This is a genomic window from Methanolobus sp. (assembly GCF_030682845.1).
In the GTDB taxonomy this organism is placed as follows: domain Archaea; phylum Halobacteriota; class Methanosarcinia; order Methanosarcinales; family Methanosarcinaceae; genus Methanolobus.
Window position 1 is genome coordinate 1 of sequence record NZ_JAUXNK010000076.1, and the last position, 55881, is coordinate 55881.

The following is a 55881-nucleotide window of genomic DNA, read 5'->3' on the forward strand; positions in this document are numbered from 1 at the left end:
GGCATCAAACCAGGAACCCAGCTTGTGCTCATGAAAAAAGTTAAGACCTCTGATACTATACCTTCAAACAATTCACCTCACCTGAATATCTCCTTCGTGACCGGCTATTCATCCTATGAGAATGAACTTGTTTCCGTTGCAGAAAGGATTAACGCCAATACGAACCTTAACATAACTTTCAGTTATTATATTACCACCAAACTGCCTGACGATATAGACCTCAGCCAAGAGGACATCATCTATATTGTGATGGTTACCCAGAGCGCATCAATACTTCAGGACACGATACAGGATGCAATAGATAACGGCGCTGTTGTCATAGGTTCAAACACTTACCTGCCTGAAAGTGATTATGACGTACCGGAAGAGTTTGCTGACCTGACCGATTTTAAGAAATACCTCTCTAATTATTGGTCCGGAGGAGCTTCTGATGATACTAATTTCGATAATCTGATGTTCTATCTTGCAAAGACATTCTATGGGCGCTCAGATCTTACGGTTGTAGAGTATTCCGGCCTTGATAGAGCAATATACCATCCTGCAATGACAACGACTCCCGTAGAATTCTTTGCGGGAGATGCCGAAGAGTATTTCGAATGGTATGCAAACCGAACCTATGGCCATGCCTTTAGTGAGAACGCACCGACAGTCGGGATCACTTTCTATAAGTCATACTACCCTGACGACATGGACCCCATAGATAAATTAATAGATGGATTTGAGGCAAAGGGCGTCAATGTAATTGCATGCTATGGAAATGCTGACAATTACCTAGATGGGTACTTTAACTACAGCAGCCAGACAAAAGTTGATGCTGTCGTTTCCTTCCACTACCGTGGGAATTACTTTGACATCGAAAGCATGGGAGTTCCTGTGATGAACGCCGTGCTCAACGGCTATATGAACACAAGCCAGTGGATAGAAACCAGCACCCCACTACCTGTCACTAATATGCTGAGGATATACGGACCCGAGACCGAAGGGCTGATAGATCCTATCATGATTGGGGCAAAGGAAACTATCCAGATGGGTAACAGCACAGTTGATAAGTACATAGCCCATGAAGGCCAGGTCCAGTGGCTAGTTGACCGCACCATCGCACAGGCAAATCTTGGACTCAAAAATGAATCAGACAAGAAAGTTGCTGTGATCTACTACAACCACGGTGGCGGCAAGGATAACATCGGAGCGTCATACCTTGAGGTCACTCCTAGTATTGTCAATCTCCTTGAAGCAATGGAAGATGCCGGTTATGACCTTGATGGCAGTCTCATACCCAACAAGACAGAACTTGTGAACCTCATGGTTTATCAGGGAAGGAATGTCGGTACCTGGGCACCGGGGGAACTTGAAGCGCTTGTTAAGACAGGAGAGGTAGTACTGCTCCCGGAAAGCACTTACACATCGTGGTTCAACGAGCTTCCTGAACAAAGAAGAAACGAGGTCATTGACATGTGGGGAGAAGCACCTGGCAAGATCATGGTCCATACCGAGGACAATGGCGACAGGTTCATAGTCATCCCTCAGATCAGCCTTAGCGACAATGTTATACTTGCTCCTCAGCCATCACGTGGCTGGTTTGAAAACTACGAAACACTATACCACGACACCGAACTGCCACCTAACCACCAGTACATCGCGTTCTATCTGTGGATGCAGCACGAATTCGATGCCGATGTAATGGTGAACATGGGAAGGCACGGGACCGTTGAGTGGTTGCCTGGCAAGGATTTCTGTCTTCTAAGTGACGAATGGCCTGCCCTCATGGTTGGCGATATACCGGTCATATATCCTTATGTCATGGATGGCATGGGCGAAGGCATGCAGGCAAAGCGCCGGGGCAATGCTGTAATTATCGACCACCTGATACCACCTGTGATATCTGCCGGTCTTTACGGCAATTACAGTACCCTCAGCAGTGAGATAACATCCTACCAGACCTCTCTTGCAGAGGATGAGAACCTGAAACAGGCTCATCTGCAGGACATAATTGACCTGGCCGTTGAGCTTGGGCTTGATGAACATGTCAACATGAGCCTGGCTGACAGCAACGAGACAGTTGATGAATTCCTTGATGAGCTCACGGATGTACTCTATGAACTAAGGAGCCTGTCAATGCCATACGGACTGCACATACTGGGAGAAGCGCCACAAGACCAGGCAATTGTGGGAATGGTCAATTCCATGCTTGGCAACGAGTTTGCAGAACAGGTTGCAGCATATAACAATTCGGATTCCGCACATTACGACCTGCTGTCAAAGGTACTTCTGGAAGGAGATGACATAACGGATGCACAAGTACAGATACTTGGTACCACTTCCACAGATATCGAAATATATCTGAATACTGCCATCGATCATGCACAACTGCTCTCAGAGGCCGGAGATGAGATCGAGCAGGTCCTGAAAGCCATGAACGGAGAATACATACGGCCAAACCTTGGCGGTGACCCGGTAATGCGTCCGGACACTCTTCCCTCTGGAAGCAATTTCTATGCTTTCGATGAGCAGCTCATCCCTACAAAGCAGGCATGGGAGCAGGGGAAGGCCCTTGTTGACCAATGGCTTGCAGAGTACGTGGCAACTAATGGAGAATATCCCACAAAGGTCGGATACATACTCTGGGCAGGTGAGTCCACACGCCATGAAGGCATAATGGAATCACAGCTCCTCTACATGATGGGAATAGAACCTGTATGGAACCCTGCTAACGGCAAGGTGGAGGACGTTAAGTTCATTGAATCCTCTGAGTTGGGAAGACCGCGTATCGATGTTATCGTGCAGATATCCGGCCTGTACAGGGACACGTTCCCGATGAAAGTGCATCTGATAGACAAGGCTGTAAGGCTTGCCTATGAGCAGGAAGAGGCAGACGTATATGAAAACTACGTGGCCCGGAACACGAATGCATTGCAGGCGGTTCTGAACCAGACCATACAGGATGATAACCTGTCTCTGGACGTTTCACTGTTCAGGGTATTCGGTCCGGCCGACGGGAACTATGGAACAGGCATGGCAAATGCTGCATCTGCCAGTGACACGTGGGAAAATAATACAGAACTTGCAGAGTTCTACATCAGAAGGATGAGCTACGTCTACGGCCAGAACATCTGGGGGCAGACTATCGCCGAATATGTCAAGCAACAGACCGGCAGAGTAGTGGATATCGATAACACGGTTGTCTTTGAGAATAACCTGAACGATACACATGCCATATTCCACAGCAGAAGTTCCAACACTTACGGTTCGCTTGACATTGATGATTTCTACCAGTACATGGGAGGACTGTACAATGCCATCAAATACGCCTCCGGCACCGCACCTGAGACTTATGTGGTGAACCTGCAGGATCTCAGTGACCTTCAGATACAGACGTTGCAGACCTATCTTGCTAACGAACTATATTCAAGGTATTTCAACCCCTTGTGGATAAGCGGCATGCAGCAGCATGGTTTTGAAGGCGCCAGGGAGATGGAGAGTTTCATTGAGCATCTCTGGGGTTGGGAAGCCCTTAACCCGGACCTTATCAGCGATAATGTCTGGAACAAAGTGTATGAGAACTATTTCGCCAATGCTGAGCTTAGCGGCTGGCTGAAGGAGAACAACCCCTACGCCTACCAGGCAATGGTTGCCAGGATGACCGAAACCGTCAGGAAAGGAAACTGGGACGCTTCAGATGAAGCTTTAAAAAGCCTTGTGGCCGAGCAAGTTAGGGCAGTCATTGATAGTGGCGCCACATGCTGCCACCATACATGTGGTAATATACTCAACCAGGCATTTGTAGACGGAATTGCACAGGGACTTGTTAAAACCGGACAGCTTAGCCAAAGTGAACTTGACATGTATAAGAAGATCATGGAGACAGCTACGACTGGAACGACACCTACGACTCCAACGGAGAAAACATCCAGCTCATCTTCCAGCTCAAGCATCACCGGAAAAGAGCTCAGCATAGTAGAAACTGGCTCAGGCAACCAGACTTCTATGAATGAAGCAGGAGCAGGCACTGATCTTGATAAGGATGTATCGATGAAGTCTCCTGTACAGGACAACTATGTAGAAGGCTATGAGATGACGAGAGAAAGTGTCACAACGCCGGAGAACAGCGGTCCTTCAATATCCGGGTCTGACATAATCGCCTCTGTGTTCGTAATGGCAGGTGTCGGAGCAATTTACCTGGGATTTGTGAGGAGGAGGAAACTCTAAGTAAGCACGATTGACTTTGTAGGCACTTTTTCTTTTTTGTGCCTTTTCATATACTGGATCTGATTAAGAATATGCTCAAAACAGAAGTAAGACACTCCCTCAAGCCGCCAAGCAAAACAGGGAGTGTCCTGAGCACGCTATCGGAGGATAACATGCAACTAAAAATAAAACCCATATTGGTATTAAGTATATTGTTGTTGGTTTCACTAACAGGTGTTGCCGCAGCAGATGAACAGAAGATAAAGATATTGTATGTAGCATACAGCCCAAACAATGCTCTGGAAATGGCCAGCCAGACGTGTGTGTATAGTGATCTAATAGAATATGCATACATACCTGGCTACAACACAACAACATGGGGTGCCAGCGATGAACTGCTTGCTGCAGCTCAGAGCGGTTTGCTACTGGACCAAGACATCATATTCTGTGATATGCTCTCATCTAATGTGTACACCGAGACCAATGATAGCTTCCACCAGGCTCATGAAAATGGCATCTCTGTGCTGAGTATACGCTCAAGCGGCACGCCTTCGTATTTCAACTACGTCTCCGATGGTAAGCAGGACGATGCGATATGCAATTATTACAACAACATGGGCATCTCGGGCAAGGGGCTTGAGAATGCGGAGAACCTGCTGATATACCTGGCAAAGGAGTATGGCAACCATTCTGAGATAACAAGCACATGGGGCACTACGGCCAGTAATTCTGATGAATTCCTGTTCATCCTTGGTACGGATTTCAATAAAAATGCACTCATTACCGCTGCCTCTGCAGCTGATATATCCTTACAGCTCAATGCAACGATCCTCTCTACAGATGAAGTTCACGATGACTTCAATTTTTCAAAATACGGAGTAATCTTCATTGAGTCACAGGACGAGATTCTTGTCAATGACACATGGGAAAACAGTATTAATGCCGCAAGAAGTGCCGGTGCAAAAGTAATCGGCTACAACCTCTCAGAAAAAATCACCCTGACCAATATAGACCTGTATTCAGATGAATACACAGACATTGAAAGGTTCTGGATACAGGGCGGGGAGGCTAACATGGCGAACATGCTCAGGGTCATGGGGCAGAAATTCGCAGGCTTGTGGACTAACAAGGCCTATACACCGGAGATAGTACATCCAAAGGTGAATGTGACCTATATCATCAACTCCGATTCAAGCCTATATTATATGAATCTCGTAATCTCTCAGAGGGATGTCATCACCGATCGTTTCAACGTAAAGGTTATGAGCGGGCAGGAGGCAATAAACAGTTCTGTGGACCTTTCAGATGAGGATGTTGTGATACTTTACATGGTGGGGGCCAATGAATTCCCCCTGCTGAAGGATGATCTTATCGCTGCAAAGGACAATGGGGGCCAGATAGGTATGTTCGGCATGCTGCCGGATTCCTACGGCATCACTACTTTCGATATGCTGAACCCGCCTCACAGCGCAATGACGACATACCTGTATAACAGTGGATATGAGAACATGGAAAACTGGATCCGCTGTGTCGGTGCGACCCTTGAGGATGTCTACATACAATATGCACCTGCTGCTCCTCCTTCCATCCCCGACGACGGTATCTACCACCCGGAAGCTTTTCCAAGGATCTTTGACAACAGCGCTGAATACCTTGAATGGTATGCCGACCATGGATACAACCCATCTGCACCTACTATAGGCATAATAGGTGGCAGGCTGGGTAAGACAACCCGAGATTACAATACAGAGGATACACTGATAAGGAACATCGAGTCCAAGGGTTACAATGTCATCTACACTACCTACAAAGTGTGTGAGGCAGATGTTGACTACATCACCATGGATGGAGAGGTGCTTGTTGATTCCCTGATAAGCCTGAAGGGATTCTACCTTAACTACAATGACCATGAAAAGGGTGTAGAGTACCTTAAGGACTACAACGTCCCGGTAATAAAAGGAATAATGGATTACTACTACACGCCTGACCAATACATTGCCGGATTACATGGACTGAGCCCGACATCTATTCCCTACCAGGTCACACAACCGGAGATAGACGGACTGACCGACTACATATGGATTGCCGGAAGGGTGAAAGATCCGGTCACAGGACAGTATTACTACGAGCCTATTGATGAACAGGTGGACTGGATCTGCGACCGTGCCATTGCATGGGCTGAACTTGGAAAGAAAGAGAATGCTGACAAAAAGATCAGTGTAATCTACTACAACCACGAGGGAGGAAAGAACAATATCGGCGCAAGCTATCTGGATATTGGTTCCAGTTTCACTATACTGCTCGACCAGATGCGGGCCGTAGGCTATGATATAGGCAACGGCGACATTCCAACCGGAGGAGAATTCATCGAACTGTTCATAACCAGCAGGAATGTGGGTACATGGGCACCGGGAGAACTGGAGAAGGTAGTGGACTCCGGCATGGTCACCATGATGCCAGTGGACGAATACCTTACATGGTACAACACTTTGCCGGCATCCGTCAGGGACCATGTGGAATCCAGATGGGGAGAGGCACCAGGCAATGTCATGGTTTATGAGAATGCCAGCGGGAAGTATTTTGTTATACCGACCATACAGATGGGCAATGTCAATTTCATACCGCAGCCCACCAGAGCCGGCCTCTCGGATGAATCCATAATATACCACGACAAGGAACTGCCCCCTACCCATCAGTACCTTGCAACGTACTTCTGGATAAACAACGTATATGATGCGGATGCCATGATCCACTTCGGTACGCACGGCACACAGGAATGGCTCCCCGGAAAAGAGGTAGGGCTCTGGAGATACGACTATCCGTCCATCATGGTTGCTGAAACACCTGTGATATATCCATACATCATGGACAACGTAGGAGAAGGCACCCAGGCCAAACGCCGTGGAAATGCTGTCATTATAGACCACCTGACTCCTGCAATTACGGAGGCCGGCCTTTACGGGGAACTTGCAGAGATCCATGAAAAGATCCATAATTATAAAGATGCAAAGTCAAAAAGTGAAACTGCAATGATGGCGCTTTATCGCAACCGCACGATAGAGCTGTACGATTCTATCAGCCTTGAGGATGACCTTGAGGTCACATCCGCTGAACTGCAGGCCATGACCGACGACGAGTTTGAGTACTTCCTTGATGCAGTGCTTCACGACTACCTGCATGAACTCCAGTCTACGCTCATGCCGCTTGGACTTCATATATTCGGAGTTGCACCGCAAGATAACAAACTTGTCAACATGGTAAAATCCATGCTTGGTAATACCCTTACAGAGAATATCTTCAACGTACTCCCGAAAACAGAAGGTGGTGAAGAGAATTGGGATGATGAAGAGGATTGGGAAAATCAGGCCGATGCTTATGCACTGGATATTCTGAATTCAACAATACTGAACGGAACAAATGTTTCTGATGCACAGTATGACATCCTCGGCCAGGAATATGAGAACATTACTGCAAACCTGAACACGGCGCTTGTTTATGCAGATAACCTTGGCAGGACAACACAGGAAATAGGCCAGACCCTCCGTGCCCTCAATGCAGAATATATAGAGCCAGGTCCGGGAAACGACCCCATACGCAACCCTGAAGCACTACCAACAGGCCGGAACTTCTACAGCTTTGACCAGAGAGCATTCCCGGATCCAGAAACAGAAGCCATGGGAGTAATCCTTGCCGAACAGATGCTGAAGGCATACCAATCCGAACACAACGGAACATACCCTAACAAAGTAAGCTACATACTGTGGTCTGTGGAAACTATGCGTCACAGGGGACTGATGGAAGCACAGATATACGCAATGCTTGGTGTCAAGCCGACCAGAAGTTCCGGCAGGATCACCGGCTTTACTGTGGTCCCGCAGGAGGAGATGACACATCCGAGGATAGATGTGCTGCTCATACCATCCGGACTCTATCGTGATACCTTCCCATATCAGCTGGAGTTGATGGATACTGCCATCAGGCAGGTTGCTGAGCTCAATGAATCCAATGAGACGAACTACGTAAGATGGAACTCACTAAAAATAGAACAGGCATTGCTGGAAAGCGGCTATAACGAAAGCACTGCGCACTACGTTTCACAATCCAGGATATTTAGCGAGGCTCCCGGAACTTACGGAACAGGCATGTCTGAAGCTGCCGCAGCAAGTAACACCTGGGAAGACGATTCAGTTCTTGCGGAACTCTTCATATCCAGAATGTCCAACATATACGGCAAGGATGCATGGGGCGTCAGTTATGAGACTGTGTTCAGGATGAATCTGATGGATGTGGATGCAGCAATCCACAGCGATAGCTCTAACCTGTACGGCCTTATTGACAACGACGACTACTACTCTTATCTGGGAGGACTTGCACTTGCTGTGAGGTCACTTACAGGAGAGAATCCGAGCATGTACGTTGCTGATCTTAAGAGTACAGCTAATCCACAGGTTGTCACGCTTTCTGAAGCCTTCAGGAATGAGCTGCGTGCAAGGTATCTCAACCCGAGCTGGATATCCGGAATGATGGAATACGATTATGCCGGTGCCAGGGAGATGATGAAATTCGTAGAGTACATGTGGGGCTGGGACGCGATGACACCGGACCTTGTTAAAGACTCGGACTGGAACCAGATATATGATGTCTATGTGACAGACAAGTACGACCTGGGCCTTGACGAATACTTCAAGGACAATCCTTACCAGTACCAATCCATGACTGGAAGGATGCTTGAGACAACAAGAAAACTGGATTCTGAAGGAAATCCATACTGGTATGCTTCAGATGAAGTTATACAGAGCCTTGTCAAAGAGTATGTCGAATCTGTTGTCGCCAGCGGTGTCACTTGCTGCCACCACACCTGTGGCAATCCGTTGCTGGATAATTATGTACGCAGTGTGATGACAACTACGGGTGTTGTTGACGTGTCAACTGCAAAGGAGTATGAGAGGCTCATGCAGGAAGCGACAAAGAGGGAAAGTACCCCTGTCACAGAAGAAAGCACCACTCGTAAGAGCAGCAGTTCTACAGGCACCGACCTGAAGGTAGTCGAGTCAGGTTCCGGTTCAACGAACCAGACAATGATGAGTGAATCAGGCGCGGGAATGGACACCAACACACCCGTACAGGACTCTGCAATGTCAACACCCGACAACTACATTGAAGGCTACGAAATGACGAAGGAAAGCGTCACACAGCCGGATAGCAGCGGGCCTTCTTTCTCGGGCTCTGACATAATAGCTTCAGTGCTTGTGCTTGCTGCCGTCGGAGCCATCTACATGGGATTCTGGAAGAGGAGGAAAATGTAAAATACACAAAGGAACATGTCAGCAGAGCCTGGCATGTTCTTATTTTCGATATATTTCAGACTTACTTCAGATTTATCATTTGATGCATATCCTTTAGCTTGGCTGTGTTATTTGTCCTTTTTACTTGCGCATAGTGTTGGTTATTCTTATTAGGGCTAATCTGAAACAATTATATGAATTAAATATTAGTACTATTATAACTGATTTAAGATACATATCTAATTTTATATATGTTTAAATTCAGATATGTAAAGAGTTACGGATAAGCCCTGTAATGTCGACTAAAAACCGGAAGTCTGGCAATGCACAAAAATGTACTATTCCTGTGGAGCCTAATAGTGCTCCTCCTCATCATTCCAATGGCCTGGGGCGATGAAAGTGGCACATATGAAAACGATAATGCAAACATGATCCTTCTCAAAGCAGGCCCGATACATACAGATATTGTTTCCACTGCCAATGATCAGGAAATTGATGAGAATCCTGATGCATCCATTGCTTCTTACTCTGTTGACATGACAGAGACTGACGATAACCCTGGAAGTTACTACATTGTGCAGTTTAATGGCCCGGTGCTTGAAGAATGGAAGGGCGAACTTGCCGGGACCGGAGCTGTCCTGTTCGATTATATCCCAAATAATGCTTTTGTCGTGAGGATGGATCCTGCACAGAAAGAACAGGTGGATTCCCTTGATTTTGTGAAATGGACAGGGGAATACAGGGCATCGTACAAACACCAGATCAATACAGGAAAGGTCGCAACCTTGTCAATGTCCCCATCATCCTATGATGCTGCAGACCTTATTGTACTTATTTTTGACGAGAACGAAAGCCGGAATATACTGGAAAGGATTATTTCCATGGATGCGGACATCGTGGAAAGTTCCCCTCGCATCCTCAGGGTCAGGATCGCCAGGGACATGATCAATGATCTTGCAGCCATCGAAGGCATCTGCTGGATCGAAGAATATGCAGTACCGGTCGTTTTCAATGACGTTGCCGCCGGGATAATCAACTTGAACCCTGTCCACGAGAATTACAGACTGAACGGTACTGGGCAAATAGTTGCTGTGTGCGATACGGGGCTGGATACCGGGAATAAGAACACAGTGCATGAAGATGTCCGGGGGCGAATACTAGAGATTATTGACTACTCCAAGGATGGTGCTCTGGATTATGCCGGTCATGGGACACATGTTTCAGGATCCCTTATTGGTAATGGCTACCTGTCATCAGGAGACTATAAAGGGACAGCTCCGGGAGCCAAACTTGTATTTCAGGCAGCTCAAAAAGATACTGATTCTACTGCCTCAATGTCTGCCATTCCAGAAAATCTATCTAGAATGTTCCAAGATGCTTATGATGTAGAGGCTAGGATTCATAGCAACAGTTGGGGAGATATCACTAAGATTGGGGAATATACCGCATATGCACAACAAGTAGACCAGTTCATGTGGGAACATCCGGACATGCTCATCCTCTTTGCTGCAGGCAATAAAGGAGTTGATATCAACAAAGATGGAGTCATCGACAAAAAATCAATAATCAGCCCGGCAACTGCAAAGAATTGTATAACAGTGGGGGCTTCTGAGAATGAAAGATTCGATATAGTCGCAAAATGGGGGACAAACTTTGGTAATCCTATCAATACTGACTACAGAGTTAACAATTCAGAGGGAATTGCAGCAACTAGTAGTCGTGGGCCTACCAAGGATAATCGAACCAAACCAGATTTAGTTGCTCCTGGAACATTCATAGCTTCTGCAAGATCCAGCTTAGCCACCTACTCAAGCTATGAGATAATCGATAACAACTATGTATATATGACCGGTACCAGCATGGCCACCCCTCTGGTCGCGGGAGCAGCAGCGCTGACCAGACAATATTATACCGACATTGAGAAACTGACAAGCCCGAGTGCTGCACTGATTAAAGCCACCCTGATCAACGGCGCCCACGATATGACTCCCGGACAATACGGCACGGGAAACACACAGGAGATCACAGGCCGGCCTGATAATTCACAGGGCTGGGGACGTGTTGACGTTGAGAATTCACTTTTCCCTGAGTATCCCAAGGTAACCGCATACCATGACCGGAGTGAAGGCCTGGTTACTTCACAAGCATGGAGCGCAGACTACGGTTACATCAAAGAAGGGGAAAAGCTCAGAGCAACACTTGTGTGGACCGACTATCCGGGTTCCCCCGCTTCCGGGAAGGCACTTGTTAACGACCTTGACCTCACGGTGACTGGCTCGGGAAACACATACTACGGAAACGGGGCACCTGAATCAATCAATAACATAGAAGCGGTGGATCTAGAAAGTACTTCATCCGGCAGTTATCAATTTACAGTGACCGGGATGAATGTACCACAAGGACCACAGCCTTTTGCGCTGGCCCTCTCCTTTACCTGTGATAATAGCGTATTCCCGGCGCATGACTCCAGTACATCAGAAAGTATGACCCTTGTAACAACCAATGTTGTGCATCCGGGAGGAGTGAACCTAAGCTCCATAAACATGGAGATTAATGGTGTACCTGTATCTTACACGAATTCGGCCATAAATGGCGGATACAAGATACAGCACGATACTTCCGTCCCATACCAAAGCGGGGAATATAATGTGTCTGTGACGGCCCTGACAGCAAAAGGAAAGCCGTTCTCATATGGATGGAAATTCAATGTGGCAGTAGTTCCAAGCTCGGCTAAGTCTATTACAAGTTTCAGATTCAACGGGCTTGATCCGGATGTAGTGGGAGTGATTAACGAAGCATCGAAGACCATTACCCTGACAGTTCCCTATGGTACGGATGTCACTGCACTCGTACCCACGATAGTACACACCGGAGCAAGTATATCACCAAACACAGGAGTCGCCAGAAACTTTACAAACCCGGTAACATACACCGTGACTGCAGCAGACGGAACAACGCAAAGTTACACGGTTACTGTGACAGTAGCTCCAAGCCCGGCCAAGTCTATTACAAGTTTCAGATTCAACGGACTTGACCCGGATGTTATTGGCACCATCAATGAAGCATCAAGAACCATTACTTTAACAGTTCCTTATGGTACGGATGTGACTGCTCTAGTACCGACGATAGTTCACACCGGCGCAAGTATATCACCAGACAGCGGAATTGCTAGGAGCTTCTCAAGCCCGGTAACATACACTGTAACAGCAGCAGACAGGACAACGCAAAGTTATACAGTTACTGTGACAGTAGCTCCAAGCCCAGCTAAATCTATTACAAGTTTCAGATTCAACAGTTTCGATCCGGATGTAGTGGGAGTGATTAACGAAGCATCAAGAACCATTACATTGACAGTTCCCTATGGTACGGATGTCACTGCACTTGTACCCACGATAGTACACACCGGAGCAAGCGTCTCCCCCAACACAGGAGTCGCCAGAAACTTTACAAACCCGGTAACATACACCGTGACTGCAGCAGACGGGACAACGCAAAGTTACACGGTTACTGTGACAGTAGCTCCCGATGGACATTATTCTATTGAAATAGGACCTGTCATTGGTGGTAACGCAAATGTGAATGCTGACAAGGTATCCGCAGCAGAAAATGAAAATGTGAGTATTAATATCTCTAACATTGAGGACGGCAAAATGTTTTCCTCAATCAGTGTGGCAGGAAATAGCGGAACTGTGCAGATAAACACAATCAGTTCGGGGGCCAGCTACTCGTTTTTAATGCCGGCTGAGAATGTAACTGTGGAAGTTACACTGACTGAACAGTCCGCAACAACTCCCACAACCAGCAGTGGTGGCGGAGGCGGTGGGGGAGGTGGTTCCACCGGAGAAAAGACAGAGAATATATTATTGAAAGACGTAAGTTCAGTCTTTGTTGGCAAGGATGCCGTCAGGTTTGACTTCAAAAACCCTGACAGCGACATACAGTATATAGAGTATACCTCCCTGAAGAACTCGGGAACCATAACTGCAACCATAGAAATGTTAAAGGATCGCTCCATCTTTGCCATTTCGTCGCCTGAGGGAACCGTGTACAGGCACGTAAATATCTGGGTGGGGAAAACCGGATATGCCACCGAGGCAAACATTATTGATCCAGCAATTGTATTCAGAGTTGATAATAGTTGGATAAGCAGCAATAACATAGATCCGGCCTCTATTAATCTTAACAGGTACAGTGACGGTGCGTGGAGCAAACTGCCCACCGAACAGACAGGTTCGGACGCAGATTTCCTATACTTCAAGGCAGTAACACCGGGCTTTTCTCCTTTTGCTATCACAGGTGAAAGCTTCGAAAATGAATCAACACTACACAGCACATCTGAGGCACTGTTCTCAACAGACTCTGCAGAGAACAAAGTAGGTGCCCTGGATGGTTCCAGTGACCCAAAAGCAAATGGAGCTCAAGCCGAGAGAACATTACCCGCTCTTTCTGTTACTGTCACATTGATAATAGTGCTCTTTGCCTGCTTCCTCCCTAGGAAGCAGTAACTCTTTTTCTAACTTTTTTCCAGCAGGTTCACTGCAGAACAGTATTACTTAATTTATTATATTGAGCAGCACAAATAAATATACTATTAATATTATATCTATTTTTGATATATAATCTATGGATGTAGGCTTATGCGTACTAAAAACAAGATTCTCATTACGCTTATTCTGATAACTCTAACAACTTCTCTGTGTGCTGCAGGAAGTACATATAATCCAGATTTTAATGATGGTGGCCTACTCCTCTTAAAAGCCGGGTATGTGGATACAGGCATCACAAAGGATCCCGGGATGAAAAATGATGAGCATGAGCCCACGGCTTTCACCACCCAATCCATGGATAATGAGGAAAAGTACTATATTGTGCAGTTCAGCGGCCCCATCCAGGGGACATGGAAGCAGGAGGTGATATCTCAAGGAGCTTCTATCTACAATTATGTTCCAAACAACGCATTTGTCTTCAGGATGAATGAAAGTGTAAAGAACCAAGTATATTCACTTGAATTTGTCAAATGGATTGGCGAGTACAAGCCTTCTTACAAATATATCCCTGAATTGGTAGATCAGGAAAATGTACAAATCTCAGGTTCAGGGTCGGAATCTAAGAATACATATCATTTGCTGCTTTTCTCCTCAGCTGAACGGGAAAATGTGATCGATGCGATAATAGCACTCGACGGGGATGTTCTCTCAGGCTCAGGAAACATATTGAAAGTACAAATCCCTGCATCAAGACTGCCTGATGTGGCTTCAATAGATGATGTCAGCTGGATTGAAGAATACCTGCAGCCAGAGATCCTTAATGATGTAGCTGCGGATATCATCACTGTGCACACCGTACGCAACAATTACGGACTGAAGGGTAATGGACAGATAGTAGCTGTGTGTGACACGGGGCTTGATACTGGTGTGAATGATAGCACAATGCACAAAGACTTTGGGGGCAGAATTAAAACAATCATCGATTACTCTAATGATGGTGCCGGTGACGACGATGGGCATGGTACACATGTAACTGGATCTGTTCTTGGAAGTGGATGGCGATCAAATGGATTGTACGTAGGAATGGCTCCTGAAGCAAGACTTGTATTTCAAGCGGTAGGAGATAAAAATGGAAATCTAGTTGGAATAACAAAAAATAATCTTAATGATATCCTCCAGGATGCATACACTCAGGGTGCAAGAATTCATACAAATAGCTGGGGAAATATATCATCAAGAGGATCATACGATGCATTTTCACTCACAGTAGATGCTTTCATGTGGGAACACCCTGACATGCTAATTGTTTGCGCTGCTGGTAACAACGGTCAGTTAGGAAATACGACTATAGTTTCACCGGGAACGGCAAAAAATGCACTCACTGTCGGGGCCTCGGAAAATTATAGACCATCCTACACTATTTCTGACAATATAAACGAAATTGCCTACTTTAGCAGTCGTGGTCCTACTGAGGATAATCGAATCAAACCGGATTTAGTTGCACCCGGGACACGTATCCTCTCTACTAAATCCAGTTTAACCACTGGCAATTTCAATGAATATTATACATATATGAGTGGTACAAGCATGGCAACACCTATTGTCGCCGGAACTGCTGCACTTGTAAGGCAATACTATATAGATATTGAAGGACTGCCAAACCCAAGCGCTGCACTGATTAAAGCCACATTGATAAACGGCGCCTATGATATGAGTTATGCACCTTCCGGAACGGCATTTTCAGGCTGGCCGGATGAATTTCAGGGTTGGGGACGTGTCGATCTTGAAAATTCGATATTTCCTCAAAACTCCCTGGCTGTAAAATACAATGATAGTGTCAGACTAAACAACATAAGTGATTCCTGGAATGTAACTTATAATGTAAAATATACAACACAACCCCTTAGAATAACACTTTTGTGGACTGATTACCCAGGAAATATATCTGTAGTCAAGCAACTTGTTAATGATCTTGATCTCATAGTCGTAGGACCGAGTGGAAAGAGGGATTTCGGGAATGGAGAAGAAGCTGATAGAGTAAACAATGTGGAGTCTGTTTGGATACCAAACCCCGAGGTAGGAACTTATAAAATATATGTTAATGTCAGCAATATTCCACAGGGTCCACAGGATTTCTCTCTGGTTGTGTCTTTTAAAGAGGATAATGAGATTACAATTAAAGGGGTAAATGAGGATGAACTTGTTCTGAATCACAGTACTGACATCAATATAAGTAGCCGCAAATATAGTGATATTTGGTATAACACAGATAACGGAGCAAACTCCACGGCAGTCAGAGCATATCATCTCAACACCACTCTTGACCTCACAGATGGAAGCCATAATATAACGGTGTTTGCACGAGAGATGGGAGGAGAGACAATCTCCACCACCGTCAACTTCACCGTTTTTGCAAGCCAGCCTGTCATCGCCTCACCTGCCTCAGGAACAATATACTACCTGCTGCCCGATAACAGCTTTAATATAAGCGGCACTGCTGGAATAGCGACCAATGTTTCGGTTTATGTTAACGGAGTAATCACCAACAGTTATAATCCCGTCTCAAACGGAGTATTCAACATTAACAATATTCTGCTTTTGAATGGCACAAACACCGTGAACGTTACTTCCATCCTTAACTATTCAGAGAAGAAATACTTCAGCCCCAATACCACCATATACCTGAGCGTTGGAGAGATTTTCCTCACCTATGGAACTGATGAAGCAACACTTCCGGTTCCCGGGATTGGAAGTGTCCCCTACCCAACCCTCAACTTCAACATAACCGGCACATCCGCCAATCCAGGAGGCCTGGCCGCTGCTGTTGTCAGAGGACAGGACCCTTGCAGCGGGTCCAGTTTTGCAGGCCCTGCTATTGATATAAGAGTAATGAATGGCTCTGAGCCTGTTAATTCATACCAGTTTGAAAGAAACGTATCCCTGAGGATTGGATACGATTCGGCCTTTGAGGGTGATGCAGGCAAACTTACTATTGCATGGTATGACCCTGATAAAGGAATCTGGGTGCCGTTCAGAAGTGTGGTTAATAGTTCCACACATACCCTCACAACGAACATCACGCACCTGAGCATATATGCTCCCCTTGAGGACAACACTGCGCCCGTTATCAGCGGTCTCTCAAGCTCAAGTACTACTACATCAGTCACCCTTACATGGCAGAACTCACCTGATACAGACTATGTAGAGATCAGAAGGAATGGTGTTCCTCTTACTACCATTTCTGGCTCGACTTTAACTGACAGCGGACTGCCTGAAGGCACCACCCACATCTACAGCCTCAGAGCAACCGATTTCGTTGATAACAGCGGGGAATGGTACAATATCAGTGTAACAACAGGCCAGACCGCTTTAGCGGTCTCTGGAGGAGGAGGCGGTGGCGGAGGCTCCAGCGGAGAGAGTGCAGAGAACATCCTCTTCAAGGATGTACTTTCTGTCAACACCATGAAGGACATGGTCACCGAGTTTGAGTTTGACAACGGGATGAATGACATACAGTATATAAGATACCTGTCACTCAAGAACTCTGGCAAGATCAGCACTACCATTGAAGTACTGAAGAGCACATCCGGTTTTGCAACGAGCGCAGCCCCGGACATCACCTACCGGAATATCAACATCTGGGTCGGCAAGACTGGATACGCGACAGAGGGCAATATAAAGGACCCTGTAATCGGCTTGCGCGTCAGCAGGGAATGGGTACTTAACAATGCCATTGACCCCTACACCATAAGGCTCAACAGGTACTACGGAGGGTCCTGGGAAGAGCTTGTCACGGAACAGACAGGCTCTGATGACAGTTATCTCTATTTCGAGGCAAAAACCCCCGGATTCTCGCCCTTTTCAATCACGGGTAAGCAGTTCGCACTTGCCACGCAGGGAGGAGAGCCTGATGCCCTTCTGCAGGAAATGGAAGCTAACACAGTGTCTCTGGTGTTGGGTGAGAAATATGACAGCGCAGGCATTGGAATGTATGTGCTTCCGGGTGCAGTTCTGGGGCTCTCCGGTATCACACTCACAGCCTATTATTTATTCAGAAGAAGACAGCAAAATTAATATTATGAAGCTGACCATTAAGCGCTGGAGAATAGAATTTGAAAGGAACAGTCCTTGGTATAGAGGGTACCGCATGGAATCTCAGCGCTGCCATCGTTAATGAAAATGACGTCGTTGCAGAAGTCACCGATACTTACAGCCCCGCAACAGGTGGTATTCATCCGCGAGAGGCGGCCCAGCACCACGCAAAGTATGCTTCCACGGTTATCAGGAAGGTGCTGGAGGAAGCAAAAGAAAAAGGGGTCACATCTTCTGATATTGATGCTATTGCATTTTCACAGGGACCGGGGCTTGGAGCCTGCCTTCGGACTGTAGCAACAGCTGCAAGAATGCTAGCCATCAAATTCAACGTGCCTCTTGTGGGCGTAAATCACTGTCTGGCACACATTGAGGTAGGGCGCTGGAAAACACCCGCCAGAGACCCTGTCACCCTCTATGTCAGCGGTGCGAACTCCCAGGTGCTTGCCTACCGGATGGGAAGATATCGTGTATTTGGTGAGACACTCGACATCGGCCTTGGGAACGCTTTTGATAAGTTTGCAAGGAATGCGGGTTTAAGCCATCCAGGTGGTCCCAAGATAGAGCAGCTTGCAAAAATGTCCACGAATTACATACCCCTGCCCTATGTGGTAAAAGGTATGGACCTCTCCTTTTCAGGACTTTCCACTGCAGCAACAGAGGCCCTTAAATGCAATTCCCTTGAGGATGTATGTTACTCACTGCAGGAAACCGCCTTTGCCATGATAGTGGAAGTGACAGAAAGGGCTATTGCGCATACAGGCAAGAGAGAGGTTCTCCTTGCAGGCGGTGTGGGTGCCAATATGAGGCTTCGGGAAATGCTGGACATCATGTGCACTGACAGGGGCGTATCCTTCCATGTGCCCGAAAAACGGTTCATGGGAGATAACGGGGCAATGATAGCATACCTGGGACTTTTGATGTATAACGCAGGAGATATCCTGACCATAGAGAATTCGCATGTCAATCCCAATTTCAGACCGGATGATGTGGATGTCACCTGGCTGGAGTGATCGTGATGATAGTAAGCGAAGAGAATGTTGACGGGGATATAATGGAGCTTACAAATGGCGCAGAAGCAACTGTGAGGATAGAAGACGGATGTGTCGTCAAGGAGAGAATCCAAAAGAGGTACCGCCTCCGAGAGCTGGATGAGCGTATCAGGAAAGAGAGGACAAAGGCCGAAAGCCGCCTCATATCGGAAGCAAGGCGTCTTGGGATACCCACACCAATCATCTATGATCTGGAGAACTCGGTCATAAGGATGCAATATATCCCCGGAACACCGCTGAAGCATGTCATCAATGAAGAACTGAGCGAGCGCCTCGGGAGACTTGTTGGGCTCCTGCACACCGGGGGGATCATACATGGTGACCTGACCACATCGAACCTCATACTTTACAAAGACCGCCTCTACATGATAGACTTCGGGCTGTCTTTCATGAATTCCGGCGTCGAGGCAAGGGGCGTGGATGTACATGTGCTTTTCCAGACTTTTGAGAGCAGCCATCGGGACCATGAATCACTGATACAGGCTTTCTGTCATGGATACAGGCAAGCTTTTACAGGCGCTGACGAAGTGCTTGTAAGGGTTACAGAGATAGAGAAGAGAGGAAGATATGCGTAAGATCGTTTTTGTTACAGGTAACAAGGGTAAGTTAAGGGAAGCCAGAGATATACTCGGTGCTAAAGAAATAGAAGTAGTCCAGAACAGTGATGGCTATCCTGAACTCCAGGAAGATGAGCTTGAGCCTATAGCAGCCTATGGGGCGAGATGGGTGGCCGATAAACTTGGAATGCCTGTGATGGTGGATGATTCCGGGCTTTTCATAAAGGCCCTCAACGGATTTCCCGGACCTTATTCCGCCTTCGTGGAAGAGCACCTGGGCAACAAGAGAGTCCTTAAGCTGATGGAAGATGAAGGGGACAGGGCCGCAGTCTTCAAATCAGTTATAGGCTACTGTGAACCTGGTAAAGAGCCCATGGTGTTTGCCGGAACGGTCGAAGGGAAGATCGCATTTGAAGAGCGCGGGACAGGCGGATTCGGATATGATCCCATTTTTGAATACAAGGGGATGACCTTTGGTGAACTTGGTGACGAAGAAAAGAACAAAGTGTCACATCGCAGAAGAGCACTGGACAAGTTCTGTGAATGGCTCGACTAACAGAGGGATTGTGTGAAAGAACAGGGACTTCTTCGGGATACAAGAGCTATAGACACTGTTCCCCTTAAGATGGTATTTTATCTGGCCCTTACAGGAACTATCCTTGTGCTTGTTGCTGTGTCCTGGAGTAACATATCACCTTTTTTTAGAGGATATCAAGCCCAAGAACAGCTCAATGACCTGTCGGTTGAGCTACTATCAATCCAGAGGGGATATGCCAGGAACCTGGAAGAAGTAGGAAGCACTGCAGGTTCAATGTGCACGGTCCGGCTGTCACTGCCGGACAACGTCAGATACCTTGCTTTGGGTGTTGACCCTGACCCCGATGTTGATGGGAACCTGAGTAACACTGCATGGATGACTGAGAACAATACAATGCTCATCCAGTATAATAACGGGGTCAGAAACCGCTTTATCATCGAGGGTGAGCACATCAGGTTCAGGCAGGGCAGTCTCACTGCTAAAGGAAGCTGGGGACTGGACCCATATTCAACCAAGGACAATATGGGAATTGTTATAGAGAATCCAGTTAATGGTGATTATATATTTGAACTGGTATTTGCAGGTGAAAAATATACGCTATCACATTTCTGAAATTCACTACATTGACCGTACCTGAGACCTTTTTAAGCAACTTAACAAAAAGACAGTGGTGAAAGTATATAATTAACGAATGGATACTTTCAGTACCTCAATGAGATATACTTAACGTCAAAGTATGCCCCCGGTGTTGTGAAATCAAAGAACACAAGAGAACCTGCCTCCGGCCTGATCTGGAAGGATACTTCCGTCCTTGGTTTGATACCTTCGTAACCGGGATCATCTTCACCGAACACTTTACGAATGTCAACAACGATCTCCATTATATCTCCTGTCCTTAACACGGGCTGTGTGGCCTTGAAAGTGCTCTGGTCACGGATGCGTACAGGTTCGATTGAGAAATACTCAGCTGTAGGTTTATGTATATCAGCGCTTGTTTGGGAAATATCATATCTCAGATTGGAGACATGAGCACCATCGGACAGATAAATGATGATCTGGGACAGGTCCACGTCTTCACTGCCCGGCCCAAGGGAAACAGAAATATGTAATTTAGAGATTTGCCCGTATTCAAGTGTATCACTCACAATAACGTTACCTGAACTGCTACTGCTCCCGGTGATGGTGAATGGGTATGTACCTGGTTGTGCAAAGCGATGCTCAAAATAGGATCCGGCTGCAACAGATTCATTTACATCTGCCACAGATATATCGAAAGCTCCGGAAGTGGATATCCACTCTACCATACCACCTTTGTAAGAGTTGATAGTAGTGGCGGAAACGGTCCCATCAGTTACTGTAACCGTGGAATAGGCCGCACGCTCTCCGTCAACACGGTCAACACGCATGTTGGAGGAAACTTCCCTCGTGGTTTCCTGTCCGGTCTGAGAGGCTTTTTGCTGGAGCACACCGGACGTCTTAATAAGGAGTGCTGATGCAACTGCAGCTACCAGTACCATTGAGATGAAGATGATCAAGGTACCTATACCTACCTGCGCACGGGTGTCACTGTGCATTGTATGTTTTTGATTTGCTTTCGTGTGCTTCCCTCATCAAACGTTGTAGCAATCGTGTAACAAGAGTATATAATTTATAGTATATTAATGCTGTTATTTAACGTGCGTCATATTTGAAGCCAGTAAGCAGAATTGACCATAAATCATCCTCAACTGTCGCATACAGATATAATATATGGTATAATATATAAATAGTTGCATTTATTCAATATCAATACGATTTAAAGTCTGCACTATCAGAAAAATGACCATCCACCAATATTACCCGGGCAGGTGCAGCATCACAGCCTTCCAGCTTCATTGGAAGACAAATAATGTGATATATACCTTCCTTCACCAGAGAAAGATCAATGTTCTCAAGGACAACAATACCATTTTCCAGAAGCAGCCTGTGATTATCCAGAGATGCACTGCAATCGACCGAAAGAGTATCGACACCTATAAGCTTGAACCCATGCTCCAGGATCCACGGTCCCACTTCAGGCTTCAGTCCGCATATACAATCACTCAACCCGGATGTCTGGTTGCATGGGTCAGCAGAGCAGTTACGAGTCTTTACCAATACAGTGTCAACATATGGGTCATTATAAGCGCCTGACCTCTTGAAAGCGGCCTGCATCTCAGTGTGCGAGATATCAACAGTTACACCTGAGAGATCTAAGACTACAGCCCTGCCGAGAAAGGAACTGAGAGGCAGACGGTCAACCGTCATCCCGTTCTCAAGAATATGGGAAGGGGCATCTACATGAGTTCCTGTGTGGGTTCCAAATGTCACCCTTGAAACCGCATACCCGTCAGACTCGATCGAATACACGGGCTCTACCACTGTTTCAGGGTCACCTGGATAAACGGAAGTATCCCTGGAGATCCCGACTGTGATGTCAATGATCCTGCCGTGCATCTCTCAGGACCCATTTCCTAATACTTCAGGAAGCGCAGGGAATTGTCCAGTACCCCGTTTGCCTTTTTCTCTGTGAGTCCTGAACCCATGGCCACTTTCCTGGCAAAATCCCGGGTAATGAGATTATCAGGGCTATGAGCATCGGTATTGACCACAAGTGTGGCACCGGCTTCGATGCCTATGCGTGCAACATGACCGTTGGTCCTGTTATGGCCATTGCGCGCAGTTATCTCAAGACACACATCATTGTCACGTGCAGTTTCAGCTTCTTCTACAGTTATGAAACCCGGGTGTGCAAGGATATCCACATCGCTCAGTTCAACTGATGCTGCATTGGTTCCCGGCATGACCGGCTCATTGATGGTCTCTCCATGAACAACAACAATCTCTGCACCAAGCTGTCTTGACATCCGTGCCAGCGCCGCGATCTTAGCCGGGGGAACATGGGTTATCTCAACACCAACCAGCACCCTGATGTCATAATCATCCTCCAGATACTTGGCCTTTTTAACATTACTCAGTACATGCTCCACATTGGAGAAATCAACATGATCAGTAATACCTATTGCCCTGTATCCATGGACAACCGCCCTTCTGACAAGCTCGCTTGGTATCAGTTCTCCGTCACTGAAAATTGTATGGGTATGCATATCTATCATGACAAAACCTCAAGAACAATTAAAATAACATTTATCAACATTTATCAAATATTAGATATTACAGATTTTTGCAATATCTGACAATTATACATCTGCCTATGCTTTACAATTAAATAAATCCATTCATAGGATTTATTGACTGCATTGGCTTTTGCCTTCCACTTCCGTATCCAACCTCATAGGCTCTTGTAAGCCTTGACTATATTAGCGAGGACCCCTTTGTGTTCGACAGGGAAAAGATCCACAGTAAAGACCTTTAAAGATTCACGATAGGCACTTACAGCCTTTTCGACATTCTCAGACCGGTCAGATGTTGCGGATAACTCAAAGTAAGCGTTACCAAGGTTGTTCTGCACGGTGGCATACTCCATTGGATTGCTCTGCAGAGTGAAAACTTCAAGGGCATTACTGTAGGAAACTATAGCCATGTTAATGTTATCCGGGCTGCCATCAAAGCGCGACATCTCCAGATACACGTTGCCAAGATTGTTCTGCACGCCGGCATACTCTATCGGATAAATGTCTTTCCTGAAGACCCTCAGGGACTCATCATAGTACCGGACAGATTCTGATAATGAAACACTATCCTCGTTGAAAAGACCTTTTTTCCTGTATGCGTTACCAAGCTTGTTGTTTATTGAGGCAAAATACAAAGGATCCTTCGCTAGTGAATAGTAACTTAGAGACTCCTCATACAGCCTTATGGAAGTATCCAGGTCCTCTGCCCTGCCACTGGCATCGTATAACTTAAGATATGCGTCCCCAAGGCTGTACTGAATGAGGAAATTTTCCGCCGGGCTATCATCCATGGTGAAAAGACTGAGTGCTTTTGAGTAAAAGGATATGCTGTTATGGAGATTAGAGGACGCGTTCCCATATGATGACATCTCTTCATAGGTCTTGCCCAGATAGTAATGGTTCATTCCATATTCAAGCGGAAAATCAGAGGAAGAGATCATTCCAAAAACGCTGCTATAAGTACTGACAGAGCTCCCAAAATCACGCTGTTCACGACATGTCTGAGCCTGCTCCCATCGGGATTCGACCTGCGCCAGTGTCCTGGTCTTGGAATAGTCAGTTACAATAAAGAAAGATGCAATAAGAAGAATGAGGACCAAAATGACCAGGGCGGAGTGCCTGGGAACACCTTCCGGAATCAATTCTTCCAACGCCATCGATCGTTTTCACCCGAACATTCAATGAAATTTGTCTTAAATGCAACTAATCTGTAAAAGGATATATAAATAGTAATGTAAAAATGATACCTTGCTTCACTTATCCTTCTGTGAGATGACCTGTGCAAAAGCGAAATTAGGCTTTACATCGTTTATCTTTACGCGTACATGGTCACCTATTTTCACATCCTTTACAAAGACCACAAAATTATCAATAAGCACAGCACCGTCCCCACTTGCACCAAATTCCTTTATCTCGACATCGAACTCGTCACCTTTACGGACAGGAGATGTCAGGAACTTTTTGCCTATAACATATATCTCGGCGCTCTGGGAACGGGAAGCATCAGGAGTATAAGAACGCATGAATGTGAAATTCTTGTCCATCTTATTAAGGAAATCCTTGAACATGTCACCCTGGAATACCTTGACAACAAAGTGGCCTCCCGGTTTGAGAATCTTTTTGGCACATTCAAGCGCTGAGGTTGTCAGGTCGATGGACCGTGCGTGGTCCAGGCTCCAGTTGCCTGACAGGTTGGGTGCAGCATCGCATATAACCACATCTACTCCTCTCAGGCCTACCATTTCTACGATTTTCTCAATGGTCCTGTCGGATGTGATGTCGCCTTTTATGGTTTCGACACCTTCTATAGGAGAGATCTTTTGCAGATCAACGCCAATGATCCTCCCTCCGGAGATCTCTTTTGCAACTTCCAGCCAGCCTCCCGGTGCAGCCCCGAGGTCAACTACTGTGTCTCCGGATTTGATGAGTTGATGTTTTTCATTGATCTGGAATAACTTATAGGATGCCCTTGAACGAAAACCTTCATCCTTGGCCCTCCAGTAATAGTTGTCGCGTCTGTCTCTTGCCATATGAATCTGTAGCCTCATTAAATCCAAATGTCAAATACCTTGTGCAGCTCTTAACTGTTCAAGCTTCCTGCTCAGTTCCTGCAGCTCATCTTCAATGCCGTCCATTCCTCCGGGAAGCCAGGAATCGTAATCACAGTACAGGTTAAGGATATCGCCATACCTTTCTGAAAGAGCGGATAGTCCGGCTTCACTTATCCTGGTCTCTGAGAAAGAACGTATATCCCCTCCAAGCTCCATAGCCTGTTTATGCAGGTCTGCAGAAAAGCTTTTTGAAACCCTTTCCAGGTCGACCTCCCTTTTGGACATCATGAGAATATCAATAGCTTCACTTAGTTCAAAGGGTATATCCGGAAAAGCGTTTGGCCCGGGAATATAATAATTCTTCCCGCCTGGGTGGCTTGCAGCTGAGTCAGCGCCTTTAACTTCATCGGAACTGATTATTTCGATCAGGTGCTCATCCAGTGCTTTCCGGCACATCTCAGTTATCGTTTCCGCAGAGAAGTCCTCTTTCCTCAGGAAAGAGATCTCTTCTGCTATAGCGCATATCTCATCCTCCCTTAAAGCACCAAGTGCATCAATGATGCCTGCAAGTTCCTCGTTTGTGATCATAAGATTTCCTATTCATATCAACATTTATTTGCTTACTTATAATTTGTAGCGCCTGAGAACAAGCATTTGCTTCAATATGTCATCAGGATTGTGCTTTTCTATACGCACATCCGCAGATGATAAAAGTCGTGGAATATCTTCTGCTATGCCTGTTGTGATCATTTTTGCCACCTGCTGGTCGCCGCAGATCAGCAGGTAATCAGGAGACTCCTCAAGGGACCCCAGTATATTTACAAGAGCACTTCGCACTTTTTCCGCATGGTGCACGACCTCTTCATCCCTCAGGCGTTCAAAGCGTCTCTGGCTGAACCCGCCCTTTGAGTGTTTTGATTTTACGTTGCTACGGATGATCTCATATGAATCAAATGTCCGGGAATCCCGGGAGTAACCTGCCAGAGACTCACCTGCATGTGCAACTATGACAAGGGTTGCCTCCTCCCTGTCCAGAAGCATGCTCAAAGGTGTGACATTGAATGAGTCTCCTGCCTGCCAAACTGCATTTTCCACAGGGAATGGGGGAATGACCAGTTCATTCACCATGTGCCCCGGGTCATAGAAAAGCACGCACCCGTTTGAGGATTCGATCTTTTGTATAAGCTGTAAGGATTCCGGGTCTATCTGGCCTTCGGGTATGCCCCTGTAAAGCTCATTCGACAGGGAATGATCCGATGGTACATAAATTGTCAGCAGATCAGCAGAAGGCGACCTCATGGAAGACAAAGAATGCATGTAGTCCTGTGCCTTGCGCGGGGAGAGCGTTTCAACAAGGCGATAGGCTGCCTGCGAAGGACATGTCTCTTTCTGGATCTCAAGTTCGTGTTCCAGGGTACGGACCCTCACCTCTGCAATATTCAGATTTTCTTCAGCAACCTGTTTGGCTGCCACAGCCTTTTTTTCATTCTCAGCACTCTTATCCATCCTTCTCTGCAGGGTACTGATATCCAGCCTGAGCTCAACGATATGCGAGTGAAGTCTGTCAATCTCTTCTTCCAGTTTTTCTTTTCCCGTGTACCTGCCAAAAAGAGAATTGATATTATCTGCAAGTTTACCTTTTTCTGTCTTGCCCTTTTCTGTCATTCGAAATATCAATATAAAATTTTTATATAAAAAGCCTATCCATCCTTTTGATATTATCCTTATCATGTTTGTATTCAAACATTATTTTGTACGTAGCCATTCAAAAGAATTGAAAATAAAAAGAGGGATAAAAATGAGAGGAAAAAGGTTCAGGCATTCATCACAAGCCTGAAACCAGTCATAGGATCCCCGTCACGAGCATCTTTTTTGACTCGATAGGCAGAATCCAATGCATTTGAAAAACTAGACCAGCTGCCGCCTCTGGCTACTTTCAGAGTGCTGCCGCTCTTTACTACTGCGCTACCGTCTTCATATGCGCTGCTGTAGCCTTCAGCCCAGCTGTCCTGGACATATTCACCTACGTTCCCATGAATATCGTACATCCCCCATGGGTTTGGAAGCTTCTGGCCTACATTATGAGTTGCACCATCAGAGTTATCCTTGAACCAGGCATGATTTGCAAGGGTCATACCCTTCTCGGCATCGATGGCTCCGAAGGAATATTCCGTAGTTGTCCCTGCCCTGGCTGCATATTCCCATTCGGCTTCTGTAGGCAGCCTGTACTTGGTAGTACCTTCCTTCTCGTTGAGCTTGGCTATGAATTGCTGTACCTCGTTCCATGAAATAGATTCTACAGGTTTATTATCGCCTTTAGATGCAGAAGGATTGCTGTCCATGACCTCCATCCACTGCTTTTGTGTCACTTCATGCTTACTGATATAGAAGGAATTCTGCAGCCTTACCTGATGGACAGGCTGTGAAGCAGCATACTTAGCAGAGCCCATGCTGAAGGTGCCTGCTTCGATATGCACGAATTCCATTCCGAGGGTATTTGTATATCCATCACCTGGAGCGGCACCTCCTGCACCATTTACGTTTGCAGTACCATCATCATTACCACTGTCGTCCGAACTGCACCCTGCTACTGAAACGACAATCAGCAGTATTAATATGATCAGAAATTTTTGATTTTTGAGCATGCACATAAAGATTCCTCACTGTAAAGATGATTTTGTAGAAGTAGAAGTATTAAAACATATCGATTTAAGGCAGTAAAGAAGCAGTAAGCACTAGATAATATGAGAACGTAGACAGAGAGTATTGGGAATATGAGATATGGACAATCACTGAATAAAATGGAAGTTACCACCGGGAAAAGGATGAAATAGTTATGCTGCGTCGTGAAAGATTACGGTAAAAGATTAATATTTATCAGATGAATGGTGATGTATTCACGCCAACCATTTACTTTTTTCTGTTCCTGTGCTTGTTTTCATGATGTTTAAGGCTACATTCTCAGTTATAATCCGGGTTCATCCATACCATCAGGACATCGGCCTCAAAACTCCCGTCAGGTTTTTTAATCCTCTTCTCCATCCTGCCTTCCTCCACAAATCCAAGAGACTTGTAAAGGCTTATGGCAGCATGATTGCTTTCCTTTGCTATCAACTCGACCCGGAGAACCTCCGGATGATCCGACCTTACCTTATCGAGCATAGCAATAAAAAGTGCCCTCCCAAAACCCTTTCTCTGAAAGGAAGGGTACACAGCAACGGTAAGATGCTCGAGAACATGCGAGAGAGCACTGAGAGTGGGCCTATAGGTGTGTATCTCTCCGATGAGCCCGGCGCCTTCGCCATCATCAACCACAAAGATGATCCCGTCCGCAAGGCTGTTCCCGAGGAACTTATCAACGTATTCTTCTGTTATCTCGTGGGCTTCACGTACAAGACCGTGGGGGCGTGAAGTAACCTCACGGTAGAGAGCAAGAATCTTGTATTTATCGCTGAGGGTTGCTGGGCGGGGAAGCGGTAGAGGAGTCAATGTAAATGCACCTTCTTTTCAATCTATAAGCACATTACCATTTAAGTACAAAATACTACAAGTATAAAGAGTATAAATAAATCAAACTCTTTTTACCCACCCCTCTTAAATACTAAAAATTCACTTATTTAATCAAAAAAGGATATAATATGCCTCAGATCCCAAACGGACACCCGACCCACTGGATACGATCCACGAGATCCGAATCGCTTCATGGCAAGACTATCGTACTTGCAGTTACGGGCAGCATCGCTGCCGTGCGCACGGTCGAGCTGGCGAGGGAACTCATACGCAGGGGCGCGGATGTGCATGCGGTCATGAGCGAGGCTGCGGGATGGATAATCAATCCTATGGCCCTGCACTACGCTACCGGGAATGAGGTCATCACCGCGATAACCGGGAAAGTGGAGCATGTGGAGTTCTTTGGCAATATGGGTAGTGCAGACCTTTTACTTGTAGCACCTGCAACGGCAAATACCATCGGGAAGATAGCCGCAGGGATAGATGACACACCGGTGACAACCTTCGCAACAACAGCCATCGGAGCAGGCAAACCCGTCATGGTGGTGCCTGCAATGCACGAAGATATGTACAGGCATCCTGCAGTGATTGAAAACATGAAGAAATTAAGGTCATGGGGCATAGGCATCACCGAGCCCAAGGTCGAAGAAGGTATTGCCAAGATCAGCGACAATGCCCGGATAGTGCTTGGGGTCGAGCGCATGATCGGCAGCAACAGCCTGCGCGGGAAAAAGATACTGATAACAAGCGGTGCCACGGCGGAGACTGTGGACCCTATAAGGATACTTACTAACCGGGCATCGGGGAAAACGGGAACCGAGCTGGCACTGGAAGCCTACCGAAGAGGTGCTGAGGTCACCATAGTGCACAGGAACAGGCTTGAGATTGACGGTATTCGAGAAATATCCGTAGAAAGTGCTAAACAGATGACAGACGCAGTACTGGAGGAGCTTGCAAGCGGTTATGACTTGCTGATAAGCGCGGCTGCGATTGGAGATTACACACTGGAGGCAGCGGGAACAAAAATAAAGTCGGGAGGAGAGCCGGTGCTTTCGCTCAGGCCTACACGCAAGCTAATCAAAGAAGCAAGAGATGCTCATCCGGAAATAAGGATAATCGGATTCAAGGCAGAGACCGGGATAAGCAAAGAAGAACTTTTCCAGCGTGCGCTGCGTACTCTCAACAACTCCAGTCTGGACATGATAATCGCTAATGAGATCAGCGCCGGTGGCATGGGAACCGATGATAACAGCATATATATGATCAGGCCGGACAGGAAGGAACACATGTACATCAGCGGCCCAAAAAGCGTGATAGCAAACACCATCATGGATGAGATAACCCAGATGCTTTCCATAGGGGATAAACACTAGATGGCAAGCAAGGATACGGTCAGTGCAAGAGCTTTTGCACCTGCGCATATCACTGGTTTTTTCGAGGTGCATGATCATACGGATCCTGTAAGGAAAGGGTCCACTGGTTGTGGAATAGTGCTCAATGAAGGAGTTGAGACCACTGTGACCATTGGAGAAGCTATCGAAGAGACAGTCATATCATTGAACTGTAAGCACGTTGCAGGCAGCACCAGCCGGACTGTTGTGGAAATGCTTACTGACAGACCGGTCAAAGTTGAAAGCATTGCGCATATACCAATAGAATGTGGACTGGGGGCATCCGGTGCCGGTGCTCTCGGTACAGCCTATGCACTCAACCGCATTCTGTCACTTGATCTCACAGCCAATAAGCTCAATGAGGTCGCCCATGTAGCGGAAGTAAGGAACCGAAGCGGACTGGGTGATGTAGTTGCCCAGTCGCTGGGCGGTGCTGTGATAAGAACATCACCCGGAGCCCCGGGTATCGGCTCCTGTGACAGGATACCAACAGGCAAGTCAGATGTCTTTTGCATAGTCCTGGGGAGACTGCCGACCAGCTCGGTACTGGGAAACGAGGAAGCTGTGAAAAGTATAAACACTGCAGGAAAGACTGCCATGAAAAGACTTATGGTAAGGCCCAGCATAGAGAACTTCATGACCTGCGCCAGGGATTTTTCCATAGGGACAAAACTGGCAAATGAGAAGATAACAGAGATCATAGACGCCGTGGAGGCTGCGGGAGGAATGGCATCCCAGGCCATGCTCGGCAATACGGTCTTTGCCATAGGAACAAATGGTAAGGATGCGGAAATTGAGGAGATCCTTTCCTGTTTCGGGCAGGTGCTGCACTACAGGATAAGCCCCGGCAGTATTCGAATGATCTGAGGAGATAAGAATATGACAGAGATTCCCAGGGACCATCCAAGGTACGAATCCCTCATAACCAGGGAAAAGATAGTGGAAGGCGTACGTATGGGTTTTACCAGCCAGCATGGCCTGGTTGCACAGGGCAGGGGAGAGGCGTTTGATTATCTCATAGGTGAGAAGACCATTGAATCCGCAGCCGTGGCTGAGAGAGCTGCTGTTGCACATATTCTCCTGGCAGAGAGGCCAGTCATATCAGTGAACGGAAACACAGCCGCCCTTGTGCCTGAGAGTCTTGTGGCCCTTGCAGATTTTACGGGAGCTGCTCTCGAAGTGAACCTGTTCCACAGAAGCGATGCCAGGGTGCATAAGATCATAGAGCTTCTCAAATCCCATGGTGCGGTAAAGGTGCTGGGTGGCAAAGGCGACAAAAGACTTGACCTGTCCCATGACCGGGCAATAGTGGACGGGGAAGGGATCTTCAGCGCAGATGTGGTGCTGGTACCGCTGGAAGACGGGGATCGCTGCCAGAAACTGGCAGAAATGGGAAAGACGGTCATTGCCATAGACCTTAACCCGCTCTCAAGAACTTCGCTCAGTGCAACGGTTACCATAGTGGACAACGTCACACGGGCACTGCAGAACATGATACACTTTGCAAAGGAAATGAAACTGGACAGCAGGCAATCCCTTGAGGAAGTCATCAAAGCATACGATAACAGCGAGGTTATTGCAGACGCCCTCTATGCTATTCAGGAAAGATTGAAACAGCAGTCCGAAGAAAGAGGAGTACGATGGATCTGGTAGTGCAGACAAGAGAGTTTGTCTCAGGATTGGTTGCAGGAGAGCCAAGTACCCATGACATGTCACATATAGAGCGCGTGGAAAAGCTCTGCCTGCATATCATGGAAACAGAAGGAGGCGACAGGCAAGTGCTGCAGCTTGCCGCATTGCTCCATGATGCAGGCATTGTCAGGGAGCATAAGGAAGGCGGGGACCATGCTGTTTACAGCGCAGAGATAGCTCGGGAGTTCCTGACAGACCGGGGCCTGGAAGAGAACGTAGTGGATCACGTGGCTTCCTGCATCCTTACACACCGGTTCAGCAGAGGTATGCAGGCCGGAACTATCGAGGCCATGATCCTCCAGGACGCCGACAGGCTGGATGCTCTTGGAGCTGTGGGAATATTCCGCTCGCTTGTTTCCATGGGAGCTCTCAGAGCGCTGAAAAGCACCATCGGGACTGTAAAGGAAACATCAATGAACGCTTATACAGATGATCCTTTTGACGGGTTCTACGATTACATGGAAAGGAAGCCTTTCAGGATAATGGAAAGGCTGAATACCCAAACTGCAAGAGAGATAGCAGAGCAGAGACTCAGGATAATGCACCTGTATCTTGACGAATTGAAGTTAGAACTGGTATAGATACAGAGGAAAAATAAGAGGTAAACATGGCAGACATCATAATCAAAAATGCTTATGTGCTCACAATGGATCCCGATATAGGGGACATTGAGGGCGGAGTTATCGTTATCAAGGATGGCATGATTAAAGAGGTTGGAAGGTCCACTGAGAGCACCGCGGACAAAGTAATAGATGCCGGTGGTTGCGTGGTCATGCCGGGACTGGTAAACACTCACTGTCATGCAGGAATGACACTTTTCAGAGGATATGCAGATGATATGCCATTAAAGGAGTGGCTGGAGAACCGCATCTGGCCTGCGGAAGCAAAGCTCACAGACGATGATATCTATAACGGTAGCCTTCTTGCCTGCCTTGAGATGATAAGGTCCGGGACAACAGCCTTTGCTGATATGTATATCCACATGGACAGGGTTGCTCAGGCCGTTGAGAATTCAGGTATCAGGGCAGCGCTCTCATACGGCATGATTGACTTCGGCAACAAAGAGAAGGCTGATGCCGAGCTTAATGAGGGTGCTAGGTTTGTCAGAGAATGGAACGGGAAGGCGGAAGGCAGGATTACCACGATGTACGGGCCCCATGCTCCGAATACATGCTCCAGGGACTTCCTGATCAGGGTAAAGGAGCAGGCTGTGAAGGATAATGTAAGGATACACATCCACGTGCTTGAGACCGAAGCGGAGCTCAACCATATGAAAGAGAAATTCGGAATGTGCTCCATACATTTCCTTAAAGGCATCGATTTCTGGGGGACGGATATACTTGCAGCGCACTGTGTATGGCTCTCCGATGGTGACATAAAGATACTTGCAGAGCATGGGGTCAATATTTCACACAACCCCGTTAGCAATATGAAACTTGCATCCGGTATAGCACCGGTATCCAAACTGCTTGCAATCGGAGCTAATGTATGTCTGGGAACCGACGGGTGCGCATCCAACAACAACCTGGACATGTTCGAGGAGATGAAAACAGCAGCACTGCTCCAGAAGGTCAGCACAATGGACCCTATGGCACTGCCAGCACGTAAAGTGCTGGAAATGGCAACCGTCAACGGGGCAAAAGCTCTTGGCATTAAGAGTGGGGTCCTGAAAAAAGGTTACAACGCTGATGTCATCATCGTGGACCTGAAAAAACCCCACCTCACACCCATCTATGATGTTGCCTCACAGCTGGTGTATGCTGCAAGCGGCAAGGACGTCAGGACGACCATCGTAGCCGGGAAGGTGCTCATGGAAGATTTCATAGTTAACTGCCTTGATGAGCAGGGTATCCTTGAGAAGGCGATGCAAACCTCCCGGGACCTGGTAGCAAGAATTAACGCTTAATCAATATTACTAACGTTTAAATGAGGAGATAACAGATGAGTGAAAAAGAAATGGTGGATTCCGGCAGGCAGAAGATCGAGTGGGCTCGCAGCCATATGCCGGTACTTGCGGCAATAAGGGAACAGTTCGAGAGGGAGAAGCCTCTGAAAGGGCATAGGGTCGGCATGGCGCTTCATGTGGAAGCAAAGACCGCGGTACTTGTGGAGACTCTGGTGGCAGGAGGGGCAGAGGTTGCCATTACAGGATGCAACCCACTGAGCACGCAGGACGATGTCGCACTTGCACTTGATGCCTGCAAAGACATTGACTGTTACGCAAGATACGACTGCTGCAACCAGGAATATTATGATGCTATCGATAAGGTGCTTGACTTCAAGCCAGACATCACCATAGATGATGGCGCCGACCTTATATTCAAGCTTCATACAGAGCGCGTTGAAATGCTTCCGGCCATCCTAGGAGGATGCGAGGAGACTACCACAGGTATCCACAGGCTCAAGGCTATGGAGCGCGACGGAGCCCTTAAGATGCCGGTCATAGCAGTCAATGATGCACAGACCAAGTTCCTGTTCGATAACCGTTATGGCACCGGCCAGTCTTCATGGGATGGGATTATGAGGACTACGAACCTGCTTATCGCAGGAAAGAACGTGGTCATTGCAGGTTATGGATGGTGCGGGAAAGGGGCTGCCATGCGCGCCAAGGGTCTCGGAGCCAATGTAATCGTTACTGAGATAGATGTTATCAGGGCACTGGAGGCCCGCATGGATGGTAACAGTGTCATGACAATGAAGGAAGCGGCAAAGATAGGCGATATCTTCCTGACGACCACAGGTAACAGGGACATCCTGAACAGGGAGCATTTCGAAGTTATAAAGGACGGAGCCATTCTTGCAAATGCAGGGCACTTCAATGTGGAGATCAACCTAGGGGATCTGGAATCCATGGCAAGGTCCGTGCATACTTCAAGGAAGAATATAAAGGAATATGATCTGGGCAGCAGGAAAGTCTACGTTCTGGCTGAGGGCAGGCTTGTCAACCTTGCAGCGGGTGACGGACATCCTGCAGAGGTCATGGACATGAGCTTTGCGAACCAGGCACTATGCGTCCGATATATAGCTGAGAACAGGCTTGCAAGCGGTGTACATGCCGTGCCCAGGGAACTGGACATGGGCGTAGCGGAGATGAAACTCAGGTCAATGGGCATCAGCATTGACAAACTTTCATGCGAACAGGCTGAATACATGGAAGGCTGGGAATGCGGGACCTGAAAAGTCCTGCTTTATTTTATGCAGGAAGATCGGGTTTTGAGAAGAGATTACCTTCAACTTTGTAAAGTGCCTGATTAATGATATATATAGATTGCCAGATATAATATATTAAAGTTATAAAAATAAAATGGCGAATAAACAAATATAAATAGTAAAAACGCGTTAACACGCTCTGATGAGCGAGAGACTGAAGGCCTCCACAACTTATATATACCATGTAAACCTGTAGTCACCGCTACACCGAAGAATGGGCGTGCAGTACCTCCAGCAAAGTCACATCAGTCAAAATGGGCTCGTAGCTCAGTCAGGCAGAGCGTCTGGCTTTTAACCAGACGGCCTAGGGTTCAAATCCCTACGAGCCCGCCAATATTTTGCGAGGAGTGTCCACGTTCACATTTTGGAGGGAGGAACTACAGTGCCAGAGAGAAAATATAGTCTGCTCGACCATGAATTAATTCCCAAACATGAGATCATGTCGGAAGAAGAGTTAAAACTTGTTTTAAAACATTATAATATCGGGAAAGAACAGCTTCCAAAAATAAAGGTTGAGGACCCTGTGATGAAAGAGATTGGGGCACAGGCGGGAGAAGTTGTTAAGATCACCCGTAAGAGCCAGACTGCTGGCGAAGCGTTCTACTACCGGCTTGTCATCGCGTGAAATTGTAGGGCTGTTCGTTTCACAGAGGAACAAGGACATTATTATTACGATTTTTTTGCGATATTACCATATTACATAAAGAGGGTGCTATCATAGCGTTAAGTAAAGGGCAAATAGCGAATTCGTTTTTCACGAAGAATAAGATCGTGCAGCATCACATCGATTCTTATAACAAATTCCTGGAAAGCGGACTTCAAAAGATCATCGATGAGCAGAGAATCATAGAGACGGATCTTGAAGATACATTCATAAAACTGGGAAAGATAAGAGTAGAGAACCCTGTAGTAAAAGAGGCAGACGGGGCTATCGAAAGGTTATATCCCAATGAAGCAAGGCTCAGGAATCTGTCATATTCCGCACCGCTTTATCTGCAGATGAGCGTAGTTGTTGGAGAAGAGGAGAAAGAGCCACAAGAAGCAAAGATAGGTCAGCTTCCGGTAATGATCAAATCCGATATATGTAACCTGACAGAGTTAACGGACGATGAGATGGTGAAGTACGGAGAGGACCCGCTGGACCCCGGAGGATACTTCATAGTCAACGGTACGGAACGTGTCGTCATGACACTGGAAGACCTTGCTCCGAATAAGATACTTACAGAGTTCGGAGAAAGATACGGAGATATGATCGAGGTTGCAAAAGTCTTCTCGCAGAGAAGAGGATACAGGGCACTTGTCGTCGTGGAAAGAGGACGAAAATCAATCCTTGAAGTCTCATTCCCTTCCATATCAGGCCGTGTCAACTTCATAACTCTTATGAGGGCACTTGGTGTCGAAACTGACGAGGATCTCGTCAAAGTAGTCTCCACAGACCCTGAAATAATGAAGTTCATGTTCGAGAACCTGGAAGAAGCGGAGGTCTCAACAGTAGAAGAAGCAATGGAGAAAATAGGATCCCGTGTAGCTTCCGGTCAGGCAAGAGATTACCAGATCAAGCGTGCCAACTACGTCATTGACAGATACCTGTTGCCACATCTTGGCAATGAACCCACCAACAGGGTCGCCAAGGCAAACTTCCTGGGCAGGATGGCAGAATCATGTTTTGAACTTGCACTTAAGAAGAGGAACGAGGACGATAAGGACCACTACTCCAACAAGAGACTTAAGCTCACAGGAGATCTGATGGAAGACCTCTTCAGAGTAGCTTTCAACAGGCTGTCCCGTGACATAAAGTACCAGCTCGAGAGAGCAAACATGAGGAACCGCGAACTGAATGTCATAACCCTTGTTCGTGCTGATGTGCTCACTGACCGCCTGCAGCATCCGCTTGCAACCGGTAACTGGGTTGGCGGAAGGACGGGCGTATCACAGCTCCTTGACAGGACGGATTACATCTCGACACTGTCCCACCTGAGACGTGTAATTTCTCCTCTCTCCAGGGCACAGCCACACTTTGAGGCTCGTGACCTGCACCCGACACAGTGGGGAAGGCTTTGCCCCTCCGAAACTCCGGAAGGACCAAACTGTGGACTGGTGAAGAACTTCGCCCAGATGGTCGAGCTTTCCACAGGGTCCGACGAGAACAAATCTATTAAGCATATACTATATAATCTGGGAGTCACTCCGACCATGATCCGTTCATCCTTCCATAAAATACCAGGTTACGACGGAGAACTGGAAGAATTCATTGATGAAGAGGGCGCCCCGCATATAGACGACGAGAATGCGGAACCGCTTGGATATGCGAACTATTCCGATACATTGGACGACAACATGGGAGGATTACTTGATGAATGAAGCTAAAGTGTTCCTGAACGGTGAACTGATAGGCACACATAACGACCCGGCGGATCTTGTGGAGAATATAAGGAAACAGCGCAGAGCAGGCGTAGTTTCGAGCCAGATCAATGTTACCCTGTACGAGGACATCCACGAAGTGATCATTAACTCAGACATGGGCCGTGCCAGAAGGCCACTCATCGTCACTGAGAACGGACAGGCGCTGGTAACTCCTGACGAAGATGATCAGATAGCTGTAGGAGACCTCTCCTTTGACGAACTTCTTACACAAGGGAAAATAGAGTACCTTGATGCCGAGGAGGAAGAGAACGCATTCATCGCCCTTTATCGTAAGGATATAACAGAAAAACACACGCACCTGGAGATCAACCCGGGACTGATGCTGGGCATCTGTACCGGAATGGTACCTTACCCGGAGCACAACGCATCTCCGCGTAACACCATGGGTGCTGCAATGGTCAAGCAGTGTATAGGCGTATCCACATCCAACACAAAGCTCAGGCCGGACACCCGTGCACACCTGCTCCACTATCCCCAAAAGGCAATGGTCAGGACACAGACATGCGAAGCCATCCACTTCGATGAGAGACCTGCAGGACAGAACTTCGTTGTAGCTGTCATGTCATACGAAGGCCACAACATTGAAGATGCCCTGGTCTTCAACAAGGGCTCGATCGAGAGAGGCCTTGGAAGGAGCCATTTCCTGAGAACCTTTGAGGGAGAAGAAAGAAGATATCCAGGCGGCCAGGAGGACAAGTTCGAGATACCCGATTCAGAGTTCAGGGGAGCTCGCAGCTCCGAGGCATACGCGAATCTTGATGTAGACGGCCTCGTCAACCCGGAGACAGTTGTCGGACCAAATGATGTCCTGATAGGCAAGACAAGCCCGCCGCGATTCCTTGAAGAACAATCCGATTTCGGCATTACCGTGGAGCAGCGCAGAGAAAGTGCCATCACCATGCGCTCCAACGAGAAAGGGGTAGTGGACACCGTACTGCTTACAGCTTCCATCAATGGAACCCGCCTTGCAAAAGTAAAGATAAGGGACCAGAGAGTGCCTGAAATAGGTGACAAGTTTGCTTCCAGGCACGGACAGAAAGGTGTTATCGGACTCATCGTACCCTATGAGGACATGCCCTTTACACATACCGGAATGGTGCCGGATCTCGTCATCAATCCACACGCCATCCCTTCACGTATGACTGTAGGACACGTGCTCGAGATGATAGGAGGCAAGATAGGCTCCATGGAAGGCAGGCGTATCAATGCAACGGCATTCTCCGGTGAATACGAGGATGACCTGCGTGCTGCACTTAAGAACCATGGATTTGCCCACACAGGAAAGGAAGTATTCTACGACGGAGTCACCGGACAGATGATCCGTGCGGACGTGTTCGTAGGAGTTATCCTTTACCAGAAACTGCACCACATGGTTGCATCAAAGATACATGCAAGGTCACGCGGACCTGTGCAGGTGCTGACCCGCCAGCCAACCGAAGGGCGCGCCCGTGAAGGAGGCCTGCGTTTCGGAGAGATGGAGCGTGATGTGCTTATCGGCCATGGCGCTGCAATGACATTGAAAGAAAGGTTACTGGATGAATCTGACAAAGTCGTCGAGCTTGTCTGCGGACACTGCGGAATGATCGCCACTTTCGACAGGAAGAGGAATATCAGATACTGTGCGAACTGCGGTGCTGAAACAGATATCCATCCAGTGGAAATGAGTTATGCATTCAAACTATTGCTTGATGAGATCAAGTCCCTTGGTGTGGCCCCCAGGTTACAGCTTGAGGACGCAGTCTGAGGTGATCACAAAATGAAAGAGCTACCATCTATCCCAAAAAGGATCGGCGCTATAAAGTTCGGTCTGCTGTCACCCAGAGAAGTCAGAAAGATGAGTGTGACCTCCATCGTCACTGCAGATACATACGATGACGACGGTTACCCCATAGACATGGGCCTCATGGACCTGAGGCTTGGAGTCATTGACCCTGGTCTTAAGTGCAAGACCTGCGGAAGCCGTGCAGGCGAATGCCCCGGCCATTTCGGACATATCGAACTCGTTGCTCCTGTAATCCATGTTGGTTTCAACAAGACCATCAGAAAGGCACTACGTTCCATCTGCCACAACTGCAGCAGGCTTTTGCTCACTGCTGACCAGAAGAGGAATTTTCTGGCACAGTTACAGAGTTCAAAGGATATGGGGCATCTGCCCGACGACATCGTCAACGAAGTGTTCAAAGAGGCACGCAAGACAAAGATATGCCCCTACTGCTCCTCTGAGCAGAAAGAGGTAAAGTTCGAAAAGCCTACCGATTACGTAGAGGATGGTCACAAGCTTACTCCCACTGAGATCAGGGACCGTTTCGAGAACATACCTGATGAGGATGTAAAAGTACTTGGCATGGATCCGACCAGTGCAAGGCCAGAATGGACTATTCTTACAGTCCTCCCTGTGCCGCCGGTAACCGTAAGGCCATCCATTACCCTGGAATCCGGCCAGAGGAGTGAGGACGATCTTACACACAAGCTTGTGGATATCATCCGTATCAATCAGAGGTTCCAGGAGAACAGAGACGCAGGCGCTCCCCAGCTCATCATCGAGGACCTGTGGGAATTGCTGCAGTACCACGTGACAACATTCTTTGATAATGAGGTGTCCGGTGTCCCTCCTGCAAGGCACAGGTCAGGAAGGCCTTTAAAGACCCTCACCCAGCGTTTGAAAGGAAAGGAAGGGCGTTTCAGAGGGAGTTTGTCAGGTAAGCGTGTCAATTTCTCGGCGCGTACCGTCGTGTCCCCTGAACCCAACCTAAGTATAAACGAAGTAGGAGTGCCTTTTGAGATCGCTCACCAGATGACAATACCTGAAAGGGTGACCACAAGGAACATTGACCTGCTGCGTATGTATGTCCTCAGGGGCAGCGAAGTGCACCCTGGTGCAAACTACGTGATACGCGAAGATGGAAGACGTATAAGGGTATCTGAGATAAATAAAGAAGAGCTTGCTGAGAAGATACAGACAGGATGGGTCGTTGAGAGGCAGCTTATGGATGGCGATATAGTCCTCTTCAACAGACAGCCTTCCCTGCACAAGATGAGTATCATGGCTCACAAGGTAAAGGTCCTTCCTTACAAGACCTTCAGGCTGAACCCGGCAGTATGCCCGCCATACAACGCTGACTTCGATGGTGACGAGATGAACATGCACGTCCTGCAGACGGAGGAATCCAGGGCTGAGGCAAGCATCCTCATGCAGGTACAGGAGAACATCCTCTCCCCGCGTTTCGGAGGACCTATCATTGGTGGTATACATGACCACATATCAGGGCTTTTCCTGCTCACGAGAAACGAGAACAGTATTACCAAGACTGCTGCACTTGAGCTACTGAGGAAGTCAGACATAAGGGTCCTGCCGGAGCCTTCAAGCTACACCGCAGATGGCGAACCCCTCTGGAACGGAAAGCAGATATTCAGCCAGATAATGCCCAAAGGACTTTATCTGGAATTTCCTGCACAGGTATGTTTCAAGTGTGATACATGCAAGAAGAGGAACTGCGAATACGAAGCTTACGTGGTCATAGAAAATGGTGAGATGATACAGGGAACCATTGACGAGCAGGCCATAGGCGCCTTCAAGGGCAAGATCCTTGACAAGGTTGTCAAGGAATACGGCACTGAAGCCGGGGCCAAATTCGTGGATGACTTCACAAGACTTGCAATACGCGGTATCATGAAGACAGGCCTTAGTTTTGGAATTAGTGACGAGGACATACCGACCACAGCCAAGATGCAGATCGCCAACCTTCTGAATGAGGCCGAGGAGAATGTCCAGCGGCTTATTCAGGCTTATGAGGCAAAGGAGCTCGAAGCACTGCCAGGACGTACGATGGATGAGACCATTGAAATGAAGATCATGCAGGAACTGGGTAAAGCCAGGGACCAGACCGGTAATATTGCAGGAAGGCAGCTGGGTCTTGAGAACTCTGCAGTTATAATGGCAAAGTCAGGAGCCAGAGGTTCAATGCTTAACCTTACCCAGATGGCTGCCTGTGTCGGACAGCAGGCAGTTCGTGGTGAGAGGATCAGAAGAGGATACAACGGAAGAACCCTCCCTCACTTTGACAAAGGTGACCTCGGTGCCGATGCGCGTGGTTTCGTCAAGGCCAGTTACAAGAGCGGACTCAATCCGACCGAGTATTTCTTCCACGCAATCGGTGGACGAGAAGGTCTTGTGGATACTGCGGTGCGTACATCACAGTCAGGTTACCTGCAGAGGAGACTTGTGAATGCATTGCAGGACCTTGAGGTACAGTATGACGGATCCGTCCGTGAGACACGCGGCGTCATCGTACAGTTCAAGTACGGAGAAGACGGCATAGACTCCACAAAGAGTGACTACAGCAAGCCGGAAGCTGTGCATCGTATAGTAAGGACGGTTACAGGAAGAGAGGTGAACTAAAGATGAGCATTAGTGAAGCTACTATAGATTCAATGATCGGACAGCTGGACCTTCCGAAGAACATAATGAAGACCCTTAAGGATGATGCCATCAAGGCAGCAGTTACAAAGAAGGAGCTTGAGGAGATTATCGAGCGCCTTCTGGAAAGCTACCAGTATGCCCTCGTGGAGCCATGTGAAGCAGTGGGTGTCGTTTCAGCACAATCTATCGGTGAGCCGGGAACGCAGATGACGATGCGTACCTTCCACTACGCAGGTGTCGCTGAAATTAACGTTACACTTGGTCTGCCCAGGCTTATCGAGATAGTTGACGCAAGGAAATTGCCAAGCACACCTATGATGACAATTGCACTGGAATCAGGATATGCGACCGATAGGGACCTGGCCCGTGCCCTTGCGTGGGAAATTGAGGCAACGCATATAGAGAACCTTGCAGATATAACGACAGATCTCGCTAATATGCAGCTTATCATCGACCTCAATGAGAAGAACCTGGTACAGAGGTCACTCACACCGGATCTGATCGCTGAGAAGATACGTGATGAGATGGATGTTGTCGTAACTGTTTCCGGCAATATCTCAAACCAGATAATACTGACACCGAATGCTCCTTCTTATAGGGAGCTACTCCAGCTTGCCAAGAACATCCATACTATCACCCTCAAAGGCATTGAAGGTATCAAGAGAGTCGTTATCAGAAAAGATGGCGAAGAGTACACCCTATATACGGAAGGATCACAGCTTAAGGAAGTCCTGCAGATAGAGGGAGTAGATGTCACGAGGACATATACCAACAATGTAGAGGAGATCTATGATGTATTTGGTATCGAGGCTGCAAGGAATGCGATCATCACTGAGGCCAACAATACCCTTGGAGAGCAGGGCCTTACTGTCGATATCAGACATATCATGCTCGTATCAGACATAATGTGCTGTGACGGCGAGGTAAAGCAGATTGGCAGACACGGAATTTCAGGAGAGAAGGCCAGTGTATTTGCCCGTGCAGCTTTCGAAGTTACTGTGAACCACCTCCTGGATGCAGGAATGCGCGGGGACCTCGATGAGCTCAATGGTGTTACGGAGAACATTATAGTAGGACAGCCGATCAAGCTTGGTACAGGCGATGTCCACCTTATTTCCAGGTAAACAGTATCATGTTGTTCCATATGAGCAACCAGAAACTACATATAAGGATTCAATTATTAGGATACAATCTAAACACATTATAAACGAGTTGATGTAAATGGATATTAACATTGATAAAGCACTTATCAAAGTCATCAGAACCGGCAAGGTCATAATAGGATCAAACCGTACCGTCGATGCCGCCATGAACAATGAGGCAAAAATGGTTGTACTGGCTGCAAACTGCCCCAAAGATGTCAGAGCAAAGATAGAAAGCACAAATGTGCCCATACTGAACTATAAAGGAACAGGTATGGAACTGGGACCTGCATGTGGTAAGCCGTACATCATCGCTGCAATGGCTATCATTGAAAGCGGTGAATCGGACATACTCGCTGCATCTTAAAGGGAGTTGCCGTATTTGAGTGAGATCAAGCTGTCTACAGAAGGGCTGAGATATATAGCTTTATTTGAAGAACTGACAAAGGCAACTGTCAAGGATTGTATAATCGATGACGGGCGCATAATATATGTGATCAAGGCAGGCGACATGGGAGCTGCCATCGGAAAGAATGGCGATCACATAAACCGCGTCAAAAAAACTGTGGACAAACAGATCGATCTCGTGGAATATTCTGACGAGCCGGTCGCATTCATCAAGAATGCCTTCAGCCCCATAACAGTCAGGTCAGTTAATATTGTGGACAGGAACAACAAGCGATTAGCTTATGTAGAAGTACCCAATAAGGACAAAGGACTTGCCATTGGACGAAATGGAAAAAACATACAGAAGGTTAAGCTTGTTGCAAAGCGGCATCATGACATAGATGACGTAATACTTCAGTGATCACAATTATAACTTTAAATCAACTCATAGATATAATCAGAGGAATTAACATGCCAAATGGAAAGTATGCAGCTCACACACTTCAGAGCATTCGTAAGAACGCAAGGTGGAAAGACTCCTATTACAACAGGCGCACACTCGGACTGGACGTAAAGGCCGATCCGCTCGGTGGCGCACCGCAGGGACGAGGAATTGTCCTTGAGAAAGTGGGTGTCGAAGCAAAACAGCCGAACTCGGCTATCAGGAAATGCGTAAGGATCCAGCTCATCAAGAACGGACGTCAGGTGTCAGCATTCTGCCCTGGTGACGGAGCTATTAACTTCATCGATGAACACGACGAAGTAACTGTAGAGAGGATTGGTGGCCGTATGGGCGGTGCAATGGGTGATATTCCCGGAGTGCGCTTCAAGGTAATTGCCGTAAACAATGTATCTCTCAGGGAAATGGTCATCGGCCGCAAGGAAAAACCAAGGAGATAATATTATGTTAAAGTTATTCGGCAAATGGGACCTCACTGAGGTAGAAGTTGGGGACCAGGGAATCAGGAAATACGTCAATATCGACCCCGTAATAGTTCCCCACAGCAATGGAAAGCATGCCAAGCAGCAGTTCAATAAATCCGAGATATGCATCGTTGAGCGCCTCGTCAACAACATGATGAGGGAAGAGACCAACACAGGAAAGAAACAGAATGCAATGGCTGTTGTAAGCGAGGCCCTTGACATAATCCACACAAAGACAAAGAAGAATCCGGTACAGGTCCTTGTAGAAGCTATCTCCAATGCAGGACCCCGGGAAGAGGTCGTAAGACTCAAGTACGGCGGCATATCCGTCCCAAAAGCAGTCGACACTTCATCCCAGAGACGTGTGGACACTGCGCTCAGGTATATCTCCATGGGTGCAAAACAGGCTTCATTCAAGTCAAAGAAGAGTGCCGCAAGCGCCCTGGCTGCAGAGATACTCGCTGCTGCAAACCGGGATGCAAAATGCTTCTCCATCAACAGGAAAGATGCTAAGGAAAGAGTCGCAAAGGCAGCACGTTAACGCTGACCTTTACGTTTAGCCAATTATAGGAAAGGTAATCAATATGGGCAGAAGAAAGAAGATGGTGGAGCGTGTGACTGCGCTCATGAACGAGCCAGAGAAGATACGTAACATTGGTATCGTTGCACACATAGACCACGGAAAAACCACTTTGTCTGACAATCTCCTTGCAGGAGCAGGCATGATCTCAAAAGAGCTTGCAGGCAAGCAGCTCTTCATGGACTCCGATGAAGAAGAGCAGCAGAGAGGTATTACAATTGATGCATCCAACGTTTCAATGGTGCACCAGTACGATGGTGTTGACTACCTTATCAACCTCATCGACACACCAGGTCACGTAGACTTTGGTGGCGACGTCACTCGTGCAATGCGCGCCGTGGACGGAGCAGTCGTGGTCATTGATGCCGTGGAAGGCACAATGCCGCAGACTGAAACTGTGCTCAGGCAGGCCCTCAGGGAACATGTCAAGCCAGTATTGTTCATTAATAAGGTAGACCGCCTTATCAATGAACTTAAGGTAGACTCCCAGGAAATGCAGATCAGGCTCGGAAAGCTTATCGACCACGTGAACAAGCTCATCAAGGGTATGAACGAGGAACGATACAAGGCAGGCTGGAAAGTAGATGCTGCACAAGGTACCGTTGCTTTCGGTTCAGCTCTTTACAACTGGGCCATCAGTGTGCCCATGATGAAGAAGACCGGCATCAGCTTCAATGATGTTTATAACTACTGCCGTGAGGGAGATATGAAGACACTTGCTGACAAGTGCCCACTTCACGAAGCAGTTAACGACATGGTCATCAGGTTCCTTCCAAACCCACTGCAGGCCCAGGAAGGCAGGACCAATGTCATCTGGCACGGCGACAGGCAGTCACCAATTGCAAGGTCAATGGCAACTGCGGACGCAAAGGGAGACCTTGCATTCATGGTCACTGACATATCCATGGACCCACATGCAGGAGAAGTCGCAACAGGAAGACTGTTCAGCGGTTCCCTCACCCGTGGTATGGAAGTATATGTAACTGGTGCCGCCAAGACGAACAGGGTCCAGCAGGTAGGTATCTTTATGGGTCCGGAGAGACTCGAAGTGGAGATTATACCTGCAGGTAACATTGCAGCAGTCACCGGCCTGAGAGACGCGTTCGTCGGTTCCACTGTAACCACACTGGACGGAATGACACCGTTTGAGAGCATAAAGCACGCAAGCGAACCTGTGGTGACGGTAGCCGTTGAAGCTAAGCACATGAAAGACCTTCCAAAGCTCGTTGATGTGCTCAGACAGGTAGCAAAGGAAGACCCCACACTTTCGATCACGCTCGACGAAGAGACCGGCGAGCACCTGATGGCAGGCATGGGCGAACTGCACCTTGAGGTCATTGCTCACAGGATAGAGCGTGACAAGAAAGTAGAGATCACAACCACACCTCCGATAGTGGTATACCGTGAAACCATCCGTGGAAAGGCAGGCCCTGTTGAAGGTAAGTCACCAAACAGGCACAACCGGTTCTACGTGCACATCGAACCTCTCGAGGAAGATGTCAGGGGCCTTATCAGAAGCGGTGAGATCTCCATGCGTATGCCTGAGGTCGAGCGCAGGGAAAAGCTCATGGCAGCAGGCATGGAAAAGGACGAGGCAAAGAGCATCGTAGACATCTTTGAAAGCAACATCTACCTTGACATGACCAAAGGTATCCAGCACCTGAGCGAGACTATGGAACTCATTCTTGAAGGCTTCCATGAGGTAATGAAGGCAGGACCCCTCTCAAGGGAACCATGCATGGGAATAAAAGTGAAGCTTGTAGATGCAAAGCTGCACGAGGACGCTGTCCACAGAGGGCCGGCACAGATCATCCCTGCATCCAGGCAGTCCATCCAGGCTGCAATGCTCATGGCAGACGATACACTCCTGGAACCATACCAGAAAGTGTTCATCCATGTGCCACAGGACCAGATGGGTGGAGCGGCCAAAGAGATCCAGGGTCGCCGTGGTATCATTTACAACATGACCTCTGAAGGCGATATGACGGTCATCGAGTCCAAAGCACCGGTGTCCGAGTTGTTTGGATTTGCCGGAGACATCAGGTCCGCAACAGAAGGCCGCGCAATGTGGAGCACTGAGTTTGCAGGATTTGAGACCCTCCCGACAAACCTTACTGTCGAAATCATTGGTTCCATAAGACAGAGGAAAGGTCTGAAGAAGGAGCTTCCACAAGCAGCCGACTATCTAAGCCCGTGATGACAGAGGTTGCAGCATTGGCTGCAAACTCTTTTCGTCAGAAAGGTTTAAACGTGTAAACGTCTATTAGGTCAAAATCAAATTAGAGTATTTATAATCAAATATAGGAGATATGAAAATGGCAGCTGTCAAACCACACCTGAATTTAGCAGTCATCGGTCACATTGACCACGGCAAGTCTACCCTTGTCGGAAGACTGATGTTCGAAACAGGAGCAGTCCCTGCTCACCTGATCGAGAAATACAAAGCAGAAGCAAGAGAGAAAGGAAAGGAATCTTTCGCCTTCGCATGGGTCATGGACTCACTTAAGGAAGAGCGTGAGAGAGGTATTACTATCGATATCGCTCACAGAAGATTCGACACTGACAAATACTACTTCACAGTCGTGGACTGTCCAGGTCACCGTGACTTCGTTAAGAACATGATCACCGGTGCATCCCAGGCAGACGCAGCTATCCTTGTAGTCGCTGCACCTGATGGTGTAATGGCCCAGACCAAGGAGCACGTGTTCCTGTCCAGGACCCTTGGTATCAACCAGCTGATCATTGCTGTCAACAAGATGGATGCATCAAAATACAGCCAGGAGAGATACGAGCAGGTCAAGAAAGAAGTAGGACAGCTTCTCGGAATGGTAGGATTCAAGGCCAGTGAGATCCCATTCATCCCAACATCAGCATTTGAGGGCGACAACATGTCCAAGAAGAGCGCAAACACTCCCTGGTACACCGGCCCAACCATCCTCGAGTCACTTAACGCACTCAAAGAACCAGAGAAGCCAGACAAGCTCCCACTCAGGATCCCTGTGCAGGATGCATACACCATCTCCGGTATCGGAACTGTGCCTGTGGGCAGAGTTGAGACAGGTATAATGAAGAAGGGTGACACTGTCATCTTCAACCCAAGCGGTGTAAGCGGTGAAGTCAAGTCAATTGAAATGCACCATGAAGAAGCACCTCAGGCTGGACCTGGTGACAACATTGGCTGGAACGTAAGAGGCGTAGGCAAGAACGATGTCCGCAGAGGAGATGTCTGTGGCCCGACAGCAAACCCACCATCCGTTGCAGATGAATTCACTGCACAGATAGTTGTGCTCCAGCACCCATCCGCTATCACAGTAGGCTACACACCAGTATTCCACTGCCACACTGCACAAACTGCATGCACACTGCTTGCTATCAATAAGAAACTTGATCCCAAGTCAGGCCAGGTAAAGGAAGAGAATCCAACCTTTATCAAGGCAGGAGATGCAGCAATCGTTACCATTAAGCCAACAAGGCCAATGGTTATCGAACCAGTAAAGGAAATCCCACAGCTCGGAAGGTTCGCCATCCGTGACATGGGTATGACCATTGCTGCTGGCATGTGCATAAGTGTCACACTGAAGAAATAAGACATTTACCTATTTCTTTTTTAGGAGACGAACATGTCACAGAAAGCTAGAATAAGATTATCAGGAATCAGCCCGGTTAACCTTGATGGTGTTTGCGATCAGGTAAAAGCTATCGCAGAGAGAACAGGAGTAAGTATCTCAGGGCCGGTTCCACTACCTACTAAAAAGATGGTAGTTCCGGTCAGGAAGAGTCCAAGCGGCGACGGTACCGCAACATGGGACCACTGGGAAATGCGTGTTCACAAGAGGCTCATCGATATTGCAGCAGATGAACGTGCACTCAGGCAGCTAATGCGCATCCAGGTCCCAAAGGACATCAACATCGAGATAGTACTACAGAACTAAAAAACGTATAGTTATTGTAAAACAATAACTATCATCACCTACTCGTTACAGAATATATTCTGTAACAACCCAATTCTTCTTTTGATTTATTTTCAAAGACGTGAGTTTATGCTATTTCAAATGCCAAAGTCATTCATAGGCACTCAAAGTCCAAGAAAAGATATATATAATAAAAATTCTCAATTGTGAATCCGTGTATGTGACTTCAGTCCAAAAGCACAAAAAAATAATCGCTCTATAAGGTATTACTCATGACTGATATTCAAATAAGGACAAAGGACACTGAATCTATAATCAAGGATATACTCAGGCTCAAAGAAGAGAAGGACGCGGTGATCCTTGCGCACAACTACCAGATCGCAGATGTGCAGGACATTGCTGATTTCATCGGAGACTCGCTGGAGCTCTCAAGAAAAGCAGCTACCCTTGATAATGAAGTCATTGTTTTTTGCGGCGTGGACTTTATGGCAGAGACAGCAGCCGTCCTGTCGCCTGAAAAGACAGTGTTGTTACCAGCCCCTGATGCCAACTGTCCTATGTCAGACATGATCACCGCAGGTGAATTGCGTGTCCTCAAGGAAAGATTCCCTGAAGCCGCCGTTGTCTGCTATGTGAACACCAGTGCCGAGGTAAAGGCTGAAAGCGACATCTGCTGCACTTCCGCAAATGCCGTGAAGGTCGTGGAGTCACTTAAAGAGAAACAAGTCCTTTTCGTCCCGGACAGGAACCTTGGACGCTATGTAGCCAGATTCACGGACAAGGAGATACTCCCATGGGAAGGTTTCTGTTTCGTACATGACAGGATAACTTCCGATGATGTAATGCGCGCCAGGGAGGCGCATCCTGAGGCAGAATTGCTTGTCCATCCTGAGTGCAGGCCGGAAGTCATTGATCTTACAGACCACGTATTCTCCACATCCGGAATGATAAAGCATGTGTGCTCAAGTGACAAAAAGGAGTTCATTATAGGAACCGAGGTAGGTATACTGCACCGCATGGAAAAGGACTGTCCGGACAAGTCCTGCTATCCGTTATCTTCCGGCGCCATCTGTGCGACTATGAAAAGAACGGATATCCAGAAAGTGCACAGGGCCCTTGAAACTCTCACACCCAGGGTAACAGTGCCTGAAGAAGTTGCAGAAAGGGCACGCATGGCTATCCAGAGGATGCTCGATATTAAATAACTTAAATAACCCGGTTTTTACACATCTGCAGAGCCATGCCCGCATACTTCACAGTCACAGCGCCTGCTGAACCTTAAAGTGTCCATCTCGGCCAGGAGGCCATTCCATATAAGAAGGCGGTCCGTGAGCAGTTTGCCTGCTCCCACCAGGTATTTGATAACCTCGTTGGCCTGTATCATGCCGATAATACCAGGGGTCACCCCCACCACCGGAAATACCTCTGTCGGCGGAGCACAGGGAAAGATACAGCTAAGGCACGCGGACTTTCCAGGAATCACAGTTGTTGCCTGGCCGTCAAAACCTCGTATAGCACCATGGATGAGCGGAATATTTTTCTCATGGGCTGTGCGGTTGAGCAGGTAGCGTGTCGGATAGTTGTCCATGGCATCCACGATCAGGTCTGCATCACCGACAAGTTCAGAAATGTTTGTTTGATCTATGACCTGGCATAAGGCTTCTATCTCGATATGCGGGTTGATGGCAAGCAGTTTCTCTTCAACAGACCTGACCTTCTCTTTTCCGATGTCCTGCTCCCAATGAAGCACCTGCCTGTTCAGGTTGGAACGCTCTACAAGGTCCTTGTCCACTATTCTGAGATAGCCCACTCCTGCCGCTGCAAGATACAGCGCCACAGGACATCCCAGGCCGCCTGCACCTGCTATGAAAACCCGGGCTTTTTTCAGACGCTCCTGACCGTCCTTACCAAAGAGCATGACCTGCCTTGCATAGCGTTCAAGTTCAACTTCAGTTAGCATGACCTATCCTTTCCTCTCAAAGCACAAAAACTTGATCCCAAACTGAAGGAGCAGACCTTCTTGATGGTATTAAACAATTTGAAGCTCATATTTCTCGGCAATTTCCTGGAACGAGTCCGCAAGATACCTCATCTTTTCCCATGACAGGCCATAGGTATTCAGCTTCCACATGCGTGTCGCGCCTGCAAACTCTCCTGCGATGCCTCTTTTTGAAAGCTCGTCGGACAGGAAGAAACCTCTCCTCTTATGGCTTTGAGCCACCACATCGAAGCTGCCGGTGGTATCTACCTTCGAAAGAGTATGCTTCCGGGGATATTCAGACATGACCCGGCTACCCTGGATGGACAGCAGCCTTTCCATGAAGAAGTTAGACTTTTTAACCTCCTCATCCCAATGCAGTGTTCGCTCTTTGACCACAGGGAAGGAAGCCATCATCCCCATGAGCGTAGATCCCATAAGAGTGCAGCCCAGCATTTCCACTTCCTTTATGCCGAACTTGCGTTTGGTGACATCCCCTGTCATCTGTGTTGTCCTGAACACCACATCAGCCCATTCATCAGTGGTCGCAAGCACACCTGAAGGAGCGGGAGAAGCCATACTCTTATGACCAGAACCCACTACAAAGTCAGCCCCCATCTTCTTACCATCCACCGGCATGACGCCCACTGTATATGCACCGTTGTAAAGCAGAGGGATATCGTACTGGTGGGCGACCTTTGATATGCCGCGTACATCGTGCTCGTTGGCGAACTGGTAGTCAAAATGGTCTATCATGACAAGCTTTGGCAATTTTCCGGTCTCGATGATTACGGTTTCTATCTTCTCAGCAACAGCATCCGGAGTTATCTTGTTCCCGGCACTTACCGGAACCTCCTTCACGATACCACCTGCCTCTTCCACGGCAAGGAATTCCGTGTAGTGGGCAAGTCCGGACACTATCACAGAGTCACCCGGCCCTACAAGACTGGATGCCACAGCCTGGAAACCTCTCCTGGCGCCGGGAACCACGCGAGCGGTGTCCATGTTAAGGAAAGCTGCAAGCTCGGTGTGGAAATCAGCAATCGGGGGTTTTGAGATCTTATCCAGGCGGAAGGGCTTGCGGCAGTTGTCACAGGCTGAATAGCCGTCCCCGTAGGCTATGAGGGCCTTGCGGGCCTCAGGTGTGAGCCTGCCGGCAGCCTGGATGGGCTGTATATTGATGTACTCTTCCTCACGGCTACGAATTTCCATGTTACCGGCTATCCTGGTCACCTCAGGAGAGCCTGTGCCAGCTTCCAGATCATTGATAATTGCCTTCACTCTGCTCATCTGCTCGTGGAATCTGTCCCCTTCATGCAAACCTATGCCATCAGGCACGGAGTCACGAAGCGTTTGGCGGACATCTTCCAGGGCAAAGAGCGCCTCGAATGTTTTCTGAACCCTTATATCCAAGTTGAATACCCCTATGACTTTATTCTTTAATTTTAAATCACAATTGTGAATTAAGTATTTAACAATTGTGAATATATAAAGTTAATGAGGTATTGAAGCAACACAAAGCTCAAAGCCGAAAAATACTTTAAGCCATGAACTCAATCCACAATTGTGAAAACTATCCGGGAGACGCACATTCCAGCAAATGGAAGATTGGAGACTGAATTATGAAATTACCCTGTGAAAAGGTTGTATGGGATGTTCTGCCTGCCATCAGGGCAGCAATTGCCGAAGAGCTTGCAAACTGCGGCCTTACGCAACAGGAGATAGCCAGGGAACTGGACATGGCGCCTTCTGCGGTCTCACAATACCTTTCCAAGAAAAGAGGCTATCGAATAGTTTTCGAAGATGATGTAAAGGAGTCCATAAGCCAGCTGGCCCTGGACATTAAAGAAAAGCGTGTTACAGATATTGTGCCCAGGGTATGCCGTATATGTACGCAGTTACGAGCTGAGGGAAACAGGTGCGGTGGTCACGATACCGGTTAAGCCTTACCTTCAGAGACATCTGGTCGGCATTACATCAATAGAGGGCGGTCGCTTTGAGAAACACTGAGCTCAGAAAGGATTTTCCTCTCCTTAACGATGTCATCTATTTCGATAATGCAGCTACCAGCCTCATACCTGAACCTGTAATCGATATAATGAATGAGTTTGAGAGGATGTACAGGGCAAATGTGGGGAGGGGAGTGCACAGGCTGACCAGCGTCGCTTCACAGAAATACTTTAATGCGCACCAGAAGGTCGCCCGTTTCATAGGAGCTGATGCAGGCACTACAGTGCTTACAAAAAACACCACTGAAGCTATCAATATGGTAGCATGTGGCCTTAAATGGAGCAAAGGAGACAGCATCGTGACAACTGCCATAGAGCACCATTCCAATTTCCTCCCATGGATGCGCCTTCGTCAAAGAGGAGTCGGGATGAACGTGATTATGCCACAATCCGACGGCACGTTCGACCTTTCGGACTTTGAGCTTGCAATTAATGACAATACGCGCCTTGTAGCCGTTTCCCATGCATCCAATGTACTTGGCACTATCCTGCCGGTGAAGGAAATTGCCGCCATATGTGAAGAACATGCCACCAGATTACTCGTCGACGGCGCTCAGTCAGCACCGCACCTGCCGGTTAACGTCATGGATATCGGCTGCGATTATTTCTGCTTTTCAGGACACAAGATGCTCGGTCCCACAGGTACAGGAATACTCTGGATGAAGGATAACAACATCAGCCCTCTCCTTGTAGGAGGAGGGATGATAGAAAGCGTCTCAATTGAGGAATATACGCTTACAGAAGGCTACCAGCGCCATGAAGCCGGAACACCGCACATAGCGGGAATGATAGGCCTCGGAGGCGCTGCGGAATACCTGGAGAAGGCAGGCATGAATGACATAAAGAAACATGAGGAGGAACTTACCCGCAAGCTCCTCACGGGACTTGCCTCACTGGAACATGTCCATATCTACGGACCTGAAAATGATAAGGACAGAATAGGCGTCGTCTCTTTCAATATAGAAGGCATGCATCCCCATGAAGTCTCCCACATACTCGACGAGGCCTCTTCGATCATGACCCGATCAGGAGAACACTGCTGTCAGCCGCTGATGAAGTATCTGGGGCTTCCCGGCGGGACCGTCCGGGTGAGTCTATACCTGTACAATACCGAAGAAGAGATCGACCTGTTACTGGATACCCTTGAGGAACTTACACGGAGGTTGTAACATCTTTAAAGAAATTCCCTGCATTAAAGGAGAAGGAGAGTCATTCTCGCAGGAGATGCACCCGGTCATTGAAGAGATGCCTCTTGCAGTAAACGTTAATGGACGACATGCCCTTACAGCTATGACAAGCCCGGTGATGCTAAGGGAATTTGTGACGGGCTTCCTTTACACCGAACGTATCATCAAAGGCATTGAAGAGATAGAATCCATCAGAATAGAAGGCAACACCGCCGATGTTCTTACAAGAAATCCGTTCAAGATACTCATGTCACACAAAACCGTCCTTAGCGGATGCGGCGGCAGTATGTCTTTCCTGGATATAGGGAAGCTTCCTCAGATAAACTCCAAACTCTCCATTAGTGCGCAGGACATCGGAGATGCTGTCAGAGAGGCACTTGATTCAAAACTGCATGTCAAGACAGGAGGTATCCATGTTGTGGCACTCTATGGACCTGGCGGAAAGATACAGGTCATTGAGGACATCGGCAGGCACAATGCACTTGACAGGGCCATCGGATACGCGCTTGAACAAGGCATTGACCTTTCAGGCACCTATGTGATCTGTTCCGGACGCATATCCTCTGAGATGGTCAGGAAATGCCTGGTGGCAAATATACCCATCATAGTATCAAGGGGAGCCACGACTACGCTCGCCGTCGATATTGCAAAAGCGCGCGGACTGACCGTAGTAGGGTTTGTCAGGGGAAAGAAGATGAACGTCTACTCTGGCGGGGAGAGGATATCCGATATCCCGGCCAATGATGCTGCATACGTGGCAGAGGTGACAGATGAAGGAACAGAAGAGAACACGGAAGATCAAAAGATGTAATGAGGTCATCCTCCAAAGACCACATGAATTATCCTGATCTCTGCACCATTTTCAAGAATCCTGTCCTCCGGTATAACCTCGCCGTTCATCACAACAAGCACCTCACTCTGGCTGATACCCAACTGCCGGAGCAGTCCTTCCACCGAAATTGGACCTGTGCTTATATCCTCTGTTTTTCCTGAAGGGAGTTTTATCTTCATTTGTTATCACTTTTGAATACAATGGTCAGGCCGATGTATGGATGCAGACCGTTAAAGCCAGGACCCGGATTCGAACCGGGATGGAATCGCTCTGCAGGCGATTGCGTAGCCGCTCCGCCATCCTGGCATATTCACAATTGTGAATTGTAAGAATGTCATTCATTATAAAGATTGCGACCTTGTGAAGATGTCGACAGCAGATTTATTATCAATGAGGTGCATCCATGACACGCCCGGCAGATTTTCAACACGGACCTGTAGTGTAGCGGATATCACTTAAGCCTCCGGAGCTTAGAACCCGGGTTCGAGTCCCGGCAGGTCCGTAAAAGAAAAGGCATAGAATTGTGCAGAAAACGCCTTTTTCATCCAGATTCATAAAAATATGACGGGAAAATAGAATATAGGAGGTAGTACAAGGCATCCTCCGCCACCACGCTTCAGGATGCCTTATATTTCCGTTCTGCAATGTTCCCCAACACCACAGTCGGTGATTTCTGTTGATAACCCAAGCGCATACTCCCAGCGCCCACAATAAAAGATTAGTCTTTATGTTACTTAACATAAACCTGATTAAATTTAATGAGTAACAGTGTTTTTCAAATGCCTTTTAAATTATAGTTATTAACCAAACATTTATTACTTAATAAGTATAACTATATTTCATGGCTAAACCAGAACAAATTCTGATAGAGCATCATCTTTCATC

Annotated in this window: 42 protein-coding genes and 3 tRNA genes; 32 read left to right on the forward strand and 13 right to left on the reverse strand. The window is 47.6% G+C overall.

The window, feature by feature from the left end; all coding sequences use genetic code 11:
* From cobN to Q8J68_RS10515, 8 genes are all read left to right on the forward strand, one after another.
* A partial coding sequence (gene cobN / locus Q8J68_RS10480; RefSeq protein ID WP_305311470.1) for a cobaltochelatase subunit CobN occupies positions 1–4206 on the forward strand: 4206 nt, incomplete at its 5' end.
* Positions 4207–4358: 152 nt separating this feature from the next.
* The gene (locus Q8J68_RS10485) at positions 4359–9491 is read left to right on the forward strand and encodes a cobaltochelatase subunit CobN (protein WP_305311471.1); all 5133 of its coding nucleotides are present in this window, start codon (positions 4359–4361) and stop codon (positions 9489–9491) included.
* Positions 9492–9793: 302 nt separating this feature from the next.
* A complete protein-coding gene (locus tag Q8J68_RS10490; RefSeq protein WP_305311472.1) occupies positions 9794–13975 on the forward strand; it encodes a PGF-pre-PGF domain-containing protein in 4182 nt (1393 codons plus the stop codon).
* Between the two features lie 132 nt (positions 13976–14107).
* A complete protein-coding gene (locus tag Q8J68_RS10495) occupies positions 14108–18031 on the forward strand; it encodes a S8 family serine peptidase (protein WP_305311473.1) in 3924 nt (1307 codons plus the stop codon).
* A 38-nt stretch (positions 18032–18069) separates the two neighbouring features.
* Complete coding sequence (locus Q8J68_RS10500; RefSeq protein ID WP_305311474.1) at positions 18070–19062, forward strand: bifunctional N(6)-L-threonylcarbamoyladenine synthase/serine/threonine protein kinase; 993 nt, start codon at positions 18070–18072, stop codon at positions 19060–19062.
* A 5-nt stretch (positions 19063–19067) separates the two neighbouring features.
* On the forward strand, positions 19068–19676 hold the full coding sequence (locus Q8J68_RS10505; protein ID WP_305311475.1) for a Kae1-associated kinase Bud32: 609 nt from the start codon (positions 19068–19070) through the stop codon (positions 19674–19676).
* Complete coding sequence (locus tag Q8J68_RS10510; protein ID WP_305311476.1) at positions 19669–20214, forward strand: XTP/dITP diphosphatase; 546 nt, start codon at positions 19669–19671, stop codon at positions 20212–20214. Before Q8J68_RS10505 ends, Q8J68_RS10510 begins: the two co-directional genes overlap by 8 nt.
* A 12-nt stretch (positions 20215–20226) precedes the next feature.
* Positions 20227–20808 (forward strand): hypothetical protein, encoded by a 582-nt coding sequence (locus tag Q8J68_RS10515; RefSeq protein ID WP_305311477.1) that lies wholly within the window; start codon positions 20227–20229, stop codon positions 20806–20808.
* Positions 20809–20897: 89 nt separating this feature from the next.
* On the opposite strand, the gene Q8J68_RS10520 is transcribed toward Q8J68_RS10515, so the two are convergent.
* From Q8J68_RS10520 to Q8J68_RS10560, 9 genes are all read right to left on the reverse strand, one after another.
* A complete protein-coding gene (locus Q8J68_RS10520) occupies positions 20898–21770 on the reverse strand; it encodes an archaellin/type IV pilin N-terminal domain-containing protein (protein ID WP_305311478.1) in 873 nt (290 codons plus the stop codon).
* Positions 21771–21981: 211 nt separating this feature from the next.
* Entirely contained in the window at positions 21982–22671 is a 690-nt protein-coding gene (locus tag Q8J68_RS10525) for a cyclase family protein (RefSeq protein WP_305311479.1), read from the reverse strand.
* Between the two features lie 17 nt (positions 22672–22688).
* On the reverse strand, positions 22689–23330 hold the full coding sequence (locus tag Q8J68_RS10530) for a histidinol phosphate phosphatase domain-containing protein (RefSeq protein WP_305311480.1): 642 nt from the start codon (positions 23328–23330) through the stop codon (positions 22689–22691).
* A gap of 176 nt (positions 23331–23506) precedes the next feature.
* Positions 23507–24505, reverse strand: a complete 999-nt coding sequence (locus Q8J68_RS10535; protein ID WP_305311481.1) for a tetratricopeptide repeat protein — start codon at positions 24503–24505, stop codon at positions 23507–23509.
* A 96-nt stretch (positions 24506–24601) separates the two neighbouring features.
* Positions 24602–25378 (reverse strand): RlmE family RNA methyltransferase, encoded by a 777-nt coding sequence (locus Q8J68_RS10540; protein WP_305311482.1) that lies wholly within the window; start codon positions 25376–25378, stop codon positions 24602–24604.
* Between the two features lie 30 nt (positions 25379–25408).
* The gene (locus Q8J68_RS10545) at positions 25409–25987 is read right to left on the reverse strand and encodes a hypothetical protein (protein ID WP_305311483.1); all 579 of its coding nucleotides are present in this window, start codon (positions 25985–25987) and stop codon (positions 25409–25411) included.
* A gap of 36 nt (positions 25988–26023) precedes the next feature.
* A complete protein-coding gene (locus Q8J68_RS10550; RefSeq protein WP_305311484.1) occupies positions 26024–27064 on the reverse strand; it encodes a Vms1/Ankzf1 family peptidyl-tRNA hydrolase in 1041 nt (346 codons plus the stop codon).
* 149 nt (positions 27065–27213) lie between these two features.
* Positions 27214–28044 carry a formylglycine-generating enzyme family protein gene (locus Q8J68_RS10555; protein WP_305311485.1) on the reverse strand — a complete coding sequence of 277 codons (831 nt, stop codon included), beginning with the start codon at positions 28042–28044 and terminating at the stop codon, positions 27214–27216.
* Between the two features lie 316 nt (positions 28045–28360).
* On the reverse strand, positions 28361–28888 hold the full coding sequence (locus Q8J68_RS10560) for a GNAT family N-acetyltransferase (protein ID WP_305311486.1): 528 nt from the start codon (positions 28886–28888) through the stop codon (positions 28361–28363).
* 149 nt (positions 28889–29037) lie between these two features.
* On the opposite strand from Q8J68_RS10560, the gene coaBC reads away from it, so the two are divergent.
* From coaBC to nadA, 20 genes are all read left to right on the forward strand, one after another.
* Positions 29038–30282, forward strand: coding sequence for a bifunctional phosphopantothenoylcysteine decarboxylase/phosphopantothenate--cysteine ligase CoaBC (gene coaBC / locus Q8J68_RS10565; RefSeq protein ID WP_305311487.1), 1245 nt, complete (start codon positions 29038–29040; stop codon positions 30280–30282).
* Positions 30283–31167 carry a pantoate kinase gene (locus Q8J68_RS10570; RefSeq protein WP_305311488.1) on the forward strand — a complete coding sequence of 295 codons (885 nt, stop codon included), beginning with the start codon at positions 30283–30285 and terminating at the stop codon, positions 31165–31167. It abuts the gene before it with no gap.
* Between the two features lie 12 nt (positions 31168–31179).
* Entirely contained in the window at positions 31180–31953 is a 774-nt protein-coding gene (locus Q8J68_RS10575) for a 4-phosphopantoate--beta-alanine ligase (RefSeq protein ID WP_305311489.1), read from the forward strand.
* A complete protein-coding gene (locus Q8J68_RS10580) occupies positions 31941–32573 on the forward strand; it encodes an HD domain-containing protein (protein WP_305311490.1) in 633 nt (210 codons plus the stop codon). Before Q8J68_RS10575 ends, Q8J68_RS10580 begins: the two co-directional genes overlap by 13 nt.
* A gap of 26 nt (positions 32574–32599) precedes the next feature.
* Positions 32600–33898 (forward strand): amidohydrolase family protein, encoded by a 1299-nt coding sequence (locus Q8J68_RS10585; RefSeq protein ID WP_305311491.1) that lies wholly within the window; start codon positions 32600–32602, stop codon positions 33896–33898.
* A gap of 35 nt (positions 33899–33933) precedes the next feature.
* A complete protein-coding gene (locus Q8J68_RS10590) occupies positions 33934–35169 on the forward strand; it encodes an adenosylhomocysteinase (protein WP_305311492.1) in 1236 nt (411 codons plus the stop codon).
* Positions 35170–35458: 289 nt separating this feature from the next.
* Positions 35459–35535, forward strand: a tRNA-Lys gene (locus Q8J68_RS10595).
* A 49-nt stretch (positions 35536–35584) separates the two neighbouring features.
* Complete coding sequence (locus tag Q8J68_RS10600) at positions 35585–35827, forward strand: DNA-directed RNA polymerase subunit H (RefSeq protein WP_305311493.1); 243 nt, start codon at positions 35585–35587, stop codon at positions 35825–35827.
* 146 nt (positions 35828–35973) lie between these two features.
* Positions 35974–37563 carry a DNA-directed RNA polymerase subunit B'' gene (locus tag Q8J68_RS10605; protein ID WP_370867630.1) on the forward strand — a complete coding sequence of 530 codons (1590 nt, stop codon included), beginning with the start codon at positions 35974–35976 and terminating at the stop codon, positions 37561–37563.
* The gene (gene rpoB, locus Q8J68_RS10610) at positions 37556–39370 is read left to right on the forward strand and encodes a DNA-directed RNA polymerase subunit B (protein ID WP_305311494.1); all 1815 of its coding nucleotides are present in this window, start codon (positions 37556–37558) and stop codon (positions 39368–39370) included. Before Q8J68_RS10605 ends, rpoB begins: the two co-directional genes overlap by 8 nt.
* Positions 39371–39382: 12 nt before the next feature.
* Complete coding sequence (locus tag Q8J68_RS10615) at positions 39383–42025, forward strand: DNA-directed RNA polymerase subunit A' (RefSeq protein WP_305311495.1); 2643 nt, start codon at positions 39383–39385, stop codon at positions 42023–42025.
* A 65-nt stretch (positions 42026–42090) separates the two neighbouring features.
* Positions 42091–43170 (forward strand): DNA-directed RNA polymerase subunit A'', encoded by a 1080-nt coding sequence (rpoA2, locus tag Q8J68_RS10620; protein ID WP_370867631.1) that lies wholly within the window; start codon positions 42091–42093, stop codon positions 43168–43170.
* 97 nt (positions 43171–43267) lie between these two features.
* Positions 43268–43555, forward strand: coding sequence for a 50S ribosomal protein L30e (locus tag Q8J68_RS10625; RefSeq protein ID WP_015052941.1), 288 nt, complete (start codon positions 43268–43270; stop codon positions 43553–43555).
* 15 nt (positions 43556–43570) lie between these two features.
* Positions 43571–43996, forward strand: coding sequence for a NusA-like transcription termination signal-binding factor (locus Q8J68_RS10630; protein ID WP_305311496.1), 426 nt, complete (start codon positions 43571–43573; stop codon positions 43994–43996).
* Positions 43997–44046: 50 nt separating this feature from the next.
* Complete coding sequence (locus tag Q8J68_RS10635) at positions 44047–44475, forward strand: 30S ribosomal protein S12 (RefSeq protein ID WP_015052943.1); 429 nt, start codon at positions 44047–44049, stop codon at positions 44473–44475.
* 4 nt (positions 44476–44479) lie between these two features.
* Positions 44480–45040 carry a 30S ribosomal protein S7 gene (locus Q8J68_RS10640; RefSeq protein ID WP_015052944.1) on the forward strand — a complete coding sequence of 187 codons (561 nt, stop codon included), beginning with the start codon at positions 44480–44482 and terminating at the stop codon, positions 45038–45040.
* A gap of 43 nt (positions 45041–45083) precedes the next feature.
* Positions 45084–47276: an elongation factor EF-2 gene (locus Q8J68_RS10645; protein ID WP_305311497.1), complete on the forward strand. Its 2193-nt coding sequence runs from the start codon at positions 45084–45086 to the stop codon at positions 47274–47276.
* A gap of 118 nt (positions 47277–47394) precedes the next feature.
* The gene (tuf, locus tag Q8J68_RS10650) at positions 47395–48666 is read left to right on the forward strand and encodes a translation elongation factor EF-1 subunit alpha (protein WP_305311498.1); all 1272 of its coding nucleotides are present in this window, start codon (positions 47395–47397) and stop codon (positions 48664–48666) included.
* A 33-nt stretch (positions 48667–48699) separates the two neighbouring features.
* The gene (rpsJ, locus tag Q8J68_RS10655) at positions 48700–49011 is read left to right on the forward strand and encodes a 30S ribosomal protein S10 (protein WP_292465513.1); all 312 of its coding nucleotides are present in this window, start codon (positions 48700–48702) and stop codon (positions 49009–49011) included.
* A gap of 251 nt (positions 49012–49262) precedes the next feature.
* Positions 49263–50195 carry a quinolinate synthase NadA gene (gene nadA / locus Q8J68_RS10660; RefSeq protein ID WP_305311499.1) on the forward strand — a complete coding sequence of 311 codons (933 nt, stop codon included), beginning with the start codon at positions 49263–49265 and terminating at the stop codon, positions 50193–50195.
* Between the two features lie 17 nt (positions 50196–50212).
* Here the strand turns inward: nadA and Q8J68_RS10665 are convergent, their stop codons facing one another.
* Together Q8J68_RS10665 and pscS are read right to left on the reverse strand one after the other, a co-directional pair.
* Positions 50213–50950, reverse strand: a complete 738-nt coding sequence (locus Q8J68_RS10665; RefSeq protein WP_305311500.1) for a HesA/MoeB/ThiF family protein — start codon at positions 50948–50950, stop codon at positions 50213–50215.
* A 69-nt stretch (positions 50951–51019) separates the two neighbouring features.
* Positions 51020–52381 carry an O-phospho-L-seryl-tRNA:Cys-tRNA synthase gene (pscS, locus tag Q8J68_RS10670; RefSeq protein WP_305311501.1) on the reverse strand — a complete coding sequence of 454 codons (1362 nt, stop codon included), beginning with the start codon at positions 52379–52381 and terminating at the stop codon, positions 51020–51022.
* 209 nt (positions 52382–52590) lie between these two features.
* Here pscS and Q8J68_RS10675 point away from each other — a divergent pair, with 209 nt between their 5' ends.
* Genes Q8J68_RS10675 through fdhD form a run of 3 tightly spaced genes read left to right on the forward strand, consistent with a single transcriptional unit; the run spans position 52591 to position 54975 of the window.
* Positions 52591–52911, forward strand: a complete 321-nt coding sequence (locus Q8J68_RS10675; RefSeq protein ID WP_305311502.1) for a transcriptional regulator — start codon at positions 52591–52593, stop codon at positions 52909–52911.
* 53 nt (positions 52912–52964) lie between these two features.
* Complete coding sequence (locus Q8J68_RS10680) at positions 52965–54146, forward strand: aminotransferase class V-fold PLP-dependent enzyme (RefSeq protein WP_305311503.1); 1182 nt, start codon at positions 52965–52967, stop codon at positions 54144–54146.
* Positions 54121–54975, forward strand: a complete 855-nt coding sequence (gene fdhD / locus Q8J68_RS10685) for a formate dehydrogenase accessory sulfurtransferase FdhD (RefSeq protein ID WP_305311504.1) — start codon at positions 54121–54123, stop codon at positions 54973–54975. The genes Q8J68_RS10680 and fdhD overlap by 26 nt, the downstream gene beginning before the upstream one ends.
* A gap of 5 nt (positions 54976–54980) precedes the next feature.
* On the opposite strand, the gene Q8J68_RS10690 is transcribed toward fdhD, so the two are convergent.
* Together Q8J68_RS10690 and Q8J68_RS10695 are read right to left on the reverse strand one after the other, a co-directional pair.
* The gene (locus Q8J68_RS10690; RefSeq protein ID WP_305311505.1) at positions 54981–55175 is read right to left on the reverse strand and encodes a MoaD/ThiS family protein; all 195 of its coding nucleotides are present in this window, start codon (positions 55173–55175) and stop codon (positions 54981–54983) included.
* 55 nt (positions 55176–55230) lie between these two features.
* Positions 55231–55302: transfer RNA gene (locus tag Q8J68_RS10695), tRNA-Cys, on the reverse strand.
* A 124-nt stretch (positions 55303–55426) separates the two neighbouring features.
* Between Q8J68_RS10695 and Q8J68_RS10700 the strand changes: the two genes are divergently transcribed.
* Positions 55427–55498, forward strand: a tRNA-Arg gene (locus Q8J68_RS10700).
* Positions 55499–55881 lie beyond the last annotated feature (383 nt).

Excerpts from the sequence above, each read along its gene's own strand:
- Q8J68_RS10495 (WP_305311473.1), top strand. The coding sequence starts at position 14,108 with ATGCGTACTAAAAACAAGATTCTCATTACGCTTATTCTGATAACTCTA.
- Q8J68_RS10530 (WP_305311480.1), bottom strand. The coding sequence starts at position 23,330 with ATGATAGATATGCATACCCATACAATTTTCAGTGACGGAGAACTGATA.
- Q8J68_RS10545 (WP_305311483.1), bottom strand. The coding sequence starts at position 25,987 with ATGATCACAAACGAGGAACTTGCAGGCATCATTGATGCACTTGGTGCT.
- Q8J68_RS10625 (WP_015052941.1), top strand. The coding sequence starts at position 43,268 with ATGGATATTAACATTGATAAAGCACTTATCAAAGTCATCAGAACCGGC.
- Q8J68_RS10580 (WP_305311490.1), top strand. The coding sequence starts at position 31,941 with ATGGATCTGGTAGTGCAGACAAGAGAGTTTGTCTCAGGATTGGTTGCA.
- Q8J68_RS10575 (WP_305311489.1), top strand. The coding sequence starts at position 31,180 with ATGACAGAGATTCCCAGGGACCATCCAAGGTACGAATCCCTCATAACC.
- Q8J68_RS10590 (WP_305311492.1), top strand. The coding sequence starts at position 33,934 with ATGAGTGAAAAAGAAATGGTGGATTCCGGCAGGCAGAAGATCGAGTGG.
- Q8J68_RS10485 (WP_305311471.1), top strand. The coding sequence starts at position 4,359 with ATGCAACTAAAAATAAAACCCATATTGGTATTAAGTATATTGTTGTTG.
- Q8J68_RS10510 (WP_305311476.1), top strand. The coding sequence starts at position 19,669 with ATGCGTAAGATCGTTTTTGTTACAGGTAACAAGGGTAAGTTAAGGGAA.
- nadA (WP_305311499.1), top strand. The coding sequence starts at position 49,263 with ATGACTGATATTCAAATAAGGACAAAGGACACTGAATCTATAATCAAG.
- tuf (WP_305311498.1), top strand. The coding sequence starts at position 47,395 with ATGGCAGCTGTCAAACCACACCTGAATTTAGCAGTCATCGGTCACATT.
- rpsJ (WP_292465513.1), top strand. The coding sequence starts at position 48,700 with ATGTCACAGAAAGCTAGAATAAGATTATCAGGAATCAGCCCGGTTAAC.
- Q8J68_RS10675 (WP_305311502.1), top strand. The coding sequence starts at position 52,591 with ATGAAATTACCCTGTGAAAAGGTTGTATGGGATGTTCTGCCTGCCATC.
- Q8J68_RS10525 (WP_305311479.1), bottom strand. The coding sequence starts at position 22,671 with ATGCACGGCAGGATCATTGACATCACAGTCGGGATCTCCAGGGATACT.
- Q8J68_RS10550 (WP_305311484.1), bottom strand. The coding sequence starts at position 27,064 with ATGACAGAAAAGGGCAAGACAGAAAAAGGTAAACTTGCAGATAATATC.
- Q8J68_RS10615 (WP_305311495.1), top strand. The coding sequence starts at position 39,383 with ATGAAAGAGCTACCATCTATCCCAAAAAGGATCGGCGCTATAAAGTTC.
- Q8J68_RS10490 (WP_305311472.1), top strand. The coding sequence starts at position 9,794 with ATGCACAAAAATGTACTATTCCTGTGGAGCCTAATAGTGCTCCTCCTC.
- Q8J68_RS10540 (WP_305311482.1), bottom strand. The coding sequence starts at position 25,378 with ATGGCAAGAGACAGACGCGACAACTATTACTGGAGGGCCAAGGATGAA.
- rpoA2 (WP_370867631.1), top strand. The coding sequence starts at position 42,091 with ATGAAGACCCTTAAGGATGATGCCATCAAGGCAGCAGTTACAAAGAAG.
- coaBC (WP_305311487.1), top strand. The coding sequence starts at position 29,038 with ATGCCTCAGATCCCAAACGGACACCCGACCCACTGGATACGATCCACG.
- Q8J68_RS10635 (WP_015052943.1), top strand. The coding sequence starts at position 44,047 with ATGCCAAATGGAAAGTATGCAGCTCACACACTTCAGAGCATTCGTAAG.
- Q8J68_RS10645 (WP_305311497.1), top strand. The coding sequence starts at position 45,084 with ATGGGCAGAAGAAAGAAGATGGTGGAGCGTGTGACTGCGCTCATGAAC.
- Q8J68_RS10555 (WP_305311485.1), bottom strand. The coding sequence starts at position 28,044 with ATGCTCAAAAATCAAAAATTTCTGATCATATTAATACTGCTGATTGTC.
- Q8J68_RS10535 (WP_305311481.1), bottom strand. The coding sequence starts at position 24,505 with ATGGCGTTGGAAGAATTGATTCCGGAAGGTGTTCCCAGGCACTCCGCC.
- Q8J68_RS10640 (WP_015052944.1), top strand. The coding sequence starts at position 44,480 with ATGTTAAAGTTATTCGGCAAATGGGACCTCACTGAGGTAGAAGTTGGG.
- Q8J68_RS10585 (WP_305311491.1), top strand. The coding sequence starts at position 32,600 with ATGGCAGACATCATAATCAAAAATGCTTATGTGCTCACAATGGATCCC.
- rpoB (WP_305311494.1), top strand. The coding sequence starts at position 37,556 with ATGAATGAAGCTAAAGTGTTCCTGAACGGTGAACTGATAGGCACACAT.
- Q8J68_RS10570 (WP_305311488.1), top strand. The coding sequence starts at position 30,283 with ATGGCAAGCAAGGATACGGTCAGTGCAAGAGCTTTTGCACCTGCGCAT.
- Q8J68_RS10690 (WP_305311505.1), bottom strand. The coding sequence starts at position 55,175 with ATGAAGATAAAACTCCCTTCAGGAAAAACAGAGGATATAAGCACAGGT.
- Q8J68_RS10505 (WP_305311475.1), top strand. The coding sequence starts at position 19,068 with ATGATAGTAAGCGAAGAGAATGTTGACGGGGATATAATGGAGCTTACA.
- Q8J68_RS10520 (WP_305311478.1), bottom strand. The coding sequence starts at position 21,770 with ATGCACAGTGACACCCGTGCGCAGGTAGGTATAGGTACCTTGATCATC.
- Q8J68_RS10665 (WP_305311500.1), bottom strand. The coding sequence starts at position 50,950 with ATGCTAACTGAAGTTGAACTTGAACGCTATGCAAGGCAGGTCATGCTC.